The 56,992-nt window shown below is 64.1% G+C and carries 48 protein-coding genes, 1 tRNA gene and 1 pseudogene; 27 read left to right on the forward strand and 23 right to left on the reverse strand.

Annotation, left to right across the window (positions count from 1 at the left end):
* The 7 genes and pseudogenes from F3J45_RS26025 to F3J45_RS26055 all read right to left on the reverse strand — a co-directional run.
* A pseudogene (locus F3J45_RS26025) lies at positions 1 to 733 on the reverse strand (transposase); the annotation flags it as partial.
* Positions 734 to 834: 101 nt separating this feature from the next.
* Positions 835 to 910: transfer RNA gene (locus F3J45_RS26030), tRNA-Gly, on the reverse strand.
* A 63-nt stretch (positions 911 to 973) separates the two neighbouring features.
* Entirely contained in the window at positions 974 to 1,534 is a 561-nt protein-coding gene (pgsA, locus tag F3J45_RS26035; RefSeq protein WP_167069892.1) for a CDP-diacylglycerol--glycerol-3-phosphate 3-phosphatidyltransferase, read from the reverse strand.
* Between the two features lie 33 nt (positions 1,535 to 1,567).
* A complete protein-coding gene (uvrC, locus tag F3J45_RS26040; protein ID WP_167069894.1) occupies positions 1,568 to 3,391 on the reverse strand; it encodes an excinuclease ABC subunit UvrC in 1,824 nt (607 codons plus the stop codon).
* A 6-nt stretch (positions 3,392 to 3,397) separates the two neighbouring features.
* The gene (gene uvrY, locus F3J45_RS26045; RefSeq protein ID WP_167069896.1) at positions 3,398 to 4,036 is read right to left on the reverse strand and encodes a UvrY/SirA/GacA family response regulator transcription factor; all 639 of its coding nucleotides are present in this window, start codon (positions 4,034 to 4,036) and stop codon (positions 3,398 to 3,400) included.
* Between the two features lie 63 nt (positions 4,037 to 4,099).
* Positions 4,100 to 4,489, reverse strand: coding sequence for a helix-turn-helix domain-containing protein (locus F3J45_RS26050; RefSeq protein ID WP_167069898.1), 390 nt, complete (start codon positions 4,487 to 4,489; stop codon positions 4,100 to 4,102).
* A gap of 144 nt (positions 4,490 to 4,633) precedes the next feature.
* The gene (locus F3J45_RS26055) at positions 4,634 to 5,077 is read right to left on the reverse strand and encodes a GNAT family N-acetyltransferase (RefSeq protein ID WP_167069900.1); all 444 of its coding nucleotides are present in this window, start codon (positions 5,075 to 5,077) and stop codon (positions 4,634 to 4,636) included.
* Positions 5,078 to 5,196: 119 nt separating this feature from the next.
* Here F3J45_RS26055 and F3J45_RS26060 point away from each other — a divergent pair, with 119 nt between their 5' ends.
* Positions 5,197 to 6,816 (forward strand): inorganic phosphate transporter, encoded by a 1,620-nt coding sequence (locus F3J45_RS26060; RefSeq protein ID WP_167069902.1) that lies wholly within the window; start codon positions 5,197 to 5,199, stop codon positions 6,814 to 6,816.
* Between the two features lie 123 nt (positions 6,817 to 6,939).
* Here F3J45_RS26060 and F3J45_RS26065 read toward each other — a convergent pair whose 3' ends face one another.
* Both F3J45_RS26065 and F3J45_RS26070 read right to left on the reverse strand, forming a co-directional pair.
* A complete protein-coding gene (locus F3J45_RS26065; RefSeq protein WP_167069904.1) occupies positions 6,940 to 7,635 on the reverse strand; it encodes a glutathione S-transferase N-terminal domain-containing protein in 696 nt (231 codons plus the stop codon).
* A 97-nt stretch (positions 7,636 to 7,732) separates the two neighbouring features.
* Complete coding sequence (locus F3J45_RS26070) at positions 7,733 to 9,115, reverse strand: amino acid permease (RefSeq protein WP_167069906.1); 1,383 nt, start codon at positions 9,113 to 9,115, stop codon at positions 7,733 to 7,735.
* 255 nt (positions 9,116 to 9,370) lie between these two features.
* Here F3J45_RS26070 and F3J45_RS26075 point away from each other — a divergent pair, with 255 nt between their 5' ends.
* Together F3J45_RS26075 and F3J45_RS26080 are read left to right on the forward strand one after the other, a co-directional pair.
* Positions 9,371 to 10,267, forward strand: a complete 897-nt coding sequence (locus tag F3J45_RS26075; protein ID WP_167069909.1) for a LysR substrate-binding domain-containing protein — start codon at positions 9,371 to 9,373, stop codon at positions 10,265 to 10,267.
* Between the two features lie 157 nt (positions 10,268 to 10,424).
* A complete protein-coding gene (locus tag F3J45_RS26080; protein ID WP_167069911.1) occupies positions 10,425 to 11,675 on the forward strand; it encodes an aspartate aminotransferase family protein in 1,251 nt (416 codons plus the stop codon).
* Positions 11,676 to 11,678: 3 nt separating this feature from the next.
* Here F3J45_RS26080 and F3J45_RS26085 read toward each other — a convergent pair whose 3' ends face one another.
* Positions 11,679 to 11,981, reverse strand: a complete 303-nt coding sequence (locus F3J45_RS26085; RefSeq protein ID WP_167069913.1) for a hypothetical protein — start codon at positions 11,979 to 11,981, stop codon at positions 11,679 to 11,681.
* Positions 11,982 to 12,196: 215 nt separating this feature from the next.
* On the opposite strand from F3J45_RS26085, the gene F3J45_RS26090 reads away from it, so the two are divergent.
* Positions 12,197 to 12,622, forward strand: a complete 426-nt coding sequence (locus F3J45_RS26090) for a hypothetical protein (RefSeq protein ID WP_167069915.1) — start codon at positions 12,197 to 12,199, stop codon at positions 12,620 to 12,622.
* 73 nt (positions 12,623 to 12,695) lie between these two features.
* Positions 12,696 to 14,807, forward strand: coding sequence for an elongation factor G (fusA, locus tag F3J45_RS26095; protein ID WP_167069917.1), 2,112 nt, complete (start codon positions 12,696 to 12,698; stop codon positions 14,805 to 14,807).
* A gap of 99 nt (positions 14,808 to 14,906) precedes the next feature.
* Here the strand turns inward: fusA and F3J45_RS26100 are convergent, their stop codons facing one another.
* Both F3J45_RS26100 and mgtA read right to left on the reverse strand, forming a co-directional pair.
* Positions 14,907 to 16,349 (reverse strand): SulP family inorganic anion transporter, encoded by a 1,443-nt coding sequence (locus F3J45_RS26100; protein WP_167069919.1) that lies wholly within the window; start codon positions 16,347 to 16,349, stop codon positions 14,907 to 14,909.
* Positions 16,350 to 16,478: 129 nt separating this feature from the next.
* On the reverse strand, positions 16,479 to 19,163 hold the full coding sequence (mgtA, locus tag F3J45_RS26105; RefSeq protein WP_167069921.1) for a magnesium-translocating P-type ATPase: 2,685 nt from the start codon (positions 19,161 to 19,163) through the stop codon (positions 16,479 to 16,481).
* Between the two features lie 294 nt (positions 19,164 to 19,457).
* Between mgtA and F3J45_RS26110 the strand changes: the two genes are divergently transcribed.
* The 16 genes from F3J45_RS26110 to F3J45_RS26185 all read left to right on the forward strand — a co-directional run bounded on the left by F3J45_RS26110 (position 19,458) and on the right by F3J45_RS26185 (position 39,991).
* The gene (locus tag F3J45_RS26110; protein ID WP_167069923.1) at positions 19,458 to 20,192 is read left to right on the forward strand and encodes a secretin N-terminal domain-containing protein; all 735 of its coding nucleotides are present in this window, start codon (positions 19,458 to 19,460) and stop codon (positions 20,190 to 20,192) included.
* A gap of 489 nt (positions 20,193 to 20,681) precedes the next feature.
* Complete coding sequence (aceA, locus tag F3J45_RS26115; RefSeq protein ID WP_167069925.1) at positions 20,682 to 22,007, forward strand: isocitrate lyase; 1,326 nt, start codon at positions 20,682 to 20,684, stop codon at positions 22,005 to 22,007.
* A gap of 763 nt (positions 22,008 to 22,770) precedes the next feature.
* A complete protein-coding gene (locus F3J45_RS26120) occupies positions 22,771 to 23,184 on the forward strand; it encodes an NADH-quinone oxidoreductase subunit A (RefSeq protein WP_011534614.1) in 414 nt (137 codons plus the stop codon).
* 10 nt (positions 23,185 to 23,194) lie between these two features.
* Positions 23,195 to 23,872: an NADH-quinone oxidoreductase subunit B family protein gene (locus F3J45_RS26125; RefSeq protein WP_029614113.1), complete on the forward strand. Its 678-nt coding sequence runs from the start codon at positions 23,195 to 23,197 to the stop codon at positions 23,870 to 23,872.
* 79 nt (positions 23,873 to 23,951) lie between these two features.
* Positions 23,952 to 25,733 carry an NADH-quinone oxidoreductase subunit C/D gene (nuoC, locus tag F3J45_RS26130; protein ID WP_167069927.1) on the forward strand — a complete coding sequence of 594 codons (1,782 nt, stop codon included), beginning with the start codon at positions 23,952 to 23,954 and terminating at the stop codon, positions 25,731 to 25,733.
* A 2-nt stretch (positions 25,734 to 25,735) separates the two neighbouring features.
* Positions 25,736 to 26,233, forward strand: coding sequence for an NADH-quinone oxidoreductase subunit NuoE (gene nuoE / locus F3J45_RS26135; protein WP_161892702.1), 498 nt, complete (start codon positions 25,736 to 25,738; stop codon positions 26,231 to 26,233).
* Positions 26,230 to 27,591, forward strand: a complete 1,362-nt coding sequence (nuoF, locus tag F3J45_RS26140; RefSeq protein WP_167069929.1) for an NADH-quinone oxidoreductase subunit NuoF — start codon at positions 26,230 to 26,232, stop codon at positions 27,589 to 27,591. Before nuoE ends, nuoF begins: the two co-directional genes overlap by 4 nt.
* Before the next feature lie 133 nt (positions 27,592 to 27,724).
* On the forward strand, positions 27,725 to 30,439 hold the full coding sequence (gene nuoG / locus F3J45_RS26145) for an NADH-quinone oxidoreductase subunit NuoG (RefSeq protein ID WP_167069931.1): 2,715 nt from the start codon (positions 27,725 to 27,727) through the stop codon (positions 30,437 to 30,439).
* On the forward strand, positions 30,436 to 31,443 hold the full coding sequence (gene nuoH, locus F3J45_RS26150) for an NADH-quinone oxidoreductase subunit NuoH (protein WP_027920602.1): 1,008 nt from the start codon (positions 30,436 to 30,438) through the stop codon (positions 31,441 to 31,443). The genes nuoG and nuoH overlap by 4 nt, the downstream gene beginning before the upstream one ends.
* Positions 31,444 to 31,454: 11 nt before the next feature.
* The gene (nuoI, locus tag F3J45_RS26155) at positions 31,455 to 32,003 is read left to right on the forward strand and encodes an NADH-quinone oxidoreductase subunit NuoI (RefSeq protein ID WP_016488223.1); all 549 of its coding nucleotides are present in this window, start codon (positions 31,455 to 31,457) and stop codon (positions 32,001 to 32,003) included.
* Between the two features lie 10 nt (positions 32,004 to 32,013).
* Positions 32,014 to 32,514, forward strand: a complete 501-nt coding sequence (gene nuoJ / locus F3J45_RS26160) for an NADH-quinone oxidoreductase subunit J (RefSeq protein ID WP_167069933.1) — start codon at positions 32,014 to 32,016, stop codon at positions 32,512 to 32,514.
* Positions 32,515 to 32,517: 3 nt separating this feature from the next.
* Positions 32,518 to 32,826 (forward strand): NADH-quinone oxidoreductase subunit NuoK, encoded by a 309-nt coding sequence (nuoK, locus tag F3J45_RS26165; RefSeq protein WP_167069935.1) that lies wholly within the window; start codon positions 32,518 to 32,520, stop codon positions 32,824 to 32,826.
* Entirely contained in the window at positions 32,823 to 34,676 is a 1,854-nt protein-coding gene (gene nuoL / locus F3J45_RS26170; RefSeq protein ID WP_167069937.1) for an NADH-quinone oxidoreductase subunit L, read from the forward strand. Before nuoK ends, nuoL begins: the two co-directional genes overlap by 4 nt.
* 43 nt (positions 34,677 to 34,719) lie before the next feature.
* Positions 34,720 to 36,252 (forward strand): NADH-quinone oxidoreductase subunit M, encoded by a 1,533-nt coding sequence (gene nuoM / locus F3J45_RS26175; RefSeq protein ID WP_167069939.1) that lies wholly within the window; start codon positions 34,720 to 34,722, stop codon positions 36,250 to 36,252.
* A gap of 7 nt (positions 36,253 to 36,259) precedes the next feature.
* Positions 36,260 to 37,729: an NADH-quinone oxidoreductase subunit NuoN gene (gene nuoN, locus F3J45_RS26180; protein WP_167069941.1), complete on the forward strand. Its 1,470-nt coding sequence runs from the start codon at positions 36,260 to 36,262 to the stop codon at positions 37,727 to 37,729.
* Positions 37,730 to 37,927: 198 nt separating this feature from the next.
* Positions 37,928 to 39,991: a TonB-dependent receptor domain-containing protein gene (locus tag F3J45_RS26185; protein ID WP_167069943.1), complete on the forward strand. Its 2,064-nt coding sequence runs from the start codon at positions 37,928 to 37,930 to the stop codon at positions 39,989 to 39,991.
* 3 nt (positions 39,992 to 39,994) lie between these two features.
* Here the strand turns inward: F3J45_RS26185 and F3J45_RS26190 are convergent, their stop codons facing one another.
* The gene (locus F3J45_RS26190; protein WP_167069945.1) at positions 39,995 to 41,059 is read right to left on the reverse strand and encodes an AI-2E family transporter; all 1,065 of its coding nucleotides are present in this window, start codon (positions 41,057 to 41,059) and stop codon (positions 39,995 to 39,997) included.
* A 130-nt stretch (positions 41,060 to 41,189) separates the two neighbouring features.
* On the opposite strand from F3J45_RS26190, the gene yegQ reads away from it, so the two are divergent.
* Entirely contained in the window at positions 41,190 to 42,524 is a 1,335-nt protein-coding gene (gene yegQ / locus F3J45_RS26195) for a tRNA 5-hydroxyuridine modification protein YegQ (protein WP_167069947.1), read from the forward strand.
* Positions 42,525 to 42,643: 119 nt separating this feature from the next.
* The gene (locus tag F3J45_RS26200; protein WP_167069950.1) at positions 42,644 to 43,657 is read left to right on the forward strand and encodes an alpha/beta fold hydrolase; all 1,014 of its coding nucleotides are present in this window, start codon (positions 42,644 to 42,646) and stop codon (positions 43,655 to 43,657) included.
* Between the two features lie 116 nt (positions 43,658 to 43,773).
* On the opposite strand, the gene zapE is transcribed toward F3J45_RS26200, so the two are convergent.
* From zapE to F3J45_RS26225, 5 genes are all read right to left on the reverse strand, one after another.
* Complete coding sequence (gene zapE / locus F3J45_RS26205; protein WP_167069952.1) at positions 43,774 to 44,886, reverse strand: cell division protein ZapE; 1,113 nt, start codon at positions 44,884 to 44,886, stop codon at positions 43,774 to 43,776.
* Positions 44,887 to 45,031: 145 nt separating this feature from the next.
* Positions 45,032 to 46,180: a PQQ-dependent sugar dehydrogenase gene (locus F3J45_RS26210; RefSeq protein WP_167069954.1), complete on the reverse strand. Its 1,149-nt coding sequence runs from the start codon at positions 46,178 to 46,180 to the stop codon at positions 45,032 to 45,034.
* A 23-nt stretch (positions 46,181 to 46,203) separates the two neighbouring features.
* Positions 46,204 to 46,521: a hypothetical protein gene (locus tag F3J45_RS26215; protein WP_167069956.1), complete on the reverse strand. Its 318-nt coding sequence runs from the start codon at positions 46,519 to 46,521 to the stop codon at positions 46,204 to 46,206.
* A 96-nt stretch (positions 46,522 to 46,617) separates the two neighbouring features.
* The gene (speB, locus tag F3J45_RS26220; RefSeq protein ID WP_167069958.1) at positions 46,618 to 47,592 is read right to left on the reverse strand and encodes an agmatinase; all 975 of its coding nucleotides are present in this window, start codon (positions 47,590 to 47,592) and stop codon (positions 46,618 to 46,620) included.
* 28 nt (positions 47,593 to 47,620) lie between these two features.
* Positions 47,621 to 48,715 carry an extracellular solute-binding protein gene (locus F3J45_RS26225; protein ID WP_167069960.1) on the reverse strand — a complete coding sequence of 365 codons (1,095 nt, stop codon included), beginning with the start codon at positions 48,713 to 48,715 and terminating at the stop codon, positions 47,621 to 47,623.
* A gap of 101 nt (positions 48,716 to 48,816) precedes the next feature.
* On the opposite strand from F3J45_RS26225, the gene F3J45_RS26230 reads away from it, so the two are divergent.
* The gene (locus F3J45_RS26230) at positions 48,817 to 49,728 is read left to right on the forward strand and encodes a LysR family transcriptional regulator (RefSeq protein ID WP_167069964.1); all 912 of its coding nucleotides are present in this window, start codon (positions 48,817 to 48,819) and stop codon (positions 49,726 to 49,728) included.
* A gap of 140 nt (positions 49,729 to 49,868) precedes the next feature.
* Here the strand turns inward: F3J45_RS26230 and F3J45_RS26235 are convergent, their stop codons facing one another.
* The 3 genes from F3J45_RS26235 to F3J45_RS26245 all read right to left on the reverse strand — a co-directional run bounded on the left by F3J45_RS26235 (position 49,869) and on the right by F3J45_RS26245 (position 53,806).
* A complete protein-coding gene (locus F3J45_RS26235; protein ID WP_167069983.1) occupies positions 49,869 to 52,292 on the reverse strand; it encodes a TonB-dependent receptor in 2,424 nt (807 codons plus the stop codon).
* A gap of 130 nt (positions 52,293 to 52,422) precedes the next feature.
* The gene (locus F3J45_RS26240; RefSeq protein ID WP_205300690.1) at positions 52,423 to 53,295 is read right to left on the reverse strand and encodes a FecR domain-containing protein; all 873 of its coding nucleotides are present in this window, start codon (positions 53,293 to 53,295) and stop codon (positions 52,423 to 52,425) included.
* The gene (locus F3J45_RS26245; RefSeq protein WP_167069967.1) at positions 53,288 to 53,806 is read right to left on the reverse strand and encodes an RNA polymerase sigma factor; all 519 of its coding nucleotides are present in this window, start codon (positions 53,804 to 53,806) and stop codon (positions 53,288 to 53,290) included. Before F3J45_RS26245 ends, F3J45_RS26240 begins: the two co-directional genes overlap by 8 nt.
* 136 nt (positions 53,807 to 53,942) lie before the next feature.
* Between F3J45_RS26245 and F3J45_RS26250 the strand changes: the two genes are divergently transcribed.
* On the forward strand, positions 53,943 to 54,431 hold the full coding sequence (locus tag F3J45_RS26250; RefSeq protein WP_167069970.1) for an LEA type 2 family protein: 489 nt from the start codon (positions 53,943 to 53,945) through the stop codon (positions 54,429 to 54,431).
* A 5-nt stretch (positions 54,432 to 54,436) separates the two neighbouring features.
* Here the strand turns inward: F3J45_RS26250 and F3J45_RS26255 are convergent, their stop codons facing one another.
* Positions 54,437 to 54,700, reverse strand: coding sequence for a hypothetical protein (locus tag F3J45_RS26255; RefSeq protein WP_167069974.1), 264 nt, complete (start codon positions 54,698 to 54,700; stop codon positions 54,437 to 54,439).
* A gap of 126 nt (positions 54,701 to 54,826) precedes the next feature.
* Here F3J45_RS26255 and F3J45_RS26260 point away from each other — a divergent pair, with 126 nt between their 5' ends.
* Entirely contained in the window at positions 54,827 to 55,144 is a 318-nt protein-coding gene (locus F3J45_RS26260; RefSeq protein WP_167069976.1) for a YqjD family protein, read from the forward strand.
* A gap of 3 nt (positions 55,145 to 55,147) precedes the next feature.
* Here F3J45_RS26260 and F3J45_RS26265 read toward each other — a convergent pair whose 3' ends face one another.
* Positions 55,148 to 55,765, reverse strand: coding sequence for a tRNA-(ms[2]io[6]A)-hydroxylase (locus F3J45_RS26265; RefSeq protein WP_167069979.1), 618 nt, complete (start codon positions 55,763 to 55,765; stop codon positions 55,148 to 55,150).
* A gap of 154 nt (positions 55,766 to 55,919) precedes the next feature.
* On the opposite strand from F3J45_RS26265, the gene F3J45_RS26270 reads away from it, so the two are divergent.
* A complete protein-coding gene (locus F3J45_RS26270) occupies positions 55,920 to 56,783 on the forward strand; it encodes a universal stress protein (RefSeq protein ID WP_167069981.1) in 864 nt (287 codons plus the stop codon).
* Positions 56,784 to 56,992 lie beyond the last annotated feature (209 nt).

Raw genomic sequence — 56,992 nt, forward strand, 5'->3', positions numbered from 1 at the left:
TCGCTTTCGTGTGTGTTGAATTGCTCCAGCCCCATCGATTGCATCAAGGCTTGGCAGCTGCGGTTGTCTTGCTGCTTAGCCTCAAGCTCTGCCAGGGCCGCCTTGATCGCAGTGCGATCTACCACCTGCTCGCCCTCAGTCTTATCAGCGGCATCCAGGTCCGCCAGATATTGGGCAATCCGCTTATCCAGCTTCTCGTCCTGACGCTTAAGCTGATTCAGGTTCAGGTTCAGGTGGCGTCGCGCGGAAGCGACTGCCTGAAACTTACTCCCGTCGATGGCAACCAAGTCACCGGCAATCAAACCGGCAGCTCGGCAGAACTGCACAAAGGCCCGGGATGTCGCGACGAACGCAGCTTTGTTGTTCTTGCGGAAGTCGGCGATGGTTTTGAAGTCGGGTTTGAGCCGGTTGATCAGCCACATCACTTCGATATTGCGCTGGCATTCGGCTTCCAGGCGCCGGGACGAGCGAATGCGCTGGAAATAACCGTAAAGGTAGAGCTTTAGCTGATCGGCGGGGTCGTACGCGGGGCGCCCGGTGGCCTTGGGCTGCGTTTTCTCAAAGCCGAGTTGACCCAGATCCAGCTTGGCGACATACAGGTCGATGACCCGTACGAGGTGATCTTCAGGGATCAATTCCTCCAGCGAGACCGGAACAGGCTAGTCTGGCTGCGGGACTCTCCTTGTATGTAGGCCGTAACGAAAAATGCTCCGTATCTTTCGATACGGAGCATTTTCTTAAAGGGCCGGGCAGATTGCTAGGTTTTCACACAGCCTGCGAAGGCCCTTTTTTCGACAACTTACAGACTTCCGTAGAATTCTGCAAGCCTATATATGGAGCGGGAAACGAGACTCGAACTCGCGACCCCGACCTTGGCAAGGTCGTGCTCTACCAACTGAGCTATTCCCGCGTCGTGATGGGTGCCATTCTAGCGATATCTGAAACGGCGTCAACCCCTTGATTCAAAAAAGTTTTATTTTTTTTCCGAACCTTCGCGCAGGTGCGGCCAGGCGGCCAGCAGGTAATGCATCATCGACCACAGGGTCAGCGCCGCCGCCACCAGCAGCAGTGCATAACCCAGCACCACCCAGAAGCTCACCACCGGCGGGTTGGCCAGCAGGATCACCAGCGCCAGCATTTGCGCCGCCGTTTTCCACTTGCCCAGGTTGGACACCGCCACGTGCGCCCTCGCCCCAAGCTCAGCCATCCACTCGCGCAGTGCCGACACCACGATCTCGCGGCCGATGATCACCGCCGCCGGCAGGGTCAGCCAGAAATTGGCGTGCACCTGCACCAACAGCACCAGGGCCACGGCCACCATCAGCTTGTCGGCAACCGGGTCGAGAAAGGCGCCGAACGGCGTGCTCTGCTCCAGGCGCCGGGCCAGGTAGCCGTCCAGCCAGTCGGTGGCGGCGGCGATGGCGAACACCGTGCTGGCGGCCGTGTAGCTCCAGTGATAAGGCACATAGAACAGCAGGATGAAGATCGGGATGAGCAGGACGCGTAGAACGGTGAGCAGGTTTGGAATATTCATCGGTACGACTGGCTGCGGGTTGAGCCCGGCATTCTACTCGCTATGCAGGCTGGCATAAATCGACTCGGCAAGCTTTTTACTGATGCCGGGCGCCTTGGCGATCTCGTCGATACTGGCGCGGTTGAGCTCTTGCAGGCCACCGAAGTGCTTGAGCAGGTCGCGGCGCCGCTTGGGCCCTACCCCGGCCACGTCTTCCAGGCTGGAAACCCGGCGCGCCTTGCCGCGCCGGGCACGGTGGCCGGTGATGGCGAAACGGTGGGCTTCGTCGCGGATCTGCTGAATCAGGTGCAGGGCTGGGTTGTCGCCCTTGAGGGTGAACTCGTGGGCAACATCGTTGAGGTACAGGGTTTCGAAGCCGGCCTTGCGGGTCACGCCCTTGGCGACGCCGAGCAGGGTCAGGTCAGTGAAGGCCAGCTCCTGCATCACTTCGCGGGCCATGTTCAGCTGGCCCTTGCCGCCGTCTACCAGCAGCACATCGGGCAGCTTGCCCTCGCCGTCCTTGATACGCCCGTAGCGGCGGGTCAGGGCCTGGTGCATGGCCGCGTAGTCATCGCCTGCGGTGACGCCTTCGATATTGAAGCGACGATAATCGGATTTCAGCGGGCCTTCGGGGCCGAACACCACGCAACTGGCCACCGTGGCTTCGCCACTGGAGTGGCTGATGTCGTAGCACTCCAGGCGCTGCGGCACCTCGTCCAGGCCAAGCACTTCGGCCAAGGCCTCGAAACGCGCGGCCATGTGCTGACGGTTGGCCAGGCGCGCATTGAGCGCCTGTTCGGCGTTGGTCACCGCCAGCTGTTGCCAGCGCGCACGGGTGCCGCGCACCCGGTGGCTGATGCTGAGCTCGCGCCCACGCAGGCTCTGCAGCGCCTCGGTGATGGTGGCAAAATCCTCGTGCACCACGTTGACGATCAGCTCGCCGGGCAGTTCGCGCTCGGCGTTGCCCAGGTAGTATTGCGACAGGAACGCGGCCATCACCTCGGCCACCTCCTCCTCGATGCCCACCTGCGGGAAGAAGTTCTTGCTGCCCAGCACCCGGCCACCGCGCACGCTGATCAGGTGCACGCAGGCGCCACCGGGGTTGACGAAGGCCGCCACCACGTCGACATCGCCAGAACCGCCTTCGATGTATTGCTGGTCCTGAACCCGCCGCAACAAGGCGATCTGGTCACGCAGCTCGGCGGCCTTTTCGAAGTTCAAGGCCATGGCGGCCTTTTCCATTTCCTCGTTCAGCTCGTTGCCCAACTGCTGGCTGCGGCCTTCGAGGAACATCACCGAATGGCGCACATCCTCGGCGTATTCCTGGGCACTGACCAGGTCGGTGCACGGCCCCTTGCAGCGTTTTATCTGGTACTGCAGGCAGGGCCGGGTGCGGTTGGCGTAGTAGCTGTCTTCGCACTGGCGCACGGAAAACGCCTTCTGCAGCAAGCTCAGGCTTTCACGAATGGCCCCGGCACTGGGGTAAGGGCCGAAATAACGGCCCTTGGCCTTCTTCGCGCCACGGTGGATCCCCAGGCGTGGGAATTCACCGTCGGACAGGAATACATACGGGTAGGACTTATCGTCGCGCAACAGGATGTTGTACGGCGGCCGCCATTGCTTGATGAGGTTCTGCTCAAGCAGCAACGCTTCGGTTTCGTTGGCGGTGATGGTGGTTTCAACCTGAGCGATACGCCCCACCAGCGCGGCGGTTTTCGGCGCCAGGCCCGTCTTGCGGAAATAACTGGCCAGGCGTTTCTTGAGGTTCTTGGCCTTGCCCACGTAAAGCAGGCGCGCCTCGGCATCGAACATCCGGTACACGCCCGGGCGGCCGCTGCAGGTGGCCAGGAACGCGCTGGCATCAAAGACTTGTGACATGAGGTTTTACAGGCTTGCGTCAACCATACCGTGGCGAACGGCCAGCAACGTCAGTTCGACGTCGCTGGTGACCGAGAGTTTTTCGAAGATCCGATAACGGTAAGTATTGACGGTCTTGGGTGACAGGCACAACTTGTCGGAGATGATCTGCACCTTTTGGCAGCCGACGATCATCAGGGCGATCTGGATTTCCCGCTCCGACAACGCATCGAACGGCGAGCCTTGCGGCTGGAACGACTTCAGCGCCAGCTGCTGGGCAATCTGCGGGCTGATGTAACGCTGCCCGGCGAAGGCCAGGCGAATGGCCTGGACCATTTCATCCAGGCCAGCGCCCTTGGTCAGGTAGCCCGCGGCCCCAGCCTGCATCAGGCGCGTGGGGAACGGGTCTTCTTCGCACACGGTGACGGCCACCACCTTGATGTCCGGGTGGCTGCGCAGCAATTTGCGGGTAGCTTCCAGGCCGCCGATGCCTGGCATCTTCACGTCCATCAGCACGACGTCGGGCTTCAGCTCACGGACCAGCTTGATGGCCGACTCGCCCGAATCTGCCTCCCCCACCACCTGCAGGCCATCGATATCGGCGAGCATGCGGGTAATCCCGGTTCGTACCAGATCGTGATCGTCGACCACTAGGACCCTAATCAAGCAGACACCTCGTCAACAGGGCGATTGGATCCCGCCACCTTAACAAAATTTTTCATGGCGGACCTAGCGTAAAACTTCCTTCAGAAACGTCTGACGCTCCGGCCGTGGCAGGCGCACCAGCTCGCGGTGGCCGCCCTCGCTCACCAGCCGCCCCAGCAAGTGCCCGAAAGCCGCCTGGTCGGCGCTCGGCAATCGCCGGAACGCGCCTAGCAGGCCGGTTTCATCCGCGCTCAGGCTTTCCAGTGGCGCCGGGGTGCGCACGCCGCTGAGGACATACAACGCATCGACGCCTTTGGCCGCCAGGGCCGCCAGGTAATCGACCCGGGGCGTACGTTCGCCGCTCTCATACTTGCCCTGGGCATTGGGTTCGACGCCGCCAATATCGCCAAACACACGCTGGGTCATGCCCAGCCGTTCACGCTCTTCCCTTAGGCGTGGACCGAGTCCATTCATTTCAGGCTTCTCCTGGTTACGGGTAATCGTCGGGCACCGCTCACAGCCCTGTGAGCAAAGGTAGACCCAGCGGTCACTATGCCCATCACCAGCGCCCGTCGCAAGCCAGTATTGCGCCAGCAGCGGGCCTGGCAACGGCATCGCTCAACCGATGCTGCGTTGCATTCTGACGAAGCATTCATCCTCGCCCATCTCGGCAAACCCGCTGCGCCGGTACAGCTGCCGCGCTGGGTTATTCCTGAACACCATCAAGCGCAGTAGCGGCAAATGCCGTTGCGCTGCCCAGCCGGCCAGGGTTTCCAGCACCTGTTGACCCACGCCGCGGCCGCGGTGCTCGGGCAGCAGGTGCAGTTCGCGAATGAACAAGGCCTGGCGGTCCTGGCTGAGGCTGCAATAGCCCAGCACTGCGCCCTGCTGCACGATCAGCCATTGCTCGCGCCAGCCCCAGGCCTGATCGAAGGCGCCCTCCACCCACAACAGGTCGAAGTCACGGTAATAGGGCAGCATCGCCCTTCGCGTCAGGTCGCGGGCGAAATCACGATCGGCGTCGGTGGCGGGTATCAACGCCAAGGGTTTGCCACACTTCATCACCGTTTCCCGCCTCTACCGTTCGTCTTGAGCCTAGGCAATTCATTGACCCGGGTCACGTCCACCTTGGGAATTGTTTCTATGCTCAGGGCCTTCGGCAACTGCCACCCGGAGCCCCCATGGCAACCCCGTCCCTGGCCAGCCAGCCGCCACTGGCACAACGCGAGGCCGGCCCGCAGCTTTCCCACCGGCCTGGGCGTGCCACCCTCGTGCTGTTCTTCGGCCTGCTCCTGGCCGGCATCGCCTACACCGCCTGGAGCCTGAAACAGGATGTTTCGGCCAGCGGTACGGTCATCACCACCGTCACGCCGTTCCTGTTGCTGGGCCTGGCGCTGCTGGTCGCCCTGGGCTTCGAGTTCGTCAATGGCTTTCATGACACCGCCAATGCGGTGGCCACGGTGATCTACACCCACTCGCTGCCGGCACCGGTGGCAGTGGTGTGGTCGGGGCTGTGCAATTTTCTCGGCGTGCTGCTTTCCAGCGGCGCAGTGGCCTTCGGCATCATTGCCCTGCTGCCGGTGGAGCTGATTCTGCAGGTGGGCTCCTCGGCCGGCTTCGCCATGGTCTTCGCCCTGCTGCTGGCCGCCATCATCTGGAACCTCGGCACCTGGTGGCTGGGGCTGCCGGCGTCGTCTTCGCACACGCTGATCGGCTCGATCATCGGTGTGGGCGTGGCCAATGCGCTGATGCATGGGCGCAGCGGCACCAGCGGGGTGGACTGGGCCCAGGCGAGCAAGGTCGGCTACGCCCTGCTGTTCTCGCCCTTGATCGGTTTTGCCTGCGCGGCCTTGCTGCTGCTCGCCCTGCGTGCGCTGGTCAAGCGCCAGGCGCTGTACCAGGCGCCGCAAGGCCGCACGCCGCCGCCCTGGTGGATTCGCGGCCTGCTGATTCTGACCTGCACCGGGGTGTCGTTCGCCCACGGTTCCAACGATGGCCAGAAAGGCATGGGCCTGATCATGCTGATTCTGGTCGGCACCCTGCCGATGGCCTACGCCTTGAACAAAACCATGCCCAGCGACCAGGCGCAGCATTTTTCCGCGGTGGCCGAAGCCACCCGGCAGGCGTTGGTGCGCAGCGCCCCGCAAGCGCCCCCGGCCGACCCACGCCAGGTGCTCACCGCCTTCGTTGCCGCCCCCAAGGCCAGCCCGCAGCTGGTGCCCGCGTTGGCCGCGCTGGCGGGCATGATCGGCGAGGAAGTCGAAGGCTATGGCTCGCTGCAGCGGGTGCCGGCCGAGGCCATGGCCAACGTGCGCAACGATATGTACCTGACCAGCGAAGCCATCCGCCTGCTGGAGCACGACCGGCAGGTGGCCTTCGATGCCGAAACCCTCAGCCACCTGCAGGCCTTCAAGGCCCAGATCGACGCCGCTACCCGCTATATTCCGCTATGGGTCAAGGTAGCCGTGGCCCTTGCCCTGGGGCTGGGCACCATGGTCGGCTGGAAGCGCATCGTGGTGACGGTGGGCGAGAAGATCGGCAAGGCGCACCTGAGCTATGCCCAGGGCGCCTCGGCCGAGCTGGTGGCAATGTGCACCATCGGTGCGGCGGACCTATTCGGGTTGCCGGTGTCGACCACCCATGTGCTGAGTTCCGGGGTAGCCGGCACCATGGTGGCCAATGGCTCGGGCATTCAGAAACGTACGCTGGTCAACTTGATGATGGCCTGGGTGCTCACCCTACCGGCGGCGATGCTGCTGGCCGGGTGCCTGTACTGGCTGCTGTGCCAAATCGCTGGGTAGGAGCGAGCGAAGCTCGCGATGGGCTGCAAAGCAGCCCCAGCTTCATGCGCCGCGAAGCTGGAGGCCTGGGGCCGCTGCGCGCCCCATCGCGAGCTCCTACCCAAAATCCGTTCGTTTTGGGGGTCAGGCGGGGATTTTCAGGCCCCGTTGTACGGCCGGGCGTTCGAGGAAGCTGGCCAGCACGCGCTGCACTTCCTTGAACTCATCGAAGCCAACCAGATCCCGTGCGTTGTAGCGCTCCACCAGGTTGCGCACCCAGGGGAAGATGGCGATATCGGCAATGCTGTAGTCATCGACCATCCACTGGCGCCCTTTCAGGTGACGGTCCAGCACACCCAGCAGGCGCTTCGATTCGTTGACGTAGCGGTCACGCGGGCGCTTGTCCTCGTACTCCTTGCCGGCAAAGAAATGGAAGAACCCCACCTGGCCGAACATCGGCCCGATGCCGCCCATCTGGAACATCAGCCACTGCAGCGTCTGGTAGCGCTGGGCCGGGTCCTGGCTCAACAGTTGCCCGCTTTTCTCCGCCAGGTACTGCAAGATCGCACCCGACTCGAACAAGGCCAGCGGCTGGCCACCCGGCCCGTTGGGGTCGAGGATTGCCGGGATCTTGTTGTTGGCGCTCAGGGAAATGAATTCGGGGGTCAGTTGGTCGTCGTTGTCGAAGCTGACCTTGTGCGGCTCGTAGGCCAGGCCGATCTCCTCCAGCATGATCGACACCTTGACGCCATTGGGCGTGGGCAGCGAATACAGCTGCAGGCGCTCGGGGTGCTGCGCCGGCCATTTACGGGTGATGGGGAAAGCGCTCAGATCGGTCATGCTCGTTTCCTGCAATCCATGGAAACGCCCACTTTAAGGGACCGCGCCGCGATTTGACCATCGGGGGCGCGAAACGCCCCCTTCCAGCACCCAAGCCTCAGGCTGCCTGGGCCACCGCCCTGCTGCCCTTCTGGGTCAGCGAAACCAGCAGGATGAACAGGGTCACCCCCGCCGTCATCAAGGTTTCATAGCGGTAGGCATCGCTGAACAGCATATAGCCCAGGACCATGACGATGGTGCCGATCACCAGCCAGGTCAGCCACGGGAACAGCCACATCTTCAGCTCCAGCGGCCGCCCCTCACGGTCGGCGCGGGCGCGCATGCGCAGCTGCGACACGGCAATCACCAGGTACACCAGCAAGGCGATGGCACCGGTGGTGGACAGCAGGAAACCAAACACCTTGCCGGGCAGCACATAGTTGACGAAGCAACCGACGAAGCCCGCCAGGGTCGACAGAATCACCGCCACGGTTGGCACGCCGGCGCCGGAGATGCGCTTGGTCATGCTCAACGCCTGGCCGCGAGCCCCCAGCGAATACAGCATCCGCGAGGCGGTATACAGGCCCGAGTTCATGCAGCTGGTCACGGCCACCAGCACCACCAGGTCGACCAACAGCTTGGCGCCGGGTACGTTGAGCACTTCCAGCACCCGCTGGAACGAACCCACCGCCTTGAGCTGCGGGTCGTTCCAGGCCACCAGCGACACCACCAGGAAGATCGACGCCAGGTAGAAGATGGCGATGCGGTACACCACCAGGTTGGTGGCGCGGCGGATCTTGTCCTTGGGGTTGGCGGTTTCATCGGCGGCGATGGTGACGATCTCGGCACCGAAGAACGAGAAGATGGTAATCAGCACGCCCCCCAGCACTGTACCGAAGCCGTTGGGCATGAAGCCGCCGTTGTCCCACAGGCGGCTGACGCCCGACACCTCGGCCAGCGGCCAGAACCCGAACACCGCCAGGCTGCACACCGCGATAAAGGCAATGATGGCAATTACCTTGACCAGCGCGAACCAGTATTCGAAGGCGCCGAAGTTCTTCACGCTGACCAGGTTGCTGCCCGACAGCACCAGCATGATCAGGAAGGCGAACAGCCAGGACGGCACGGCCGGGAAATAGGCATGCAGGATATCGGCGCCGGCAATGGCCTCGACCGGAATGATCAGCACCCAGAACCACCAGTACAGCCAGCCGATGGTAAAGCCCGCCCAAGGGCCGATGGCCTCGGAGGCATAGGTGGAGAACGAGCCGCTGTTGGGGTTGGCGACGGCCATTTCGCCGAGCATGCGCATCACCAGCAGCACCAGCAGGCCGGTCATGGCGTAGGAGATGAGAATGGCCGGGCCAGCAGTGGCGATGGCGTTGGAGGAACCGATGAACAGGCCAGCGCCGATGATACCGGCGATGGAGATCATGGACACCTGACGGGAGGTCAGGCCGTGCTGCAAGGAACGCTGTTTGTTGTTGTGTAGCGAAGCCATGGAGAACCCTCGAATGGGTCGGCCGTCATGACTGACAGCTGAAAAGTTGGAGCAGAATTCGTCTAGGTCGTTGTGCGCGTTGTTGTTGTTTTTAATGGCCGGTCGTGCACTTTCCTCCTCTTCGCCGAACCGGGTTGTCTTCGTTGGTCGAGGCCAGTATTAATCTATAGGGCGAGGTCAACAAACGACCTTTTCGAAGCACATGATTCCAATATGGAATGAACTTCTTCCTTTTTTGCTCGGTACGCGCCTGCCATGTCCAAACGCCTGATGCCCTCGACCACCGCCTTGCAATGCTTCGAAGCCGCTGCCCGCCACCTGAGCTTCACCCGCGCCGCGCAGGAGCTGCACCTGACCCAGAGCGCCGTCAGCAAGCAGGTAGCGCAGCTTGAGGACATGCTTGCGCACTCGCTGTTCCAGCGTATTCGCAGGCGCCTGCACCTGACTCCGGCCGGTGCCCTGTACCTCACCGAGGTGAACAAGATCCTCACCCAGATCGACATCTCCAGCCGCTACATCCTCAGCTACGGCGACGAAACCGAGGTGCTGCGCATCGCCACCCAGCCGACCTTCGGTGCGCGCTGGCTGGTGCCGCGGCTCAAGGGTTTCGGTGACCGCCATCCACGCATCCACCTGGACATCCGCAACGAACTGGAGCCCTTCGACCTGGTGCAGGCCAAGGCGGATATCGCGTTCTTCTTCGGCCAGGGCACCTGGCCAGGGGCAACCTGCATCGAGTTGTTCAGCGAGGCGGTGGTGCCGGTGTGCGCCCCGCAACTGCGCGCCAGCTGCGGTTTCGCCAGTGCCCAGGCGTTGACCGAGCACCGCCTGCTGCAGTGCGCTTCGCGGCCAGAGGCGTGGCACGAGTGGTTCCTGGGGCTGGGCTTGCACAGCCAGAACAGCTACCACGGGCCCAGGTTCGACACGTTCTACCTGTGCATCCGCGCGGCCATCGCCGGCTGCGGGATTGCCCTGATTCCGCGCTACCTGGTGGCCGAGGAACTGGCCGAGGGCAAGCTGGTGGTGGCCTGGGACCACCCGGTGGCGAGCAATGGGCGGCACTTCATGGCCCATGCCGAACATGCGGCCGAGGTGCCCAAGGTGCGGGCGTTCGTGCAGTGGATTCGGGAGCGGGTGGCCGAGGGGGATTGATGGTGCCTGGGGCGGCCCTTTCGCGGGGCAAGCCCGCGCCTACAGGTCGCACACAAGTTCATGAATCAGAGGAATGACCCCGATCGGATAATTCGTTTGCGCACAGCGTCCCCGGCACGCTTGGATAGTAAGAAACTCGAACAAGGTCCGCGTGCCCATGAACCAGGAAAGTATCAGCCAGTCCATTGCCATCGTTCACCCGATCACACTTTCCCATGGCCGTAACGCCGAAGTCTGGGACACCGACGGCAAACGTTACATCGACTTCGTCGGCGGTATCGGCGTGCTCAACCTGGGCCACTGCAACCCGGCGGTGGTCGCCGCCATCCAGGCCCAGGCCAGCCGCCTGACCCATTACGCCTTCAACGCCGCCCCCCATGCGCCCTATCTGGAACTGATGGAGCGCCTGTGCCAGTTCGTCCCGGTCAGCTACCCGCTGGCCGGCATGCTCACCAACAGCGGTGCGGAAGCGGCGGAAAACGCCCTGAAAGTGGCCCGCGGCGCCACCGGCAAGCGCGCCATCATCGCCTTCGACGGTGGTTTCCACGGCCGTACCCTGGCCACCCTGAACCTCAACGGCAAGGTCGCCCCCTACAAGCAACGGGTTGGCGAACTGCCAGGGCCGGTGTACCACCTGCCCTACCCCGGCAGCGACACCGGCATCACCTGCGAACAGGCGCTCAAGGCCATGGAGCGGCTGTTCAGCGTCGAGCTGGCGGTGGAGGACGTGGCGGCGTTCATCTTCGAGCCGGTGCAAGGCGAAGGCGGCTTCCTCGCCCTGGACCCGGCCTTCGCCCAGGCCCTGCGCCGCTTCTGCGACGCGCACGGGATTCTCATCATCATGGACGAAATCCAGTCCGGTTTCGGCCGCACCGGCCAGCGCTTCGCCTTCCCGCGCCTGGGGATAGAACCCGACCTGCTGCTGCTGGCAAAAAGTATTGCCGGTGGCCTGCCGCTGGGTGCGGTGGTGGGGCGCCAGGCGCTGCTGGCGGCGCTGCCGAAAGGGGGGCTGGGTGGCACTTACTCGGGCAACCCGATTGCTTGCGCGGCGGCCCTGGCGAGCCTGGCGCAGATGAGCGATGAAAACCTCGCCACCTGGGGTGAACGCCAGGAGCAGGCGATCGTCAGCCGCCATGGGCGCTGGAAAGCGTCAGGGTTGAGCCCGTTCATCGGCCGCCTGACCGGGGTGGGCGCCATGCGCGGCATCGAACTGGTCAATGCCGATGGCAGCCCGGCGCCGGCGCACCTGGCCAAGGTGCTGGAGGCCGCGCGGGCCAAGGGGTTGCTGCTGATGCCCAGCGGCAAGGCGCGGCACATCATTCGCCTGCTGGCACCACTGACCATCGAGCAAGCGGTGCTCGAAGAAGGCTTGGATATCCTTGAGCAGTGCCTGGGCGAGCTGGCCTGAGGCTTACAGGCCCAGCTCTTCAGGGGTGAGCATGTCGGACTCGAAGGCGATCCAGCCGCCTTCGAGTTCGGCGTGGCCGTTGACGATCGGGCCGTAGTAGGTCAGGCCGTTCTCCAGGGTCACGCAGATGTGCGTGGCAGGTTTTTCCGGAGCGGCCAGCGTACCGACGAAATGCACCTTCTTCAGGGTTTCGGTTACCGCTTCCAGGCCAACGCGCATGCCGGGGTTTTCCGAGGCCTCGGTGTCGCCGCCGCGGTCTTCGGCGCTGATGGTCACGGTGGCGGTGTACGGGTACTGGGTGCTCAAGCGGGGTTACCTCAAAAGAGTGTTGGCGTATGGGCGCGTAGAGTACGGCAGGCGGTGGCGGTTGTCTCTACCGGCCTCTTCGCGGGGCAAGCCCGCTCCTACAGGTTGGTCCGTGTAGGAGCGGGCTTGCCCCGCGAAGAGGCCGGGCCTGCAAAAGCGGGCCCAATCTGTTAGGGTGCCCGCCGATGCACGCCACACCACACGAGGACACCTGAGTGAGCGCCGAAGAACCCCTGATCGCCGACCTTTTCGAGGTCGACAAACGCCTGACCCTCAAGCCCGTCGTGGACTTCAACAGCTACCTGCGCAATGCCTTCGGCGAAGGCCCTTGCCGCTGCCACCGCTGCGCCGAAGGTGAAGACCAAAGTAGCTACAGCCATGCCCACAGCTTCACCTTCGAAGGCCGCCAGTGGCACCGCCGCTTCGCCAGCACCGCCGGCAGCGACGTCGCCCAGGTGCTGAAAAAGGCCTGGCTGTCGTACACCAAGGCCGAGCTCAGCCTGGTTGGCGCGCTGGACCTGGCCACCCTCAAGACCTTCACCGACGCGACCCTGCACGAACGCCTGCTGGCGCTGCTGCCAGCCAGCGGCCTGGCCCGTGAAAGCGACGGCCAGTGGATGCTGCAAGCCCAGGCCGACTGACGGCTCGGCGGTCGGGCAAGATTCTCCCGCTCTGCTACCGTGGGAGAATCCGCACCGCCGCAGGTAGCCTGCCATGGCCCGCACAACGCCCATCGAGCTGTACCGCAATATCGGCATCGTCGCCCACGTGGACGCCGGCAAGACCACCACCACCGAGCGCATCCTGTTCTACACCGGGGTCAACCACAAGATGGGCGAGGTGCATGACGGCGCCGCGACCATGGACTGGATGGCCCAGGAGCAGGAGCGCGGCATCACCATCACCTCGGCAGCGACCACGGCGTTCTGGCAAGGCTCGACCAAGCAGTTTGCCGACAAGTACCGCTTCAACATCATCGACACCCCCGGCCACGTCGACTTCACCATCGAGGTGGAGCGCTCGCTGCGCGTGCTCGACGGCGCGGTGGTGGTATTCAGCGGCGCCGACGGGGTCGAACCGCAGTCCGAGACGGTGTGGCGCCAGGCCAACAAATACCATGTGCCGCGCCTGGCCTACATCAACAAGATGGACCGCCAGGGCGCCGACTTCCTGCGCGTGGTGCGCCAGATCGACCAGCGCCTGGGCCACCACCCGGTGCCCATCCAGCTGGCCATCGGCAGCGAGGAAAACTTCATCGGCCAGATCGACCTGGTGAAGATGAAGGCCATCTACTGGAACGACGCCGACCAAGGCACCAGCTACCGCGAGGAAGCCATCCCGCCCGAGCTGCAGGCGCTGGCCGACGAGTGGCGGGCGCACATGGTCGAGGCTGCGGCCGAGGCCAATGACGCGCTGACCGAGAAGTTCCTCGAAGGCGAGGAGCTGAGCGTCGAGGAGATCAAGGCGGCCCTGCGCCAGCGCACCATCGCCAACGAAATCGTGCCCACCATCCTTGGCTCCTCGTTCAAGAACAAGGGCGTGCCGCTGATGCTCGACGCAGTGATCGACTACCTGCCGGCACCCTCGGAAATCCCGGCGATCAAGGGCACCGACCCGGACGACGAAGACAAGCACCTGGAGCGCCACGCCGACGACAAGGAGCCGTTCTCCGCGCTGGCGTTCAAGATCGCCACCGACCCCTTCGTCGGCACCCTGACCTTCGCCCGGGTGTATTCCGGCGTACTCAGCTCAGGCAATGCGGTGCTCAACTCGGTGAAGGGCAAGAAGGAACGCATTGGCCGCATGGTGCAGATGCACGCCAACCAGCGCGCCGAGATCAAGGACGTGTGCGCCGGCGACATCGCCGCGCTGATCGGCATGAAGGATGTCACCACCGGCGACACCCTGTGCGACATGGACAAGCCGATCATCCTCGAACGCATGGATTTCCCCGACCCGGTGATTTCCGTGGCCGTGGAGCCCAAGACCAAGGCCGACCAGGAAAAAATGGGCATCGCCCTGGGCAAGCTGGCCCAGGAAGACCCGTCCTTCCGCGTGCGCACCGACGAAGAAACCGGCCAGACCATCATTTCAGGCATGGGCGAGCTGCACCTGGACATCATCGTTGACCGCATGCGCCGCGAATTCAACGTCGAGGCCAATATCGGCAAGCCGCAGGTGGCTTACCGCGAGAAAATCCGCAACACCTGCGAAATCGAAGGCCGCTTCGTTCGCCAGTCCGGCGGCCGTGGCCAGTATGGTCACTGCTGGATTCGCTTCGCCCCCGGTGATGAAGGCAAGGAAGGCCTGGAGTTCATCAACGAGATCGTCGGCGGCGTGGTGCCGCGCGAGTACATCCCGGCAATTCAGAAGGGCATCGAGGAGCAGATGAAGAACGGCGTGCTGGCCGGCTACCCGCTGATCAACCTGAAGGCGGCGGTGTACGACGGCTCCTACCACGACGTCGACTCCAACGAAATGGCCTACAAGATCGCCGCCTCCATGGCCACCAAGCAGTTGTCGCAAAAAGGCGGCGCAGTGCTGCTGGAGCCGGTGATGAAGGTGGAGGTGGTAACGCCCGAAGAGTACCAGGGCGACATTCTTGGCGACCTGAGCCGGCGCCGGGGGATGATCCAGGATGGCGACGAAACCCCTGCCGGCAAGGTGATCCGCGCCGAGGTGCCGCTGGGCGAGATGTTCGGCTATGCCACCTCGATGCGTTCGATGACCCAGGGGCGGGCCAGTTTCTCGATGGAGTTCACCCGCTATGCCGAGGCCCCGGCGAGCATTGCCGATGGCATCGTCAAGAAGAACCGCGGGGAGTGAGGCGGCTGAGGGCCCTGATCGCGAGCTGCGCTCGCTCCTACGGGGATCGCGCCCTCTCGGTAGGAGCGAGCGCAGCTCGCGATCAGGGCCGAAACAGGTTCAATGCTGCTCACCCGCCCGTTTAAGCAGCTTCTTGCAACGCTCCGACAAATGCACCACGCGCAAATGCTTGCCCGCCTTGGCATAACGCTCGCGCAAGGTCTTCAACGCAGCGATCGCCGAATAATCGACAAAGCTCAGGTGCTGGCAGTCCAGGGTCACCTTGGCCGGGTCGCCCGCCGGGTCGAACTGGTTCAGAAACGGCGTGGTCGAGGCAAAGAACAGCGTGCCATGCACCTGGTAATGCTTGCCCCCCTCGCCGTCTTCATGGCTGTCGGCATACAGCTCACGGGCATGCTGCCAGGCAAAATTCACCGCCGCGATAACGATGCCGAACAGCACCGCCGTGGCCAGGTCGGTAAACACCGTGACCACGGTGACCGCCACGATCGCCAGCACATCGCTCACCGGCACCTTGTGCAGCACCCGCAACGATGCCCAGGCAAAGGTCTGCTGGGCCACCACGAACATCACCCCCACCAGCGCCGCCAACGGTATGCGCTCGATCAGCGGCGACAGGAACAGCACGAACAGCAGGATCATCACCCCGGCCACCACGCCAGACAACCGGCCCCGGCCATTGGAGCTGAGGTTGATCACGGTCTGGCCGATCATCGCGCAGCCGCCCATGCCACCGCACAAGCCAGACACCAGGTTGGCCGCGCCCAGGGCCACGCACTCGCGGTCCGGAAAGCCTCGGCTTTCGGTGATTTCATCGGTGAGGTTGAGGGTCAGCAAGGTTTCCAGCAGGCCGACCAGGGCCATCAGCACGGCATACGGGGCGATGACCTTGAGGGTATCCAGGCTCCACGGCACCTGCGGCAGGGCCAGTTGCGGCAGGCCACCGGCGATATGGGCCATGTCGCCCAGGGTACGGGTCGGCAAATCGAGCAGGTACACCAGCACGCCAACCCCGAGAATCGCCACCAGCGCCGGGGGCACCGCGCGGGTGAGCTTGGGCAGCAGGTAGACCACCAGCATGGTCAACGCCACCAGGCCGATCATCAGGTACAGCGGCGTACCGCCCAGCCAGTGCTCACCGTCCTTGAAATGCTCCAGCTGGGCCATGGCAATGACGATCGCCAAGCCGTTGACGAAACCGAGCATCACCGGGTACGGCACCAGGCGCACCAGCTTGCCCAGGCGCAGCAGGCCGAACAGGATCATGATCCCGCCGCCCAGCAGCACAGTGGCCAGCAGGTACTGCACGCCGTGCTGCACCACCAGGGCAACGATCACCACCGCCATGGAGCCGGCGGCACCGGAAATCATCCCAGGCCGACCGCCGAACAGCGCGGTCAGGGTGCAGATGATGAAGGCGCCGTAGAGGCCCATCAACGGGTTGAGGTGGGCCACCAGGGCAAAGGCGATGCACTCGGGCACCAGGGCGAACGAGGTAGTAAGGCCGGCGAGCAGGTCGGCGCGTAGTCGGGCGGGTTTCATGGGGTTCCTGAGCGGCAGTGCAAGCGCACGTTGCAAAAAACAAGGGGCGCGATGTTACGGAAAATGTCGGCCAGCGGCCACCGCCAGGCTACCCTGGCGGCATTCTCCATCACCTCGCGCCCTACTCACTCAGAACCACTGGCCGAACCTGCGGATGTACAGGGTCTTGATGGTTTGCGCCAGCACGCAATAGCCCACCAGCGTCGCCACCAGCCAAGGGAAGTAGGCCAGCGGCAGCGGCACCAACCCGACCATCGCCCCCAGCGAGGAGAACGGCAGGTAGATGCCCAGGCCCATCACCAGCAACGTGGCCAGGGTCACTGGCAATGCGGCGCGGCTTTGGAAGAACGGCACCTTGCGGGTGCGCAGCATGTGCACCACCAGCGTTTGCGACAGCAGCCCCTCGACGAACCAGCCCGACTGGAACAGCGCCTGCATGTGCACGCTGTTGGCGGCGAACACGTACCACATCAGGGCGAACGTGGTGATGTCGAACACCGACGAGGTCGGCCCCACCCAGAGCATGAAGCGGCCAATGTTACGGGCATCCCATTTGCGCGGCTGAACCAGGAAGTCGCCATCCAGGCGGTCCCATGGCAAGGCCAGCTGCGAAGCGTCGTACATCAGGTTCTGCAGCAGCAGCTGGATGGCCAGCATCGGCAGGAACGGGATGAACGCACTGGCCACCAGCACCGAGAACACGTTGCCGAAGTTGGAGCTGGCGGTCATGCACAGGTACTTCATGATGTTGCCGAAGGTTTCCCGCCCTTGCAGCACACCGTCGCCCAGCACCCGCAGGCTTTTGTCGAGCAGGATGATATCGGCCGATTCCTTGGCGATGTCGGTGGCGCTGTCCACCGAAATGCCCACATCGGCGTCACGCAGGGCCGGGGCGTCATTGATGCCGTCGCCCAGGAAACCCACGGTGTGGCCGTTACCCTGCAAGGCCTTGAGCACCCGCGATTTCTGCAGCGGGGTGAGCCGTGCGAACACCGTACGCACCTCGACTTCGGCTGCCAGGCGGGCATCGTCCATGCCTTCGATGGCCTGGCCGAGCAGCGGCTCACCAGGGTTCAGCCCCACCTCACGGCACACTTTGCAGCACACTTCGGCGCTGTCGCCGGTCAGCACCTTGACCTGCACACCCATGCCGGCCAGCGCCTCAATGGCGGGCCCTGCGCTTTCTTTCGGCGGGTCGAGGAAGGTCAGGATGCCGCGAATCACCAGGTTGTGTTCATCCTCCACGGCGTACTGCACTTTGCTGAAGTCATTGCCCAGCTCACGGGTTGCCAGCAGCAGCACGCGCAGCCCTTCGGCATTGCGGGCATCGGCGAAGGCGCGCAGCTGGCTGCGGCGCTGCTCATCGAGCGGCACACGCAGGCCATGCAGCTCGACATGGCTGGCAATCTCCAGCATCTCCTCGACCGCGCCCTTGCTGACCATCAGGCGATCACCCAGCGGGTCCTTGACCACCACCGACAGCCGGCGACGGATGAAGTCGAACGGCAGCTCGTCGACCTTGGTGTAGGCGAACGGCGCCTCGAACCCTGGGGTTTCGGCGGTGCGACGCAGCACAGCCTGGTCCATCAGGTTCCTTACCCCGCTCTGGTGATGGCTGTTGAGCCAGGCCAGTTCCAGCAGCCGCGGGTCGGCGCTGCCATCAGCGGCCAGGCACTGTTCAAGGATGATCCGGTCCTCGGTCAGGGTGCCGGTCTTGTCGGTGCACAGCACATCCATCGAGCCGAAGTTCTGGATGGCGTTCAGGCGTTTCACCACCACCCGCCGCCGGGCCATGGCCACGGCGCCCTTGGCCAGGTTGGCGCTGACGATCATCGGCAGCATTTCCGGGGTCAGCCCTACGGCCACGGCCAGGGCGAACAGAAAAGCGTCGCTCCAGTCATGCTTGGCAAAGCCGTTGAGCAGGAACACCACCGGCACCATTACCAGCATGAAGCGGATCAGCAGGCGGCTGACGCTGTTCACCCCACGGTCGAAGGCGGTTTCGCTGCGCGAGCCGGAAATGGCCTTGGCCAGGCTGCCGAAATAGGTGTTACGGCCCGTGGCGATCACCAGCGCACGGGCGCGCCCGCTGACCACGTTGGTGCCCATGAAGCACACATTGGCGTTGTCCAGCAGTGGCTCCCCGGCGCCATCGCTGTCACCGGCGCTTTTCTGCGCGACATTGCCGAGGGTGTCGTACTTTTCCACCGGCAGCGCTTCGCCGGTCAGCACGGCCTGGCTGATGAACAGGTCGCGCGACTCGATCAGGCGCACGTCGGCGGGAATCATGTCACCGGCATGCAGCTGCACCACATCACCGACCACCAGCTCGGCCATGGGCACTTCGCGCAGGCGCCCGTCCTGCCCTTCTGCCTCGCTGCGCAGCACCGTGGCAGTGGTGCGCACCATGGCTTTGAGCGCGCTGGCGGCCTTGCCCGAACGGTACTCCTGCCAAAAACGCAGCAGGGTGCTGAGGCTGACCATGGTGAGGATGATGACGACCTTGGTCAGGTCGGCATCGCCCGCATTGCCTGCCCGAATCGGCAGCCAGTAATCGGTGACGAAGCTGATTGCGCCCAGGGCCAGCAGCACATAGATGAACGGGTTGTGCAGCGCAGCCAGCAGTTGCAGCCAGGCCGGTTGCGGTTTGCCGTGCAGCGCCTCGTTGGCGCCGTCGCGGGCCAGCCGGCGTGCGGCCTCGGCTTCGCTCAGGCCATGGCGGGTGGCGTGCAGGCGTGCAAAGGTTTCGGCAAGCCCTGGGTGGGCAGCCGGGGTGAAGTGGGAAGCGAGGTTGTTGCGTTCTTTTACGGTCATGATCTGTGCTCCTGCCGCGGGAGGCGACGCGAAGCACGGGCGCACCACCAGCTAGCCGGCGGGTGCGGGCACTTCGTATCGCGGGGTGGTACTTCGTGGACCTGACATGGGGTTTGTCTTTTCCAGTGAGTGGAGCCCCTAGAATAGCCCGAGGCGAAGCGGCAGTGGCGAAGCTGAAAAAGGTTTCATCATTGGCCGTGTCGGCACCGGAAAAAACCGGGCGCCGTGACCCAGGCCCGGCAAACCTGCGGCAAATTTGCCATCATGTTGATTCCACCTGCGGAGATCATGGACATGCCGCTACGCCCCCTTTTCGCCTCCCTGCTGCTGGCCGCCAGCCTCAGTGCCCAGGCCGCCACCGAAGTGCTGCCGCTGCAGCACCGCAGCAGCGCTGAACTGCTGCCTGCCGCCCAGTCGTTCATTGGCCGCGACGGCACGGTCAGCGCCTTCGAAAACAAGCTGATCGTCAACGCCAGTGCCGAGCGCATCGACGACCTGCGCGCCTTGCTGCAGCAACTGGACACCGCGCCCAAGCGCTTGTTGATCAGCGTCGACAACGATGACAGCAACTACCAGGACAACCGCGGCAATGGCCGGGTCATCCACTACGGCACCAGCAACCGCGAGGGCGGCCTGCAGCAAATTCAAGCCAGCGAAGGCCAGCCCGCGCTGATTCAGGTGGGCCAGAGCATTCCAATTACCAGCACCAGTACGGACGGCTACGGGCGCCTCCAGAGCAACACCGAATACCGCAATGTGACCCAGGGTTTCTATGTAACGCCAAGCTTGAGCGGGGAAACCGTTCGTCTGCAAATAAGCACCAATAACGACCGAATGAGCCAGGAACGCGCTGATGTAGTGAAAGTGCAAAGTACCGACACGACAATCACCGGAAGGCTCGGTGAGTGGATCGTGTTGGCCGGCCACAACCAGCAGAGCCAAGCCGGCCGCGACCCGTCAAGCCGTACTTACAGCACCCAGCGGGGTGAAAACATGACAGTGCGGGTAAAAGTCGACCTTTTGGACTGATCCCAGGCAACTCAAGGCCTCGACCAAAGGCCTTGAAACTGACCGCAGAGTCGCATTAGACCAAAGATGTAGTAAGCCTAAAAAAGCACTACAAAACATTTGACAGGCACTTTTTCACGAGGGCATGATGGCCTCGCTCCCGCTAATCAGGGGCCCTGGCAAGGGCCTTCGAGGCGCACTCCTCCCACCCCTGGAGGCACCTCGTGTCTATACGGCCCACAAGGCGGTTCGACGGGATTGCGACTGCAACGAAGAAGTTGTCCCGAGGGACGGAAGCGCATCACCGCAGCACTGGCAATCGCGTCGCACCGCACAAGGCAACCACGAGCCGACCTGCTGGAGCACCCTTGCGCCTGGCCTGCACCTCCTTCCCCCTCGCGCCTTCGCGTTCGCTGCCGCACTCCCCCGGACAGGACAGCCGCCAGGTCCCTGATCTGCCCCGAGCATCAGCACAATTAACCCAAGATCGATGCGACGAGGTTTATTTCCATGGCACTGACACGCGAACAGCAAATTGCAGCCCTCGAAAAAGACTGGGCCGAGAACCCGCGCTGGAAAGGCGTGACCCGTACCTACACCGCCGCCGATGTCGTTCGCCTGCGTGGCTCCCTGCAGCCGGAGCACACCCTGGCCCGCGTGGGTGCAGAAAAACTGTGGAAGCTGGTCACCCAGGGTGCCCACCCGTCCTTCCGCCCGGAAAAAGATTTCGTCAACTGCATGGGCGCCCTCACCGGCGGCCAGGCGGTGCAGCAGGTAAAAGCCGGTATCCAGGCCATCTACCTGTCGGGCTGGCAGGTGGCCGCCGACAACAACTCGGCCGAGTCCATGTACCCTGACCAGTCGCTGTACCCGGTCGACTCGGTGCCAACCGTGGTCAAGCGCATCAACAACTCGTTCCGCCGCGCCGACCAGATCCAGTGGAAAGCCGGCAAGAACCCAGGTGACGAAGGCTACATCGACTACTTCGCCCCCATCGTGGCCGACGCCGAAGCCGGTTTCGGCGGCGTGCTGAACGCCTACGAGCTGATGAAGAACATGATCGAAGCGGGCGCCGCCGGCGTGCACTTCGAAGACCAGCTGGCCTCGGTGAAAAAATGCGGCCACATGGGCGGCAAGGTACTGGTACCGACCCAGGAAGCGGTGCAGAAGCTGGTGGCCGCGCGCCTGGCCGCTGACGTGGCTGGCGTGCCAACCATCATCCTGGCCCGCACCGACGCCAACGCCGCCGACCTGCTGACCAGTGACTGCGACCCGTATGACCAGCCGTTCGTGATCGGCGAGCGTACCCGCGAAGGCTTCTACAAGGTGCGTGCCGGCCTCGACCAGGCCATCGCCCGGGGCCTGGCCTACGCCCCGTATGCCGACCTGATCTGGTGCGAAACCGCCAAGCCGGACCTGGACGAGGCCCGTCGCTTCGCCGAGGCGATCAAGAAGGAGTACCCGGACCAGCTGCTGTCGTACAACTGCTCGCCTTCCTTCAACTGGAAGAAGAACCTGGACGACGCGACCATTGCCAAGTTCCAGCGCGAGCTGTCGGCGATGGGCTACAAGCACCAGTTCATCACCCTGGCGGGCATTCACAACATGTGGCACGGCATGTTCAACCTGGCGCACGACTACGCCCGCAACGACATGACCGCGTATGTGAAGCTGCAGGAGCAGGAATTCGCCGACGCCAGCAAGGGCTACACCTTCGTGGCGCACCAGCAAGAGGTGGGCACGGGTTACTTCGACGACATGACCACGGTGATTCAGGGTGGGGCATCGTCGGTGACTGCGCTGACTGGGTCGACTGAGGAGGAGCAGTTCCACTGAATAGTGGGTAGCTGATCGAGAAAGGCCCGGGGCTTGTGAGAGCTCCGGGCTTTTTTTTGCGTGGGGATTGGGGTGCACGGCGTGGGGAGCCCGGCGGTAGAGGTGCAGCGCCTGGGAGATCGAGCGCCGCCCGCGCGGCGCTTCGCGAGCTGCGCTCGCTCCTACGTCTGTTTCGGGCCAATGTTCATGTGGCCACCGCGCGCGGTCCTCTGTAGGAGCGAGCGCAGCTCGCGATGCGCCGCGCGGGCGGCGCTCGATTTCACAGGCGCCAAACCTGTCATGGCGGACACCCGCAGGCCATGACGCCAGATCACGTCTATGCTTCACCCCAACCACCAAAGCATTGACCCAGAGCGGTACGCACGCGCGCAAAAGCTGCTAGAACAAGATTCTTTCGCATTTGCAAGTAGGGGAAATCGCCAGATGAACTTTACAAGCGGCAGAACAGCCCAATTAGAAGGCATCAGGTCAAATGATATTAATTATCATTACGCAACTTGTAATTCGTTACCAGTCGCAAGAAACATAATTAACAAAACCGTTCGCAATGCCCGAATCTCAAGGCTTTCAGCCAGTTACGCGGCCCTTTTGTTCTTAATCCTACGAATAAATTTGCAACGGAAAATTTACTTGCACCGGGTTTACCCATAAAATCAGCCCGATTGATTCAGCTGCGACATTTGGTCACTGCACCTGCGACACCACGTCGCCGCTCTACTTATTTCAGACTGCAGAGCTGGGTCTCTGTATAAGGATTTCTAGCATGTCCGATTCGGCAGGACTCATCGCCCACAACTGGGGCTTTGCCATCTTCCTCCTGGGTGTCGTCGGCCTGTGTGCCTTCATGCTCGGCCTCTCCAGCCTGCTCGGTAGCAAGGCCTGGGGCCGCGCCAAGAACGAACCCTTCGAATCCGGCATGCTGCCCGTCGGCAGCGCCCGCCTGCGCCTGTCCGCCAAATTCTATCTGGTCGCGATGCTGTTCGTGATCTTCGATATCGAAGCCCTCTTCCTGTATGCATGGTCTGTGTCCGTCCGCGAAAGCGGCTGGACCGGATTCGTCGAAGCACTCGTTTTCATAGCAATTCTGTTGGCAGGTCTTGTCTACCTTTGGCGCGTCGGAGCCCTTGACTGGGCACCCGAAGGTCGCCGCAAGCGGCAAGCGAAGCTGAAACAATGAGGCTTTGGCAATGCAATACAATCTCACCAGAATCGATCCGGATGCGCCCAACGAGCAGTACCCGGTAGGTGATCGGGAAACCGTCACCGACCAACTGCTGGAGGACCAGGTCCACAAGAACATCTATATGGGGAAACTCGAAGATGTGCTGCGTGGCGCGGTCAACTGGGGGCGCAAGAACTCCCTCTGGCCGTACAACTTCGGCCTGTCCTGCTGCTACGTGGAAATGACCACGGCCTTCACGGCGCCCCACGACATCGCCCGCTTCGGCGCCGAAGTCATCCGGGCTTCGCCGCGCCAGGCCGACTTCATGGTCATCGCCGGTACCTGCTTCGTCAAAATGGCGCCGATCATTCAGCGCCTGTACGAGCAGATGCTTGAGCCGAAGTGGGTCATCTCCATGGGGTCGTGCGCCAACTCCGGTGGCATGTACGACATCTACTCGGTCGTTCAGGGGGTCGACAAGTTCCTCCCCGTGGACGTCTACGTGCCTGGCTGCCCGCCACGCCCTGAGGCTTTCCTGCAAGGCTTGATGCTGCTGCAGGAGTCGATCGGCCAAGAACGACGCCCGCTTTCCTGGGTTGTTGGTGATCAAGGCATCTACCGTGCCGAGATGCCAGCCCAGAAAGACCTGCGTCGTGAACAGCGCATTGCGGTAACCAACCTGCGCAGCCCCGACGAAGTCTGATCCAGCGACCTGCCGCCCGCTCCCCAAGGAGCCGGCGGCCTGGCTTCATTCTTAACGCTGACCCGAAGCGACCGAGACCATGACAGCGGACAACGCTATTTTCATTCCGCCCTACAAGGCAGACGACCAGGATGTGGTCGTCGAACTGCACAACCGTTTTGGCGCCGACGCATTCGTCGCCCAGGAAACCCGCACCGGCATGCCCGTGCTGTGGGTCAAGCGCGCCCAGCTCAAGGAAGTGCTGAGCTTCCTGCGCGGCGTGGCCAAGCCATACAGCATGCTGTACGACCTGCACGGCGTCGACGAACGCCTGCGCACCCAGCGCCGTGGCCTGCCAGCCGCCGACTTCAGCGTGTTCTACCACCTGCTGTCGGTCGAGCGTAACAGCGACGTGATGATCAAGGTGTCGCTCAGCGAAGGCGACCTGAACCTGCCGACCGTGACCGGTATCTGGCCGAACGCCAACTGGTACGAGCGCGAAGTGTGGGACATGTTCGGCATCGACTTCGCCGGCCACCCGCACCTGAGCCGCATCATGATGCCGCCCACCTGGGAAGGCCACCCGCTGCGCAAGGACTACCCGGCCCGCGCCACCGAGTTCGACCCCTACAGCCTGACCCTGGCCAAGCAGCAGCTCGAAGAGGAATCGGCACGTTTCAACCCTGAAGCCTGGGGCATGAAGCGCCACGGCGCCAACGAGGACTACATGTTCCTCAACCTGGGCCCGAACCACCCTTCAGCCCACGGCGCCTTCCGTATCGTGCTGCAGCTGGACGGTGAAGAGATCGTCGACTGCGTGCCCGACATCGGCTACCACCACCGTGGCGCCGAAAAAATGGCCGAGCGCCAGTCCTGGCACAGCTTCATCCCCTACACCGACCGTATCGACTACCTCGGCGGGGTGATGAACAACCTGCCGTACGTGCTCGCGGTGGAGAAGCTGGCCGGCATCCAGGTGCCGCAGAAGGTCGACGTGATCCGCATCATGTTGGCCGAGTTCTTCCGCATCACCAGCCACCTGCTGTTCCTGGGTACCTACATCCAGGACGTTGGCGCCATGACCCCGGTGTTCTTCACCTTCACCGACCGCCAGCGCGCCTACACCGTGATCGAGGCGATCACCGGTTTCCGCCTGCACCCGGCCTGGTACCGCATCGGTGGCGTCGCCCACGACCTGCCGCGCGGCTGGGACAAGCTGGTCAAGGACTTCGTCGAATGGCTGCCCAAGCGCCTGGACGAATACACCAAGGCGGCCCTGCAGAACAGCATCCTCAAGGGCCGTACCATCGGCGTTGCCGCGTACAACACCAAGGAAGCCCTGGAATGGGGTACCACCGGTGCCGGCCTGCGTTCCACCGGTTGCGACTTCGACCTGCGTAAAGCCCGCCCCTACTCCGGCTACGAGAATTTCGAGTTCGAAGTACCGCTGGCCCACAACGGCGATGCCTACGACCGCTGCATGGTCCGTGTCGAGGAGATGCGCCAGAGTATCCGCATCATCGACCAGTGCCTGCGCAACATGCCGGAAGGCCCGTACAAGGCGGACCACCCGCTGACCACGCCGCCGCCGAAAGAGCGCACCCTGCAGCACATCGAAACCCTGATCACGCACTTCCTGCAAGTCTCGTGGGGCCCGGTGATGCCGGCCAACGAGTCGTTCCAGATGATCGAGGCGACCAAGGGCATCAACAGTTACTACCTGACGAGCGATGGCGGCACCATGAGCTACCGCACCCGGATCCGTACCCCGAGCTACCCGCACCTGCAGCAGATCCCTTCGGTGATCAAAGGCAGCATGGTCGCCGACCTCATTGCGTACCTGGGCAGTATCGACTTCGTTATGGCTGACGTGGACCGCTAAGCATGAACAGCACGCTTATCCAGACAGACCGTTTCGCCCTGAGCGAAACCGAGCGCTCGGCCATCGAGCACGAAATGCATCACTACGAGGACCCGCGCGCGGCGTCCATCGAAGCCCTGAAGATCGTCCAGAAAGAACGTGGCTGGGTGCCGGACGGCGCCATCCACGCCATCGGCGAAGTGCTGGGCATCCCGGCCAGCGACGTCGAGGGTGTGGCCACCTTCTACAGCCAGATCTTCCGCCAGCCGGTGGGCCGCCACATCATCCGTGTGTGCGACAGCATGGTCTGCTACATCGGCGGCCACGAATCGGTGGTCAGCCAGATCCAGAACGAGCTGGGCATCGGCCTGGGCCAAACCACCGCGGACGGGCGTTTCACCCTGCTGCCGGTGTGCTGCCTGGGCAACTGCGACAAGGCCCCGGCCCTGATGATCGACGACGACACCTTCGGCGACGTGCAGCCGGCCGGTGTTTCCAAACTGCTGGAGGGTTACGTATGACCATTACTTCCTTCGGCCCGGCCAACCGCATCGCGCGTACGGCCGAAACCCACCCGCTGACCTGGCGCCTGCGTGATGACGGCGAGCCGGTATGGCTGGCCGAGTACGAGTCGAAGAACGGCTACGCCGCCGCGCGCAAGGCGCTGGCCGAGATGTCCGCCGACGACATCGTGCAAAGCGTCAAGGACTCCGGCCTCAAGGGCCGTGGCGGCGCGGGCTTCCCCACGGGTGTGAAGTGGGGCCTGATGCCCAAAGACGAGTCCATGAACATCCGCTACCTGCTGTGCAACGCGGACGAAATGGAGCCCAACACCTGGAAGGACCGCATGCTGATGGAGCAACAGCCCCATCTGCTGGTCGAGGGCATGCTGATCAGCGCCCGCGCCCTGAAGGCCTACCGTGGCTACATCTTCCTGCGTGGCGAATACACCACGGCCGCGAAGAACCTCAACCGCGCCATCGATGAAGCCAAGGCCGCAGGCCTGCTGGGCAAGAACATCCTGGGCAGCGGCTTCGACTTCGAGCTGTTCGTGCACACCGGCGCCGGGCGTTACATCTGCGGTGAAGAAACCGCGCTGATCAACTCCCTGGAAGGCCGCCGCGCCAACCCGCGCTCCAAGCCGCCCTTCCCTGCCGCCGTGGGCGTGTGGGGCAAGCCGACCTGCGTGAACAACGTCGAAACCCTGTGCAACGTGCCGGCCATCGTCGCCAACGGCAACGACTGGTACAAGTCGCTGGCCCGTGAAGGCAGCGAAGACCACGGCACCAAGCTGATGGGCTTCTCCGGCAAGGTGAAGAACCCAGGCCTGTGGGAACTGCCGTTCGGCGTCACCGCCCGCGAGCTGTTCGAAGACTACGCCGGCGGCATGCGCGACGGCTTCAAGCTCAAGTGCTGGCAGCCAGGCGGCGCCGGTACTGGCTTCCTGCTGCCCGAGCACCTCGACGCGCAGATGTACGCCGGTGGCATCGCCAAGGTCGGCACCCGGATGGGTACGGGCCTGGCCATGGCGGTGGACGACAGCATCAACATGGTGTCGCTGCTGCGCAACATGGAGGAGTTCTTCGCCCGCGAATCGTGCGGCTGGTGCACCCCATGCCGCGACGGCCTGCCATGGAGCGTGAAGATGCTGCGCGCACTGGAAAAAGGCCAGGGCCGCGCCGAAGACATCGAGACGCTGCTGGGGCTGGTCAACTTCCTCGGCCCAGGCCGCACCTTCTGTGCTCACGCACCAGGTGCCGTCGAGCCATTGGGCAGTGCCATCAAGTACTTCCGGTCGGAGTTCGAGGCAGGTGTGGCGCCCGAAAGCGCTGGCACCCTGCGCCCTAACCTGGCCAAGCCGATCGTGGTCGGCGCATAACAAGATGATTAGGCGGGTGGTCCGTGCCACTCGCCAGCGTACTGGCAGGCCCAACCTGATTGTGGCGTGCCGCACGCTCACCGATTTCCATTAGCCACGCCCGCTCACGCGGGCCAACGAAGAACTTTGAACAATGGCCACTATCCACGTAGACGGCAAAGCGCTCGAAGTCAACGGTGCAGACAACCTGTTACAGGCGTGTCTGTCACTGGGCCTCGACATCCCCTATTTCTGCTGGCACCCGGCGCTCGGTAGCGTCGGCGCCTGCCGGCAGTGTGCGGTCAAGCAGTACACCGACGAGAACGACACCCGTGGTCGTATCGTCATGTCCTGCATGACCCCTGCCTCCGACGGCACCTGGATTTCCATCGATGACGATGAGTCCAAGGCGTTTCGCGCCAGCGTCGTCGAATGGCTGATGACCAACCACCCGCACGACTGCCCGGTGTGCGAGGAAGGCGGCCACTGCCACCTGCAGGACATGACGGTAATGACCGGCCACAACGAGCGCCGCTACCGTTTCACCAAGCGTACCCACCAGAACCAGGACCTCGGCCCGTTCATCGCCCATGAGATGAACCGCTGCATCGCCTGCTACCGCTGCGTGCGCTACTACAAGGACTACGCCGGTGGTACCGACCTGGGCGTATATGGCGCCCACGACAACGTGTACTTCGGCCGCGTCGAAGACGGCGTGCTGGAAAGCGAGTTCTCCGGCAACCTGACCGAGGTCTGCCCAACCGGTGTGTTCACCGACAAGACCCACTCCGAGCGCTACAACCGCAAGTGGGACATGCAGTTCGCCCCAAGCATCTGCCACGGCTGCTCCAGCGGCTGCAACATCAGCCCGGGCGAGCGCTATGGCGAACTGCGCCGGATCGAGAACCGTTTCAACGGCTCGGTCAACCAGTACTTCCTGTGCGACCGCGGCCGCTTCGGCTACGGCTACGTCAACCGCAAGGACCGCCCGCGCCAGCCTTACCTGGCCGACGGCACCAAGCTGAGCCTGGACGCCGCCCTGGACAAGGCCGCCGACCTGCTGCGCGGCCGTACCATCGTCGGTATCGGCTCGCCACGCGCCAGCCTGGAAAGCAACTACGGCCTGCGTGAGCTGGTGGGCGCCGACTACTTCTACAGCGGTATGGAAGCCGGCGAGCTGGCCCGTGTGCGCCTGGCCCTGAACGTGCTGAACAACAGCCCGCTGCCGGTGCCGACCCTGCGCGACATCGAAGACCACGACGCCGTGTTCGTGCTCGGTGAAGACCTGACCCAAACCGCTGCCCGCGTTGCCCTGGCCGTGCGCCAGGCCACCAAGGGCAAGGCCGAGGCCATGGCCGAAGCGATGAAAGTGCAGCCGTGGCTCGACGCTGCGGTGAAGAACATCGGCCAGCACGCGCTGTACCCGCTGTTCATCGCCTCGCTGGCTGAAACCAAGCTGGACGACGTGGCCGAGGAATGCGTGCACGCAGCCCCTGCCGACCTGGCGCGCCTGGGCTTCGCCGTGGCCAACGCCATCGACCCGAGCGCCCCGGCCGTCGAAGGCCTGGACGCAGAAGCCAAGGCCCTGGCCCAGCGCATCGCCGATGCCCTGGTCGCCGCCAAGCGCCCACTGGTGGTAGCGGGCACGTCCCTGGCCGACCCTGCGCTGATCGAAGCCGCCGCCAACATCGCCAAGGCCCTGCAACTGCGCGAGAAGAACGGCTCGCTGAGCCTGGTGGTGCCTGAGGCCAACAGCCTGGGCCTGGCCATGCTCGGCGGCGACTCCGTCGATGCCGCGCTGGACGCTGTAATCAGCGGCAAGGCCGACGCCATCGTGGTGCTGGAAAACGACCTGTACGCCCGCGTAGCGGCCGCCAAGGTCGACGCTGCCCTGGCTGCGGCCAAGGTGGTGATCGTTGCCGACCACTCCAAGACCGCGACCCTCGACCGCGCCCACCTGGTGCTGCCAGCGGCCTCGTTCGCCGAAGGCGACGGCACCCTGGTCAGCCAGGAAGGTCGTGCCCAGCGCTTCTTCCAGGTGTTCGACCCGCAGTACCTGGACAGCAGCATTCAAGTCCACGAAGGCTGGCGCTGGATGCACGCCCTGCGTGCCACCCTGCTCAACAAGCCGGTCGACTGGACCCAGCTGGACCACGTCACCAGCGCCTGCGCCGAAGCCGCCCCGCAACTGGCCGGCATCGTCAACGCAGCGCCAAGCGCGGCATTCCGCATCAAGGGCATGAAGCTCGCCCGTGAGCCGCTGCGCTACTCCGGCCGTACCGCCATGCGCGCCAACATCAGCGTGCACGAGCCACGTACCCCGCAGGACAAGGACACCGCGTTCGCCTTCTCCATGGAAGGCTACTCGGGCTCGGCCGAACCGCGCCAGCAAGTACCGTTCGCCTGGTCGCCGGGCTGGAACTCGCCACAGGCCTGGAACAAGTTTCAGGACGAGGTCGGCGGCCACCTGCGTGCCGGTGACCCTGGCGTGCGCCTGATCGAGTCGCAAGGCGACCGCCTGAGCTGGTTCAACGCCGTTCCAGGCGCCTTCAACCCAGCCCGTGGCACCTGGACGGCGGTTCCGTTCTTCCACCTGTTCGGCAGCGAAGAGAACTCCTCGCGCGCCACCCCGGTGCAAGAGCGCATCCCGGCCGCCTACGTGGCCCTGGCCAAGTCCGAAGCCGACCGCCTGGGCGTCAACGAAGGTGCCCTGCTGAGCCTGAACGTGGCTGGCGTGGCCCTGCGCCTGCCGCTGCGCATCAATGAAGCACTGGGCGCAGGCCTGGTGGCCCTGCCCAAAGGCCTGGCCGGCATTCCGCCTGCCATCTTCGGTGCATCCGTCGAAGGTCTGCAGGAGGCAGCACAATGAGCTGGTTCACCCCCGAAGTGATCGATGTGATCCTCACCGTGGTCCGGGCCGTGGTGGTCCTGCTCGCGGTGGTGGTCTGCGGCGCGCTGCTCAGCTTCGTCGAGCGCCGCCTGCTGGGCTGGTGGCAGGACCGTTACGGTCCGAACCGCGTCGGCCCGTTCGGTATGTTCCAGATCGCTGCCGACATGCTGAAGATGTTCTTCAAGGAAGACTGGAACCCGCCCTTCGTCGATCGCATGATCTTCACCCTGGCGCCAGTGGTGGCCATGAGTGCCCTGCTGATCGCCTTCTGCGTGATTCCGATCACCCCGCTGTGGGGCGTCGCCGACCTGAACATCGGCCTGCTGTTCTTCTTCGCCATGGCCGGCCTGTCGGTCTACGCGGTGCTGTTCGCCGGCTGGTCGTCGAACAACAAGTACGCCCTGCTGGGCAGCTTGCGCGCCTCGGCGCAGACCGTGTCGTACGAAGTGTTCCTGGGCCTGGCGCTGATGGGCGTGGTGGTGCAGGTGGGTTCGTTCAACATGCGCGACATCGTTGAATACCAAGCCCAGAACCTGTGGTTCATCATTCCGCAGTTCTTCGGTTTCTGCACCTTCTTCATCGCCGGCGTGGCCGTGACTCACCGTCACCCCTTCGACCAGCCAGAAGCGGAACAGGAACTGGCCGACGGCTACCACATCGAGTATGCCGGCATGAAATGGGGCATGTTCTTCGTCGGTGAGTACATCGGCATCATCCTCATCTCGGCGCTGCTGGTGACCCTGTTCTTCGGCGGCTGGCACGGCCCGTTCGGCATCCTGCCGCAACTGTCGTTCCTGTGGTTCGCCCTGAAGACCGCGTTCTTCATCATGCTGTTCATCCTGCTGCGCGCCTCGATCCCGCGCCCACGCTATGACCAGGTGATGGACTTCAGCTGGAAGTTCTGCCTGCCGCTGACCCTGATCAATTTGCTGGTGACCGCTGCGATCGTGCTCTACAACACGCCAGCCGTCGCGGCCCAGTGAGGATTTGACCCATGTTCAAGTATATCGGCGACATCGTTAAGGGCACCGGCACCCAGCTGCGCAGCCTGGCAATGGTGTTCTCCCACGGGTTCCGCAAGCGCGACACCCTGCAGTACCCCGAAGAACCCGTGTACCTGCCGCCGCGCTACCGCGGCCGCATCGTCCTCACCCGCGACCCCGACGGCGAGGAGCGCTGCGTGGCGTGCAACCTCTGCGCGGTGGCCTGCCCGGTTGGCTGCATCTCGCTGCAGAAGGCCGAAACCGAGGACGGCCGCTGGTACCCGGAGTTCTTCCGCATCAACTTCTCGCGCTGCATCTTCTGCGGCCTGTGTGAAGAAGCGTGCCCGACCACCGCGATCCAGCTGACTCCGGATTTCGAAATGGCCGAGTTCAAGCGTCAGGACCTGGTGTACGAGAAAGAAGATCTGCTGATCTCCGGCCCCGGCAAGAACCCTGACTACAACTTCTACCGTGTTGCGGGTATGGCGATCGCTGGCAAGCCGAAAGGCGCTGCGCAGAACGAAGCCGAGCCGATCAACGTGAAGAGCTTGCTCCCATAAGGACAGAAAGATGGAATTCGCTTTCTACTTCGCATCCGGGATCGCCGTGGTTTCCACCCTGCGGGTGGTGACCGGGACCAACCCCGTGCACGCCTTGCTGTACCTGATCATCTCGCTGATTTCCGTTGCGATGATCTTCTTCGCCCTGGGTGCGCCGTTCGCCGGCGCCCTGGAAGTGATCGCCTACGCCGGCGCCATCATGGTGCTGTTCGTGTTCGTGGTGATGATGCTCAACCTGGGGCCGGCGTCGGTGGCCCAGGAACGGGGCTGGCTCAAGCCCGGCATCTGGGCAGGGCCGGTGCTGCTGGCCGCCCTGCTGCTGCTGGAGCTGCTGTACGTGCTGTTCGTCGCGCCAAGCGGCGCGGCCATCAGCGGTACCACCGTGGGCCCGAAAGCAGTGGGTATCAGCCTGTTCGGCCCGTACCTGCTGGTGGTCGAACTGGCTTCGATGCTGCTGCTTGCGGCAGCCGTCACTGCCTTCCACCTGGGCCGCAACGAGGCGAAGGAGTAAATCATGGGTGCTATCCCTCTCGAACATGGCCTGGCCGTCGCCGGCATCCTGTTCTGCTTAGGTCTGGTTGGCCTGATGGTCCGCCGCAACATCCTCTTCGTGCTCATGAGCCTGGAAGTCATGATGAACGCATCTGCCCTGGCGTTCATCGTCGCCGGTGCCCGTTGGGTCCAGCCCGACGGCCAGATCATGTTCATTCTGGTGATCAGCCTGGCAGCCGCCGAGGCCAGTATTGGCCTGGCGATCCTGCTGCAGCTGTATCGCCGCTTCCACACTCTCGACATCGATGCTGCCAGTGAGATGCGCGGATGAACCTTCTCTTCCTGACTTTCGTCTTCCCCCTCGTCGGCTTCCTGCTGCTGTCGTTCTCCCGCGGGCGGTTCTCGGAGAACCTGTCGGCGCTGATCGGCGTTGGCTCGGTGGGCCTGTCGGCAGCCACCGCCGCCTACGTCATCTGGCAGTTCAACGTCGCCCCGCCTGAGGGCGGTGCGTACAGCCAGCTGCTGTGGCAGTGGATGTCGGTGGACGGCTTCGCGCCGAACTTCACCCTGTACCTGGACGGCCTGTCGGTGACCATGCTCGGCGTGGTCACCGGGGTGGGCTTCCTGATCCACCTGTTCGCATCCTGGTACATGCGCGGTGAAACCGGCTACTCGCGGTTCTTCTCGTACACCAACCTGTTCATCGCCAGCATGCTGTTCCTGATCCTGGGCGACAACCTGCTGTTCATCTACTTCGGTTGGGAAGGTGTGGGCCTGTGCTCGTACCTGTTGATCGGTTTCTACTACAGCAACCGCAACAACGGTAACGCTGCACTCAAGGCGTTCATCGTCACCCGCATCGGCGACGTGTTCATGGCCATCGGCCTGTTCATCCTGTTCGCCCAGCTGGGTACCCTGAACGTGCAGGAACTGCTGGTGCTGGCACCGCAGAAGTTCAAGGCCGGCGACACCTGGATGGTGCTGGCGACCCTGATGCTGCTCGGTGGTGCGGTTGGTAAATCGGCCCAGCTGCCGCTGCAGACCTGGCTGGCCGACGCGATGGCGGGCCCGACCCCAGTTTCGGCACTGATCCACGCCGCGACCATGGTGACCGCGGGCGTATACCTGATCGCCCGTACCAACGGCCTGTTCCTGCTGGCCCCGGACATCCTGCACCTGGTGGGTGTGGTGGGTGGTGTGACCCTGGTGCTGGCCGGCTTCGCCGCGCTGGTGCAAACCGACATCAAGCGTATCCTCGCCTACTCGACCATGAGCCAGATCGGCTACATGTTCCTGGCCCTGGGCGTGGGTGCCTGGGATGCGGCGATCTTCCACCTGATGACCCACGCCTTCTTCAAGGCCCTGCTGTTCCTTGCCTCGGGTGCGGTGATCGTTGCCTGCCACCACGAGCAGAACATCTTCAAGATGGGCGGCCTGTGGAAGAAGCTGCCGCTGGCCTACGCCAGCTTCGTGGTCGGTGGTGCTGCCCTGGCAGCCCTGCCAATCGTGACCGTGGGCTTCTACTCCAAGGACGAAATCCTCTGGGAAGCCTTCGCCAGCGGCAACACCGGGCTGCTGTACGCCGGCCTGGTCGGTGCGTTCATGACCTCGCTGTACACCTTCCGCCTGATCTTCATCGCCTTCCACGGCGAAGCCAAGACCGAAGCCCACGCTGGCCACGGCATCAGCCACTGGCTGCCGCTGGGCGTGCTGATCGTGCTGTCGACCTTCGTCGGCGCCTGGATCACCCCGCCGCTGGCAGGCGTGCTGCCGGAAAGCGCAGGCCACGCCGGTGGCGAAGCCAAGCATGCGCTGGAGATCACCTCCGGTGCCATCGCCATCGCCGGTATCCTGCTGTCGGCCCTGCTGTTCCTGGGCCAGCGCCGCTTCGTCAGCGCCGTGGCCAACAGCGGCATCGGTCGCGTCCTGTCGGCCTGGTGGTTCGCCGCCTGGGGCTTCGACTGGATCTACGACAAGCTGTTCGTCAAACCTTACCTGCTGATCAGCCATGTCCTGCGCAAGGACCCGGTGGACCGCAGCATTGGCCTGATTCCTCGCATCGCTCGCGGCGGTAACGTTGCCATGAGCAAGACCGAGACCGGCCAGCTGCGCTGGTACACCGCCTCGATCGCCGTGGGCGCCGTGCTGGTGCTGGGCGCCGTGGTAGTGGCTGCGGTGTGACTATGAAGAACCTTGCGACTTTGCCAAAGGAAACCAACCCGTCATGATTTTGCCTTGGCTGATCCTGATTCCCTTCATCGGCGGCCTTCTGTGCTGGCTGGGTGAGCGCTTCGGCGCCACCCTGCCGCGCTGGATCGCATTGCTGACCATGTCCCTGCTGCTTGGCATCGGCCTGTGGCTGTGGGCTCACGGCGACTACACCCTGGCGCCCGCGCCAGGCGCCGAACCGCACTGGGCGGTGGAATACAAAGTCCAGTGGATCCAGCGCTTCGGCATCAGCATCCACCTGGCCCTCGACGGCCTGTCGCTGCTGATGATCCTGCTCACCGGCCTGCTCGGTGTGCTGTCGGTGCTGTGCTCCTGGAAAGAGATCCAGCGCCACGTCGGCTTCTTCCACCTCAACCTGATGTGGATCCTCGGCGGCGTGGTCGGTGTGTTCCTGGCCCTGGACCTGTTCCTGTTCTTCTTCTTCTGGGAAATGATGCTGGTGCCGATGTACTTCCTCATCGCGCTCTGGGGTCACAGCTCGGCAGACGGCAAGAAAACCCGGATCTACGCGGCGACCAAGTTCTTCATCTTCACCCAGGCCAGCGGCCTGATCATGCTGGTGGCGATTCTTGGCCTGGTGCTGGTCAACTACACCAACACCGGCGTCATCACCTTCAACTACAGCGACCTGCTCAAGGCCGAACTGCCGGCTGGCACCGAGTACCTGCTGATGCTGGGCTTCTTCATCGCCTTCGCGGTGAAGCTGCCGGTGGTACCGTTCCACTCCTGGCTGCCTGACGCCCACGCCCAGGCACCCACCGCAGGTTCCGTGGACCTGGCCGGTATCCTGCTGAAGACCGCGGCCTACGGCCTGCTGCGCTTCGCCCTGCCGCTGTTCCCGAACGCCTCGGCGGAGTTTGCACCGATCGCCATGACCCTGGGCCTGATCGGTATCTTCTACGGTGCCTTCCTGGCCTTCGCGCAAACCGACATCAAGCGCCTGATCGCCTTCTCCAGCGTCTCGCACATGGGCTTCGTGCTGATCGGTATCTACTCCGGCAGCCAGCAAGCCCTGCAGGGCGCGGTGATCCAGATGCTGGCCCACGGCCTGTCGGCTGCTGCGCTGTTCATCCTGTCTGGCCAGCTGTACGAGCGCCTGCACACCCGTGACATGCGCCAGATGGGCGGCCTGTGGCACCGCATCGCCTACCTGCCGGCGATCAGCCTGTTCTTCGCTGCCGCATCGCTTGGCCTGCCAGGCACCGGTAACTTCGTCGGCGAGTTCCTGATCCTGATCGGCAGCTTCGTGCATGTACCGTGGATCACCGTGATCGCCACCACCGGCCTGGTATTCGGCTCGGTGTACTCGCTGATCATGATCCACCGCGCCTACTTCGGCCCGGCCAAGGCCGACACCGTGCTGGCCGGCATGGACAACCGCGAGCTGATCATGGTGCTGGGCCTGGCGGTACTGCTGATTCTGCTGGGCGTGTATCCGCAGCCGTTCCTCGACACCTCTGCCGCCACCATGACCGGCGTGCAGCAGTGGCTCGGTTCCGCTTTCACTCAACTCGCTTCGGCCCGGTAAGAGCGCTATGGAATTCACCACTCAACACTTCATCGCATTGGCGCCGATGCTGATCACCACCATCACCACAGTGGTGGTGATGCTGGCGATCGCCTGGAAGCGCAACCACTCGCAGACCTTCCTGCTGTCCACCGTGGGCCTGAACCTGGCCCTGCTGTCGATTCTGCCGGCGCTGAAGGTCGCGCCGCTGGCGGTCACCTCGCTGGTGACCATCGACAAGTTCGCCTGCCTGTACATGGCGATCATCCTGGTGGCGACGCTGGCCTGCGTCACCCTGGCCCACGCCTACCTGGGCGAAGGCTCCACCGGCTTCCCGGGCAACCGTGAAGAACTCTACCTGCTGCTGCTGATGTCTGCCCTGGGTGGCCTGGTGCTGGTCAGCGCCAACCACCTGGCGGGCCTGTTCATCGGCCTGGAGCTGCTATCGGTCCCGGTGTATGGCCTGGTGGCGTATGCCTTCTTCAACAAGCGCTCACTGGAAGCGGGCATCAAGTACATGGTGCTGTCGGCCGCCGGCTCCGCCTTCCTGCTGTTCGGCATGGCCCTGCTGTACGCCGACGCCGGCAGCCTGACCTTCGACCAGCTGGGCAAGGCCCTGGCGGCCACCAGCATGCCTAGCCTGCTGGCACAGCTGGGCCTGGGCATGATGCTGGTGGGCCTGGCCTTCAAGCTGTCGCTGGTGCCGTTCCACCTGTGGACCCCGGACGTGTACGAAGGTGCCCCGGCGCCGGTGGCCGCATTCCTGGCCACGGCCAGCAAGGTGGCGGTATTCGCCGTGGTGGTGCGCCTGTTCATGCTCTCCCCTGCCGCCAGCAGCGGCGTGCTGAGCACGGTACTGGCGGTGATCGCCGTGGCTTCGATCCTGATCGGCAACCTGCTGGCGCTGACCCAGAGCAACCTCAAGCGCCTGCTAGGTTACTCGTCCATCGCCCACTTCGGTTACCTGGTGATTGCCCTGGTGGCCAGCAAGGGCCTGGCCATGGAAGCCATGGGCGTGTACCTGGTCACCTACGTGATCACCAGCCTCGGCGCCTTCGGTGTGATTACCCTGATGTCCTCGCCGTATGGCGGCCGTGACGCCGACGCACTGTACGAGTACCGCGGCCTGTTCTGGCGCCGCCCGTACCTGACCGCGGTGCTGACCGTGATGATGCTGTCGCTGGCGGGTATCCCGCTGACGGCCGGCTTCATCGGCAAGTTCTACATCATCGCCACCGGCGTCGAGTCGCACCTGTGGTGGCTGATCGGCGCCCTGGTGATCGGCAGCGCCATCGGCGTGTACTACTACCTGCGGGTGATGGTCACCCTGTACCTGGTAGAGCCGAACCTGCGTCGCCACGACGCCCCGCTGAAGTGGGAACAGCGCACCGGCGGCGTGATGCTGCTGGCCATCGCCATCCTCGCCTTCGTCCTGGGCGTGTACCCGCAGCCGTTGCTGGACCTGGTTCAGCAGGCAGGCCTGCAGCTGATCGGCTGATCAGCCCCGCAGCAAAAAACGCCCCGCACCTGCGGGGCGTTTTTTTTGCGCGCCATGGCAGCCTTGGGCGACGTGTAAAGCGCAGCCCTGGGCATCCGTATTTCAGGGGTGACACGCGATAAATCGACATCCCGCGTGCTCTGAGCATGATTTCGCGCGTCACAACGCCGTTGCCCGCCCTTCGCCTGGAGTTGCCCGATGCGTCCCGTTTTGCCCCTGCCGTCATTCCTCGGCCTGTTGGCCTTCGCCAGCGCCAGCCCGCAAGCCCTGGCGGCACCCGCCGTGGAGCTGGGCCAGGTGCTGATCAGCGACGAAGCGCAAAGCGAACTGGACGAGGCCCGCGAGAAGCTGCGCACGATTCCAGGCGCCAGCAACCTGGTGGACCTGCAGCACGTGGAGCAAGGCCGAGTGGCCAGCAACGCCGATGTGCTGGCCTACCAACCGGGCGTGTTTGCCCAGTCGGCGGGCAACGATGGCATCAAGCTGTCGATTCGTGGCTCGGGCATCAACCGTGCGCCCGGTGCACACGGCTCGGGGGTATACACGATGTTCGACGGGTTGCCGCTGACCGGCCCCGGCGGCACCCCCTACGAGCTGTTCGAGCCGCTGTGGCTGAGCCGCGCCGAAGTGCTGCGCGGCGCCAACGGTTTTGACCAGGGTTCGCTGGCCCTGGGCGGGGCGATCAATTATGTCACCCACACCGGCTACGATGCCGCACCGCTGCAGGTCCGCTATGAAGTCGGCAGCCGTGGCTACCAGCACCGGCATATCAGCTCCGGGCAGGTACTGGGCAACCTCGACTACTACGTGGCCCTCACCGATTCGGAATACGACGGCTACCAGCGGCACAGCAGCGGCAGTGCGAAAGGCATCGCCGCCAACGTGGGCTACCGCTTCAACCCGAACCTGGAAACGCGCTTCTACCTGCGCTACCGGGAAACCGAGAACGACCTGGCCGGGCGCCTGACCAAGGAGCAGATCAAGCACGACCCGCGAGCGGCCAACCCCGGCTACCTGTCGCGTAACGACAGCCGGCCGCAGCCGGGCAGCACCTGGGTCGGCAACAAGACCACCTTCTACCTCGATGACGATTCGCGCCTGGAGGCCGGGCTGGTCTATCACGACTACCCGATGGACCTGCGCGAAGGTGCCATGCGCCTGAAGGTGGCCTACACCGATGTCAGCGGTACGCTGAACTACCTGCGCCGCGACACCCTGTTCGGCCATGAAAGCAAGACCACCGTCGGCTGGCGTACCACCAAGCACCTGCCCAACAGCGGTGCCTCGCAGTTCTCGCGGGTGGATAACGTGGTGGGCGCCCGCACGCGCGACTTCAGCTACCAGGGCTCGGACACCGTCCTGCACGTGGGCAATGACCTGGAGCTGGTGCCGGACCTGTGGCTGACCACGGGCCTGGCGATGATCTACACCCGCCGCGAGAGCGATGTCACCTACCCGGCCAGTGGCGGCCGGGTGAGCCAGCATGACTGGGACTATGCACCGCGCCTGGGGCTGCGTTACGACATCCGCCCGGACCTGCAGGTGTACGGCAACCTCAGCCGCTCGGTGGAGCCGCCGCACCCATGGTCGCTGGTGTGGAGTGCGCCGGTGACCAACCAGCCGATGAAGATGCAGAACCAGACCGCCACCACCCTGGAGCTGGGTGCCCGTGGCGATTCGGCGCTGGGGCGCTGGGACCTGGCCTGGTACTACGCGCAGGTGCGCCATGAACTGCTCAACGTGGAAGTGGTGCAGGGCCTGCCGTTCAAGGAATTCAACGCCAGCCCCACGGTGCACCAGGGTGTCGAGGCCGGCCTGGACAGCCTTCTGTGGGAGCGCTCCGGCACCGGCAAGCTGAGCCTGCGCCAGGCCTATACCTTCAGCGACTTCCACTACCGCGACGACGACAAGTTCGGCAACAACCGCCTGCCGGGCATTCCCATGCACTACTACCAGGCCGAGCTGCGCTACGACTGGCCGAGCGGGTTCTACGCCGGGGTGAACACGCAGATGGCCTCCAAGGTGCAGGTGGACTACGCCAACAGCTACCACGCCGATGCCTATGCCCTGCTGGGCGCGCGGCTGGGCTGGGACTCGCCCAAGCAAGACTGGCAAACCTGGCTGGACCTGCGCAACCTCACCAACAAGCGTTACGCGGCCACGGTGACCCCGGGCTACGACGATGCCGGGCTGGACGTTGCCCGCTCCACCCCAGGTGAAGGCCTTGGGGTGTATGCAGGGGTTTCCTACAGCTTCCGCTAGCCCTCATTGGGGCAACTGAACCTGCGGCTGGGTGGCCGCGAAGATCGCCCAGCTGGACATGAACAGCGCGGCGATCAGCGGCCCGATCACGAACCCATTGAGCCCGAACACCGCCAACCCGCCCAGGGTCGACAGCAGGATCAGGTAGTCGGGCATGCGCGTGTCCTTGCCCACCAGGATCGGCCGTAGCAAATTGTCCACCAGGCCGATCACCAGCACGCCGAAGGCGGTGAGGATTACCCCGGGCAGTATGGCCCCGGTCAGCAGGAAGTAGGCCGCCACCGGCGCCCAGACGATGCCCGCGCCCACCGCCGGCAGCAGCGACAGAAACGCCATCAACACACCCCACACCAGCGCACTGGGGATACCCAGTACCCAGAAGATGAAGCCGCCCAGGGCACCCTGGGTAATGGCGACCAGCAGGTTGCCCTTGACCGTGGCCCGCACCACCCGGCTGAACTTCAACTGCAGGCGGCGCTTCTGCTGCTCGGGCAGCGGCACCGCCAGCCGCACCCGGCGCGCCACGTCGGGGCCCTCGCGCAGGAAGAAGAACAACAGGTACATCATGATGCCGAAACTCACCAGGAACTCGAAGGTGCCCTGGCCAAAGCTGAACGCCTGGCTGGCCAGCACCTGGCTGCCTTGGGTCGCCCATTTGCTGATCTTGTCGCGCAGCCCGTCCAGGTTGCCCATGCCCATCTGGTCCAGGCCGTGCTGGGCGAACGCCGGCAGCATGTCTTTGCCCCGCTCGACGTAACCGGCGATGTCCAGTTGGCCGCTTTCGATGCGCTGGTACAGCGTGGCGCCCTCCTGCACCAGCAAGGCGCTGGTGATGATCACCGGCAGAATCGCCACCAACAGGCACACCAGGGTGGTGCTGGCGGCCGCCAGGTTGCGCCGGCGGCCAAAGCGAATCACCAGGTGGCGCTGCAGCGGCGCGAACAGGATGGCGAGAATGATCGCCCAGAAGATGGCGCCGTAATACGGCAGCATGATCCACACGAAGGCGATGGTCACCAGCGCCAGGAGTACCGCCAGGGCTTTGTTGTGCAGGGGGTTTGGGTTCATGGCGACTCCTCGACTGTCATGGCTATTAGTGCAGCGCAATCCTGGAAAAGTGCCTTCATAGCCTTGATTCAAATCAATACGGCGCGCAGCACTTGGCCTTAGCATCCCAGCCTTTTGCCCCGGTGCGCCCATGACCCCTTCCGCCAAGCCCGAACTGCTGGCCCCAGCCGGCACCCTCAAGAGCATGCGCTACGCCTTCGCCTATGGCGCCGATGCGGTCTACGCCGGCCAGCCACGCTATAGCCTGCGGGTGCGCAACAACGAATTCGACCACGCCAACCTGGCGCTTGGCATCGCCGAGGCACATGCCCTGGGCAAGCGCTTCTATGTGGTGGTGAACATCGCGCCGCACAATGCCAAGCTCAAGACCTTCCTCAAGGACCTGGCGCCGGTCATCGCCATGGGCCCGGATGCGCTGATCATGTCCGACCCAGGGCTGATCATGCTGGTGCGCCAGCAGTTCCCGCAGATGCCCGTGCACCTGTCGGTGCAGGCGAACACGGTCAACTGGGCCAGCGTGCAGTTCTGGCAGGGGCTGGGCCTGAGCCGGGTGATCCTGTCGCGGGAATTGTCGCTTGAAGAAATCGAGGAGATTCGCCAGCAGGTGCCGGACATGGAGCTGGAAGTGTTCGTGCACGGCGCCCTGTGCATGGCCTATTCCGGCCGCTGCCTGCTGTCGGGCTACCTCAACCGGCGCGACGCCAACCAGGGCAGTTGCACCAACGCCTGCCGCTGGAAGTACCAGGCCAGCCCCGCAGGCGAAGATGCCTGCGGCGACATCGTTCGCCAGGCTGAGCCTACCCTGGGCCTGGGCGCCCCCACCGAGCAGGTGTTCCTGCTGCAGGAAAGCAACCGCCCCGGCACCGAACTGCCAGCCTTCGAAGACGAGCACGGCACCTACATCATGAATGCCAAGGACCTGCGCGCGATCCAGCACGTCGAGCGCCTGGCAGCGATGGGCGTGCACTCGCTGAAGATCGAGGGCCGCACCAAGTCGCACTTCTACTGTGCCCGCGCTGTGCAAGCGTACCGCCAGGCCATCGACGATGCCGCTGCCGGGCGGCCGTTCGACCGGGCCCTGATGGACAACCTCGAATCATTGGCCCAGCGCGGTTACACCGAGGGCTTCCTGCGCCGCCATGTGCACGATGAGTACCAGAACTACCAACGCGGCAACTCCGTGTCCGAGCGCCAGCAGTTCGTGGGCGAGTTGACCGGTGCGCGCATCGATGGCCTGGCCGAGGTCAAGGTGAAGAACCGCTTCGCCGTGGGCGACCACCTGGAATTGATGACGCCACGGGGCAACTACCATTTCGACCTGCACCGCCTGTGCAACCGCCAGCAGCAGGCCATCGACGTGGCGCCGGGCGATGGCCACGTGGTGTACCTGCCGATTCCCGAACAGGTCGCGCTGGAATACGGCCTGCTGATGCGCGACCTGGACCAGCAACCTCCCAGCGCCTGAGCCCCGGCGCGGCAGGGGGCTGCGCTCGGGGTTCATGCTTGGTAACACCTTTAACGTTTAAGGTGCTCCGCTGCCTGTTAAAGTCGCCCTTTCCTACATGGCCCTACACGGAGTTCCCCATGCTGCGCGCAACCGCCCTGGCCCTGGCCTGCCTTGTCGGCGCCCCGGCCATCGCTGCCGAATCGCCCACCTATGGCAAACAGCTCGAAGGCTTCGACTACCCCTACCCCCTCAAGCATTTCGACTTCCTGTCCCAGGGCCAGAACCTGCAGATGGGCTACATGGACATCCCCGCCAAGGGCCAGGCCAATGGCCGCAGCGTGGTGCTGATGCACGGCAAGAACTTCTGCGCCGCCACCTGGGAAACCAGCCTCGCGGCGTTGAGCGAGGCCGGCTACCGGGTCATTGCCCCAGACCAGATCGGTTTTTGCACCTCCAGCAAGCCTGCGCATTACCAGTACAGCTTCCAGCAACTGGCGAGCAACACCCATGCGTTGCTCGAACAACTGGGGGTGAAGCAGGCGATCATTCTTGGCCATTCCACCGGCGGCATGCTCGCCACCCGCTACGCGCTGATGTACCCCCAGCAGGTCGAGCGCCTGGCCATGGTCAACCCGATCGGCCTTGAGGACTGGAAGGCCCTGGGTGTGCCTTACCGCACGGTCGACCAGTGGTACGCCCGCGAGCTGAAACTCGACGCCGAGGGCGTGCGCGAGTATGAACGCAAGACCTATTACGCCGGGCGCTGGAAGCCTGAGTACGAGCGCTGGGTACACATGTTGGTGGGCCTGAACCAGGGGCCGGGGCATGAAGCGGTGGCGTGGAACTCGGCGTTGATCTACGACATGATCTTCACCCAGCCGGTGTACCACGAGTTCAAGGACCTGAAGATGCCGACCCTGCTGCTGATCGGCGACCAGGACACCACGGCGATCGGCAGCGACATCGCCCCGCCGGAGGTGAAAGCCAAGCTGGGCAAGTATCAGGAATTGGGGCCGCAGGTGGCCAAGCTGATTCCCCATGCGCAACTGGTGACGTTCGAAGGCATGGGGCATGCACCGCAGATCGAAGAACCGCGGCGCTTCAACCGCACCCTGGTGGAGTGGCTGGGGCAGCCACCGGCTACACGATGACCTTTTCTAAATCGGCGCAAGGCCGGTAGGAGCGAGCAGAGCTCGCGATGGGCTGCCAGGCAGCCCTCAGGGTGCCTGGCACCGGCCTTGCCGGTGATCGCGAGCTTTGCTCGCTCCTACAGGGTCTGGAAACGCTGTAGTTGCATCTCTCGCAGGCGGCTCAGGGTGCGCTGGAACGGGAACGCCAGGTAACCCTGGGTGTAGAGGGCATCGAGCGGAACCTGGGCTTCCAGGTACAGCGCCACGCGGCGGTCGTAGCACTCATCGACCAGGGCGATGAAGCGGCGCACGGCGTCGTCCCTGGGCGACAGCATGGGCAGCTCGCGGTCGCCTGCCTCGACCCGCACGGCTGCGTCCTCCGTACCGCGTGCGATGCGCCCGGGCTGCTGCTGGCCGCCCAGGGCAGGAACGCCTTCGAGCAGGATGGCTGGAAAATCATCGCACAGCGCCATGAAGTCGATGGCGGCCAGGGGTTGCTCGCACAGGTCGGCGAAACGGCACCAGATGGCCTGGGCACTGCGCCGGACCACCCGAATCTGCCGGGCACCGATCTGCAAGGGCTCGGCAGTGCCCGGCAGGCCTGGGCTGAGCTGCTGGAACACGCTTTCAAGGGCGCCGCGCGTGCCGGGTTCGGCCACCCAGTAACGCTTGTGCTCGGCGCCCGGGTGCAGGCGATGGTCCTGCTCCCCGGCCACGGGCAGCACCTGCATGTGACGCTCGATGGCGGCGATGGCCGGCAGGAAGCGCTCGCGGTTGAAGCCGTCGCGGTACAGCTGCCCAGGGGGCTGGTTGGACGTGGCGACGATCACCACGCCCTGGTCGAACAGTACCTGGAACAGCCGGCCGAGAATGATGGCATCACCGATGTCGCTGACGAACAGTTCATCGAAGCACAGCACACGGATTTCCCTGGCCAGTTCACGGGCCAGTGCTTGCAGCGGGTCGGCGGTGCCGTTGAGCTGGAACAGGCGTTGGTGGACCCAGGCCATGAAATGGTGAAAGTGCTGGCGCCGGGCCGGAACGCCCAGGCAGCGGTGGAACAAGTCCATGAGCCAGGTTTTGCCGCGGCCGACCGGGCCCCAGAGGTACAGGCCCTGGGGGCGCTTGCCCTGCTCCAGGGCCTGGAAGCAGGCTTGCAGGGCCTGGACGGCACGGGCCTGGGCGGAGTCATGGGTAAAGCCCTGCTGGGTGAGCGCCTGCAGGTAGAGAGACTGCGGATCGTGGGGCATGACGGTCGGCGTGGCCTGAGGTAACGCTGTAGTCTATACGGGCCTCTTCGCGGGGCAAGCCCGCTCCTACAATGGGCCATCAAACCCAGGCATTTGTAGGAGCGGGCTTGCCCCGCGAAGCGGCCCGTGCAGGCCACCCATTACCTCAGCCCTTATCAAGCCCCACTTTCAACAATGCCCCGTCCTTGGCATCGGTCAGCACATACAGGTAGCCATCCGGCCCCACCCGCACATCGCGAATCCGCGCCTTCAAGTCACCCAGCAAACGCTCTTCATGCACGATCTTGTCGCCATCGAGCTGCAAACGAATCAACTCCTGACTCGCCAGCGCACCAATGAACAGGTTGTGGTCCCAGGCCTTGAAGGTCGGGCTGTCATAAAACGCCATGCCGCTGATACCCGGCGACTTCTCCCACACATGGTGCGGGTCGACCATGCCGTCGACATGCTTGCCCTTGGCTTCGGGGATCGGCAGCATCGAGTAGTTGATGCCGTGGGTTGCGATCGGCCAGCCGTAGTTCTTGCCCGGCTCCGGGATGTTGATTTCGTCGCCGCCACGGGGGCCGTGCTCGTGGGTCCAGAGCTTGCCGGTCCACGGGTTCAGCGCCGCGCCCTGCTGGTTGCGATGGCCAAACGACCAGATCTCGGGGCGCACGCCCTGCTTGCCAACGAAGGGGTTGTCCTTGGGCACTTCGCCATCCGGCAGGATGCGCACGATCTTGCCTTGCAGCTTGTCCAGGTCCTGGGCCGTGGGGCGCTGGTTGTTCTCGCCCAGGGCAATGAACAGGAAACCGTCACGGTCGAAGACCAGGCGCGAGCCGAAGTGGTTGCCTTCGGACAGCTTGGGCTGCTGGCGGAAGATCACACTGAAGTGCTCCAGCCGCGCGCGGTCCTGCGACAGCTGCCCACGGCCGACTGCCGTACCGGCCTTGCCATCGCTGCCCTCCTCGGCATAGGACAGGTAGACGGTGCGGTCCTTGGCGAACGAGGGTGACAGCACCACATCCAGCAGGCCGCCCTGGCCTTCTGCCCAGACCTTGGGCACGCCGCTGATGGGCGGGCCAACCTTGCCCTCGGCGCTGACCAGGCGCAGGTTGCCAGGGCGCTCGGTGACCAGCATGTCCTTGCCACCCGGCAGGAACGCCAGCGCCCAGGGGTTGCGCAAGCCATCGGCCAAGGTGCTGACGGTCAGTTGCCCCTGCTCACTGGGCAAGCGCTGCTCTGGCGCGGCATGGGCCAACAATGGCAGCAAGGCGGCGGCGGTCAGGGTGGTCAGCCAGGTGCTTCGAGACATCTAGGATTCCTTTCGATGAGGGCTCAGGGTGCGCGCGGGGTGTCGCGCGCTGGCCGGGTGGGTTCCAGGTTTGGCGCCTGTTGCTGGCGGCGCAGGTTGTCACCATTGCCAATGCCGTGGTTATCCAGGGTTGGCGGGCGCGGGTTGGGCACGGTGGACGGCCCGCGCACGGGCGGGGTGGCTGGCACGCTGCCCTGGCGGCTGTTGGGGTTGGCGCGCTGGATCGGGCTGTTGTATGGGTTGCTGTCGCTGGCGGCCAGTTGCAGCGTTTGCCCAGGGGCAGCCTGCACGGGAAGGCACAGCGCGAGGCCGACGATCAAGGTTGGCAATGTAGGATTCATGCTTCACCTCCTGCACGAAAAAGCGCGCCTTATGCGTTTGGATAGCCTAAGGCGCCAAGGGTTCGCGGCAAAAGCGTGAATGCGATTCCTGATGTTTCAGCCGCTTGCAGCCGCGCTGTCGACCTTGTGGCGCGCCGCATACAGGCACAGCATCTCCATGGCCAGGGTGGCCCCGGCCAGTGCGGTGATGTCGGCATGGTCATAGGCGGGTGCCACCTCTACCAGGTCCATGCCCACCAGGTAGATGCCGCGCAGGCCGCCAAGAATTTCCAGCGCCTGCACCGTGCTCAGCCCGCCGCACACCGGGGTGCCGGTGCCGGGCGCGTAGGCCGGGTCGAGGCAGTCGATGTCGAAGGTCAGGTACACCGGGCGCTCGCCCACCCGCTGGCGGATCGCCGCAATGATCGCCTCGGTGCCCTGGCGGTGCACCTGCCGGGCATCGAGGATGGCAAAGCCCTGGCTGTCATCATTGGTGGTGCGCAGGCCGACCTGAACCGAATGGGCCGGGTCTACCAGGCCTTCGCGGGCCGCGTGCCAGAACATGGTGCCGTGGTCGATGCGCTTGCCCTCCTCGTCTGGCCAGGTGTCGCTGTGCGCATCGAAGTGAATGAGCGCCAGCGGGCCGTGGCGGCGGGCGTGGGCCTTGAGCAGCGGGTAGCTGATGAAGTGGTCGCCGCCCAGGGTCAGCATCGCGCAGCCGGCCTGCAGGATATGCTCGGCGTGGGCCTGGATGCTGCCTGGCACCGACTGCGGCGTGCCGCTGTCGAAGGCGCAGTCGCCGTAGTCGATCACGGCCAGGTGGTCGAACGGGTCGAACGCCCACGGCCAGTGGCGTGCCCAGGCCTGCTGCACCGAAGCGGCACGAATGGCCCGCGGCCCGAAACGTGCGCCTGGGCGATTGCTGGTGGCGGTGTCGAACGGCACGCCGCTGACCACCACGTCGACGCCACGCAGGTCGCGGCTGTAGCGCCGGCGCGAGAAACTGGTAATGCCGGCGTAGGTGCTTTCTGCGGCTGTGCCGTAGAGGCTGTCACGGGTCATGGCCTGGTCGTTGCTGCTGGCTTGCTCCACGGTGGGGCTCCTTCGTTGTAATGAGGGGTCACTGGCGGCTGCGGAACGCCGTCCACAAGCGGTTGCGCTGGCGCAGGTCGGCCAGCGCCATGCTGCGGTCGGCATACAGGCGCGAGCGCACTTGGGCGGGTGGGTAGATGTCCGGGTCGTTGCGCACGGCCTCATCCACCAGCGGTGTGGCGGCCTGGTTGGCGTTGGCGAAGAACAGCGCGTTGGTCAGCGCAGCCACCGATTCGGGCTGGAGCATGAAGGCGATGAAGGCCCGGGCTGCCTGGGGGTGCGGCGCATCCTTGGGAATGACCAGGTTGTCCTGCCACACCAACGTGCCTTCGCGTGGAATGCGGTAGATCAGCTCGAACGGCTTGTTGGCGCGGCGGGCCTGGTCTGCGGCCATGGCGGCGTCGCCGTTGTAGGTCAGTGCCAGGCACACGCTGCCATTGGCCAGGTCGCTGATCTGCCGGCCGTTGGCGACATAGCTGATCGACGGCTGCAGCTGGTTCAGCAGTTGCTGCGCCGCGGCCAGGTCGGCCTTGTCCTGGCTGTAGGGGTCTTTGCCGAGGTAGTTGAGGGCTACGCCGATCACTTCCTGGGGCGAGTCGGGCATGGCGATGCCGCATTCCTTCAGGCGGCTGGCGTATTCAGGCTTGAACAGCAGGTCGAGGCTGTCCAGCGGCACATCGCCCAGGCGCTGGCGCACCGCTTGCACATTCACCCCCAAGCCCAGGGTGCCCCAGGTGTACGGCACGGCGTAGCGGTTGCCCGGGTCGGCTTCGGCCAGCTTGGCCAGCAGGTCTTTGTCGAGGTTGGCGTAACCGGGCATGGCCTGTGCGTTCAGTGGCTGCAGCGCCTGGGCCTTGAGTGCGCGGGCCAGCACGGTGGACGAAGGCACCACCACGTCGTAGCCACTGCCGCCGGTGAGCAGCTTGGTTTCCAGCACTTCGGTGGTGTCGAAGGTGTCGTAGCGCACCTTGTAGCCGGTTTCACGCTCGAAGCGCTGCAGGGTTTCGGGTGCGACGTAGTCGGCCCAGCTGTAGAGGTTGACGACTTTTTCTTCGGCCTGCAGTGGCAGGGCCAAAGCCAGTTCCATGGACAGCAGGCCAAGCAGACACAACGATCGACGCATGACAGGCACCTCGGCAAGTGGGTGGATGCCGACAGCATGCCAGCCGGGTTACATTGCAAGAATGGCAAGTCTGCAAAGCTGACATTCACCAGGAGCAATGTATGCTCGGACAACTTCACGACCCCGACCTGCACCTGCTGCGGCTGTTCGTCACTGTAGTCGAGGCCGGTGGCTTCAGTGCCGCGCAGGGGGTGCTAGGGCTCAGCCAACCCACCATCAGCCAGCGCATGGCCCAGTTGGAAACGCGCCTGGGTTATCGCCTGTGCAGCCGGGGCAAGGGGGGCTTTCGCCTGACCGACAAGGGCGAACTGCTGCTGGATGCGGCGCGTGGTTTGCTGCTGAACATCGAGCAGTTTCGCCAGCAGGCCAACGGTGTGGCCGGCCGCCTACTGGGAACGGTGCGGGTGGGCATGGCGGAAAACCAGGACACGGCGGTCAGCCTGAAGCTGGCCTCGGCGATTGCGCGCTTTCGCCAACGGGAGGAGTCGGTGCAACTGGAGCTGATCAGTGCGCCCCCGGCGCAGTTGGAGCGGTTGCTGCTGGAGCAGCGGCTCGATTGCGCGATTAGTTATTTTTCCGGCAACCAGGCGGCGTTCGATTACCAGCCCTTGTTCGAGGAGCGCCAGCGGCTCTATTGCGGCAAAGGGCATGCGTTGTTCACCGCCGGGCAGGTTGCCTTGGAGCAATTGCTGGAGGTGGACCAGGTGCGCCACCCTTATCGCTTCCTGAAAGGTGGCGAGCCGTTCCAGAGTAGGCGCAGCATGGCCGTGGCGGAGCAGATTGAAAGCGTGCTGACGTTGATCTTGTCGGGGCGGCACATTGGTTATCTGCCGTGCCACTGCGCGGCGAGCTGGGAGGCGCAGGGGCTGTTGCGGGCGCTGGAGCCGGGGTTGGACTTCGTGGTGCCCTTTACCTTGGCCAGGCATCGAGCGCAGGGGCCTGGGGAGGCGCAGGCAGCCTTCGTGGAAGATCTGCTGGCGGTGTTTTCCGAGCCGAGCTGCGATCCCCTGTAGGAGCGAGCGCAGCTCGCGATGGGCTGCAAAGCAGCCCCGGCGCGATAAGCCGCGAAGCTGAAACCCTAGGGCCGCTGCGCGCCCCATCGCGAGCTACGCTCGCTCCTACCGGGGCGGCGCCGGCTTGGAATCAGCAGGCCTCAGTAAGCCATGCTCCAAGTCAGGGTGTAGGTGCGGCCACGCCCCTGGTAGTCATACAGGTAGGCAGGCCCGTAGGTGGGCGAGTAGAACAGCGTCGCCCGCTGCCCCCAGACCGTGCTGTATTGCTTGTTCAGCAGGTTCTGCACCCCGGCGCTGAAGGTGCCGAACCCGGTTTCCTGGCTACCCAGCAGATCGAACGTGGTGTACCCGTCGATTTCATGGTCGGCATCGTCCTTGAGGCTGAACGCATGGTTGGCCTGCAACCGTGCGCTGCGGCCATCGCCTTTCCAGCCAACGAACGCGGTGGCCTTGGACAATGATGCATAGCGGGCATCACGCTTGATCCAACCGCCGTTGGCAGCCTCTTCCTCGGAACGGGTCAGGTGCAAGGTGCCGCCGGCTTCCCAGCCGGTCTGGAAGTGCCGGGTCAGGGCACCTTCGAAACCAAAGTCGCGACTCTTCTGGTCTTCGACGTTGATGGTCAGGGTTTGCGAATCGACGTTGATGATCTTGTCCGACCAGATGTAGTACAACGCCGCCTGGGCGTCCCAGTCGAGGTCGGCGTAGCGCCAACCCAGCTCGACCTGGCGGCTCTTGATGCCGGCCAGTGGGTTGTCGGCCACGCTCAAGCCCTGCTTGCCGTAGTACTTGGCCGGGTCTGGCAGGTCGAAGCCCTCGCCGTAGTTGGTCCAGACCTGGTGGCCGTTCTTGAAGTCGTAGATGGCACCGATGTTGTACAGGTTCACCTGGTAGTCGTTGCTGCCGCCGGGCACGCCCTTGAAATCGCTGACGTCGACGTCCATCTGCTGGCGCCGGGCGCCGCCTGACAAGGTGAGGTTGTCGGTGGCGTGCCAGTCGAGCTGGGCATACACCGACACGCCGTCGACCCGGTAGCTGGGGTAGCGCGCGGCCTTGCTCTGCTCATCCATGCTCAGGCCGCCACTTTCAGACGAGCTCAGGGCGTCGAAGGTGGTCTGCTCGGCATTGAAGCGCTCGCGGTCCAGGTCCAGGCCGTAGGTCAGCTTCAGGCTGTTCCACTGCTTGGCGAACAGGCCCTTGAGGCTGGTGACCTCGAAGTTCTGCTGCGACGCGGCGAAGTACACCCCGCGCGAACCGGTGGGCGTGGCGCGGTTGTAGTAGGGGAACGGGTAGAAGTTGTCGTCTTCCTTGCGGTATGAGGCCTGCAGGTAGAAGTCCTGGCCCAGGACGTCGGTGTGGTGGTAGTTGGCGTTGAGCAGCAGGCGCCGGGTACGTGGCTCCAGGTCCGACGAGTAGCCGCTGCGCAGCTCGGCATCTTCAAGGTCGGAGGGCGCGTTGTACTTGAGGTTGGGGAAATAGATGCCGGTGCTGCCGTGGTTGCCGGAGTCGTAGTACTGGGCCAGCAGGTCGAGTCTCTGCTGCTCGGTAAACTGCATGCCGAGGGTGCCGAGGATATCGAGGGTGCGGTTGTACTGCAGGTCGGTCTGGGTGTTGTCGATGAAGATCTGGTCGCCCGCACCGTCGTAGAACGCTTCGTTCTGCTCGCCAGAAATACCCAGGCGGCCGTGGATACGCTCGTTGCCGCCGCTGACCGACTGGGCGAAGCGGGTGGCCAGGTCGTCGCTGTTGTTGAAACCGCTGCTGGCACCGAGCTGGGTTTCGAAACGGGCCGGGCCGGGCTCGCCCTTCTTGGTCACGATATTGATGATGCCGCCGGTGGCGCCACCGCCGTAGATGGCGCTGGCACCAGACAACACTTCGACACGCTCGACGTTGAACGGCGAGATGCTGTCGAACTGACGCGACAGGCCGCGGGAGCTGTTCTGGCTGACGCCATCGATCATCACCAGCACGTTGCGCCCACGCATGTTCTGGCCGTAGTTGGTGCGCCCTTCCGGTGCAAGGTCCAGGCCCGGCACCAGCTTGCCGATGGCTTCCTTGAGGCTGACGCCGCTGTCGATCTGCTCGCGCAGTTGCTGTTGGTCGACGACCCAGACGGTGCCGGGGATTTCACTGATGGCGGTGCTGGTGCGCGAGGCGACGCTGACTTCGATAGGCTTGAGGTTGACCGCCTGGGGCGCACCATCGGCCTTGCGCAAGGTGATGGTGCGGCTGTCGTTGTAGTGCCAGGCCATGCCGCTGCCGGCAAGCAGTTGCTGAAGTGCCTGGTCGACGCCGTAGCTGCCTTGCAGGGCCGGGCTGGTGAGGCCGGCAACATCGGCGGTGGTGTACAGCAGGTGCAGCCCCGCCTGGTCGGCGAACGCGGTCAGGGCCTGGTCCAGCGCTTGCGCGGGCACATCCAGCGCAACCTGGCGGCTCTGCACCTGCGCGCCTGCATCCGTTGCGGCCCAGGCCTGCAAGGGGCCGGCGAGCACGGCCAGGGCGCTGCAGGACAGCAGGGCATGGTGGAAACGACCGCCGCGACGGTACGAGGGCATGGGCATCAAGGGCACGAATAAGCTTCCAGACAAGTCGTAAATGAGAATGGGTTGCTGATCAGTCCCACTACGACGATCTGGCTTGTGCGAACTTGCAGTGCCAAATGAAAAATATTCTGCCAAGGCCCCTGGGGGCTCAATGCACCACGGCCAACCACGGCAAGTAAGTGACCTTCAGGCCATAACGCTGCTCCAGGGTGCGCAGCAAGGCCTGGGGTTCGTCGAGGTCGAACACGCCACTGACCTCCAGGGCTGCGAGCTTCTGGTCAGAGAGCAGGATGCGGCCTTGCTGGTAGCGCTCAAGCTCCGCCAGCACCTGGCCAAGGGGCTTGCCGTTGAAGATCAACTTGCCCCGCTGCCAGGCGGTCTGGGCACTGGCGTCCGGCGCCACGGCGAGCTCCCGCTCACCCACTTTGGCCTCACCCTTGGCCAGCACCACTTGGCCATCGCGGCGCACGCTAAAGGTGGCGTGGCTGCCCTGTACCGCCTCCCCCGCCGTCTCCACCACGAAGGGGCGCGGGTCGGCGGCGGTTTCGAACAACGCTTCGCCTGCTTGCAAGGCCACCCGGCGTTCGCTAGCGTTGTAGCGCACATCGAGGGCGCTGGCGCTGTTCAGCAGTACGCGCGAGCCGTCTGCCAGGGTGATGCTGCGCCGCTCGCCCAGCCCGGTGTAGTAGTCCGCCAGCCACACGGGCGCCCGTTGCCAGCCGCCGACGCCAGCAACCAGCAGCACCACCGCAGCGGCGATGCCTGCTGCCCAGTGGCGTCGGCGGCGAATGGGTTGGGCCTGGAACGCCTGGGCGGTTGGCGCCTGGCCAATGTCCTGCCACAGCGCCTGGGCTTCAAGGGCCGCCTCGGCATGCGCCGGGCTCAACTGGCACCAGCGCTGGTAACGCGCCTGATCCGCTGCCGTGGCATGGCCCGAATGCAGCAATACCTGCCAGTCGAGGGCATCGTCGGACAGGTCGCTGAGCGGCTGGGGCGGGTGCATGGTCGGGGTATCAGTCATGGTTATGCTTGAGCCAGTCACGGCAGTGGCGCAAGGCCTGGCCAATGTATTTTGCCACCATGCTCTCGGAAACGCCCAGCCGTTGTGCGATCTGCGCCTGGGTCAGGCCCTCGACGCGGTTGAGCAACAGCGCCTCGCGGGCGTTGCCGGGCAGCTGCAGCAGGGCCTGGTCGAGCATCTGCAAGCGCTCGCGGGCCAGCAGGGTTGCCTCGGGTGCAGGTGCCGGGCAGGCCACCTCCCCGGCGCCGTCGCTGTCTTCATGGCTGGCGGCGATGCGTTGCTCGCGGCGCAGGGCATCGATGGCCAGGTTGCCGGCAACGCGAAAGATGAAACTGCGCGCGTGCAGTACCGGCACGGCCTGCTCGTCGATCTTGGCAAGCTTCAGGTAAGTCTCCTGGGCCACATCGGCAGCACGCTGCCGGTCGCTCATGCGCCGGGTGAGAAACTGCAGCAGGTCGTCGTAGTGCTCCTGGAAACTTGCCAGCAGCCCGGACACGGGAGACGTCAGCATGGGGTGCAAATACTGCCAGTAGGAGAAATTATCGGGCGTTAATGAGAAACAGTATCTTTCATTAAGCCTGCCACTTTCAACGCTGCCGTGCATTTGCCACACTGCAGCCACCACTTGGCTGCCAAGGTTGGTTCACATGACTGCACGATTGTACCGTCTCACCCGCCTGCTCCTGGCCTTGGCCTTGCTCGGCGCGCTCAACGCCTGCGCGCTGTTTCAGGCCCGCGACCCGCTGACGATCAGCGTGATCGGCATCGACCCGCTGCCGGGCCAGGACCTGGAAATGCGCATGGCCGTGAAGATGCGGGTACAGAACCCCAACGAAACCCCGCTCGACTTCAACGGCATCGCGCTGAACCTGGAAGTCAACGGCCAGCCACTGGCCTCCGGCGTCAGCGACCAGCAAGGGCATATCGGGCGCTATGATGAAGCGGTGATCAGCGTGCCGGTCAGCATCACGGCGTTCGCCTTCATCCGCCAGGCCTACGGGCTGAGTACGTTGGGCTCACTGCAGGGCATGCCCTACAAGCTGCGCGGGAAACTGGCCGGCGGGCCGTTGGGTACGGTGCGGTTCAGCGACGAGGGCAAGCTAGACCTGCCCAAAGGTGGCAATCTCGACTGGTAAGGGGATCAGCGGTTTGCGCTGGCCGCGGCCATCATCTTGTTCACTTCGCTGCGCACGAGGCTTGCGTATTCGGGCGGGGTCATGCCATCGAGTTCAGCCCGTACCCACTCTGCCCACTTGCCCTTGCGCCGCGGCTTTTCCGCGATCAGGCGGGCAGCGTCACCTTTGGCCTTGCCCAGGTTGTTTTGCCACATTTCGAACAGCCGCGCCTTTTCGGCCTCGATCTGCGCCCGTTCCTCGAAGCTCATGTTGGCCAGATTGAAACTCATGAAGGTACCTGCCTGCTGAAAATGGCCGCTATCTTACACCGTGACAGCGCCACATCACCAAGCCGAAGCAACTTTCCCGGCGCAGCGGCATCCATTGTTCAACTACCCATCGACGAGGACGTGTTCATGGCCCGAAAAACTGCCGTACCGGATAACGATCAAATCAAGGACCAGGTATTCAGTGAGCTGCAGGCACTGATCGAAGAGTCGGAAAAACTGCTGACCGAGAGCGCTACCCTGGTAGGCGAAGAGGCGGAAACCCTGCGCGCCCAGGTGAGCCTGAAACTGCGCCAGGCGCGCCAGGCTGCCGGTGAGGTGCGCGCCAAGGCGCAACCGGTGGTGGACGCTACCCAGGACTACATTGGCGGGCACCCCTGGCAGACCGTTGCCGTGTCGGCCGGCTTCGGCCTGGTGGTCGGCCTGCTGCTGGGGCGCCGCAACTGAGCGTCAGGCGGCCTGCACCATCGGGATACCACTGTGGAAGCGCAGTTCCTGGTCCGGCGACTGGATCAGTTCGGCTTCCGCTTCCCGCACCAGGGTGATGCGGCGGGCAATGTCCGCCTCATCGCCGTAGTGGTGGGCCAGCTTCAGGTAACCCTGGTAATGGCGCGCCTCGCTCTTGAGCAGGCCGTGATAGAACCTGCCAAGCTCCTCATCGAGGTGCGGTACCAACGCCGCGAAGCGCTCGCAGCTGCGTGCCTCGATGAACGCCCCAACCACCAGCGTATCCACCAGCTTGACCGGCTCATGGGCACGCACCAGGCGCCGCAGGCCGGAAGCGTAGCGCCCCGCCGACACCGGGCGTAGCGGCACGCCACGGCGCTTCATCAGGCGCAGCACCTGCTCGTGGTGTACCAGCTCTTCGCGGGCCAGGCGCGACATCATGTTGATCAGGTCCAGGTGCGTGTTGTACTTGGCAATCAGGCTGAGCGCCGTGCTGGCGGCCTTGAACTCACAATTCTTGTGGTCGATCAGCAGGGTTTCCTGGTCGGCAAGTGCGGCCTCGATCCAGGCATCTGGTGTCGGGCAGCCGAGGAAGGCGTCGATTTCGGGGGTCAGGGACATAAACGTGCAACCACACAGTGCAGACAGGACCGGCGATTATACCGACGGTGGCCGGTAGCACCAGTGGCTATGCTTGATGTACGTCAAGCGGCGATGTGGGGAGCGCCGACTATAGTCAGGCATTGGTCGCCACCTTTGAAGGGAGTTCACGCCCATGCAAGCGGTCCGCAGCATCCTCGTCGTCCTCGACCCCGAACATGCCCATAGCCGGGCGTTGACCCGCGCCAAGCTGATTGCCGGGGTAACCGGCGCACGCCTGCACCTGCTGATGTGTGACAGGAAGCATGACCACGGTGCGCTGCTCAGCCTGCTCAGTAGCCAGTTGCATGATGATGGTTACGACAACGTCACCCATGAACAGAAATGGAAAGACAACCTGCATGAGTCGATCATCCATGTTCAGCAGGCCGAGGGGTGCGAGCTGGTAATCAAGGAACACCGGCCAGACAATCCGCTGAAGAAGGCCTTGCTGACACCCAGCGACTGGAAGCTGCTGCGCCAATGCCCCTGCGCAGTGCTGATGGTCAAGAGCGAACGGCCGTGGACCGGGGGCGTGATCCTGGCAGCTGTGGATGTGGGCAATCAGGATGAAGACCATCGTCGGCTGCACGCGAGCATCATCGACCACGGCTATGGCATTGCTGGGTTGGCCAAGGGCGACCTGCACGTGATCAGCGCCCACCCCTCGCCCATGCTGTCGGCGTCGGACCCGGTCTACCAGCTGAGCGAAACCATTGAAAAGCGCTACCGGGAAGCCTGCAGTGCGTTTCAGGCGGAGTTCGATATCAGCGAAGATCGCCTGCATGTTGCCGAAGGCCCGGCAGATGTACTGATTCCCCACTTCGAAAAGCAACTGGACGCGGTGGTCACTGTGATGGGTACGGTTGCGCGCACCGGCATTTCCGGGGCCTTGATCGGTAATACGTCAGAGGTGGTGCTCGATTCGCTGGAGGGGGATGTGCTGGTGCTCAAAAGTGAGGAAGCCACTGCACACCTGGCAGAGTTGGCACGCGGCTAATACCCACCCCACACGGATAGGGTTGGTGCCCAACCTGGTAGGAGCGAGCAAAGCTCGCGATGCGGTCGGCCAGGCGCCGCGCATCTCAAGAAATTAAACGCCAGAAAAGACAAAACCCCTACCTGCTCGCGCAGATAGGGGTTTTGCGAAATGAATCTTGACGATGACCTACTCTCACATGGGGAAACCCCACACTACCATCGGCGATG

The sequence above is a fragment of the Pantoea sp. Ap-967 genome (assembly GCF_011752565.1).
Classification (GTDB): Bacteria; Pseudomonadota; Gammaproteobacteria; order Pseudomonadales; family Pseudomonadaceae; genus Aquipseudomonas.

What these genes read in the sequence shown, in the direction of transcription:
- pgsA (WP_167069892.1), bottom strand. Translation starts at nt 1,534, where the DNA reads ATGAATATTCCAAACCTGCTCACCGTTCTACGCGTCCTGCTCATCCCG.
- uvrC (WP_167069894.1), bottom strand. Translation starts at nt 3,391, where the DNA reads ATGTCACAAGTCTTTGATGCCAGCGCGTTCCTGGCCACCTGCAGCGGC.
- F3J45_RS26050 (WP_167069898.1), bottom strand. Translation starts at nt 4,489, where the DNA reads ATGAATGGACTCGGTCCACGCCTAAGGGAAGAGCGTGAACGGCTGGGC.
- F3J45_RS26055 (WP_167069900.1), bottom strand. Translation starts at nt 5,077, where the DNA reads ATGAAGTGTGGCAAACCCTTGGCGTTGATACCCGCCACCGACGCCGAT.
- F3J45_RS26060 (WP_167069902.1), top strand. Translation starts at nt 5,197, where the DNA reads ATGGCAACCCCGTCCCTGGCCAGCCAGCCGCCACTGGCACAACGCGAG.
- F3J45_RS26065 (WP_167069904.1), bottom strand. Translation starts at nt 7,635, where the DNA reads ATGACCGATCTGAGCGCTTTCCCCATCACCCGTAAATGGCCGGCGCAG.
- F3J45_RS26070 (WP_167069906.1), bottom strand. Translation starts at nt 9,115, where the DNA reads ATGGCTTCGCTACACAACAACAAACAGCGTTCCTTGCAGCACGGCCTG.
- F3J45_RS26075 (WP_167069909.1), top strand. Translation starts at nt 9,371, where the DNA reads ATGTCCAAACGCCTGATGCCCTCGACCACCGCCTTGCAATGCTTCGAA.
- F3J45_RS26080 (WP_167069911.1), top strand. Translation starts at nt 10,425, where the DNA reads ATGAACCAGGAAAGTATCAGCCAGTCCATTGCCATCGTTCACCCGATC.
- fusA (WP_167069917.1), top strand. Translation starts at nt 12,696, where the DNA reads ATGGCCCGCACAACGCCCATCGAGCTGTACCGCAATATCGGCATCGTC.
- F3J45_RS26100 (WP_167069919.1), bottom strand. Translation starts at nt 16,349, where the DNA reads ATGAAACCCGCCCGACTACGCGCCGACCTGCTCGCCGGCCTTACTACC.
- mgtA (WP_167069921.1), bottom strand. Translation starts at nt 19,163, where the DNA reads ATGACCGTAAAAGAACGCAACAACCTCGCTTCCCACTTCACCCCGGCT.
- F3J45_RS26110 (WP_167069923.1), top strand. Translation starts at nt 19,458, where the DNA reads ATGCCGCTACGCCCCCTTTTCGCCTCCCTGCTGCTGGCCGCCAGCCTC.
- aceA (WP_167069925.1), top strand. Translation starts at nt 20,682, where the DNA reads ATGGCACTGACACGCGAACAGCAAATTGCAGCCCTCGAAAAAGACTGG.
- F3J45_RS26120 (WP_011534614.1), top strand. Translation starts at nt 22,771, where the DNA reads ATGTCCGATTCGGCAGGACTCATCGCCCACAACTGGGGCTTTGCCATC.
- F3J45_RS26125 (WP_029614113.1), top strand. Translation starts at nt 23,195, where the DNA reads ATGCAATACAATCTCACCAGAATCGATCCGGATGCGCCCAACGAGCAG.
- nuoC (WP_167069927.1), top strand. Translation starts at nt 23,952, where the DNA reads ATGACAGCGGACAACGCTATTTTCATTCCGCCCTACAAGGCAGACGAC.
- nuoE (WP_161892702.1), top strand. Translation starts at nt 25,736, where the DNA reads ATGAACAGCACGCTTATCCAGACAGACCGTTTCGCCCTGAGCGAAACC.
- nuoF (WP_167069929.1), top strand. Translation starts at nt 26,230, where the DNA reads ATGACCATTACTTCCTTCGGCCCGGCCAACCGCATCGCGCGTACGGCC.
- nuoG (WP_167069931.1), top strand. Translation starts at nt 27,725, where the DNA reads ATGGCCACTATCCACGTAGACGGCAAAGCGCTCGAAGTCAACGGTGCA.
- nuoH (WP_027920602.1), top strand. Translation starts at nt 30,436, where the DNA reads ATGAGCTGGTTCACCCCCGAAGTGATCGATGTGATCCTCACCGTGGTC.
- nuoI (WP_016488223.1), top strand. Translation starts at nt 31,455, where the DNA reads ATGTTCAAGTATATCGGCGACATCGTTAAGGGCACCGGCACCCAGCTG.
- nuoJ (WP_167069933.1), top strand. Translation starts at nt 32,014, where the DNA reads ATGGAATTCGCTTTCTACTTCGCATCCGGGATCGCCGTGGTTTCCACC.
- nuoK (WP_167069935.1), top strand. Translation starts at nt 32,518, where the DNA reads ATGGGTGCTATCCCTCTCGAACATGGCCTGGCCGTCGCCGGCATCCTG.
- nuoL (WP_167069937.1), top strand. Translation starts at nt 32,823, where the DNA reads ATGAACCTTCTCTTCCTGACTTTCGTCTTCCCCCTCGTCGGCTTCCTG.
- nuoM (WP_167069939.1), top strand. Translation starts at nt 34,720, where the DNA reads ATGATTTTGCCTTGGCTGATCCTGATTCCCTTCATCGGCGGCCTTCTG.
- nuoN (WP_167069941.1), top strand. Translation starts at nt 36,260, where the DNA reads ATGGAATTCACCACTCAACACTTCATCGCATTGGCGCCGATGCTGATC.
- F3J45_RS26185 (WP_167069943.1), top strand. Translation starts at nt 37,928, where the DNA reads ATGCGTCCCGTTTTGCCCCTGCCGTCATTCCTCGGCCTGTTGGCCTTC.
- F3J45_RS26190 (WP_167069945.1), bottom strand. Translation starts at nt 41,059, where the DNA reads ATGAACCCAAACCCCCTGCACAACAAAGCCCTGGCGGTACTCCTGGCG.
- yegQ (WP_167069947.1), top strand. Translation starts at nt 41,190, where the DNA reads ATGACCCCTTCCGCCAAGCCCGAACTGCTGGCCCCAGCCGGCACCCTC.
- F3J45_RS26200 (WP_167069950.1), top strand. Translation starts at nt 42,644, where the DNA reads ATGCTGCGCGCAACCGCCCTGGCCCTGGCCTGCCTTGTCGGCGCCCCG.
- zapE (WP_167069952.1), bottom strand. Translation starts at nt 44,886, where the DNA reads ATGCCCCACGATCCGCAGTCTCTCTACCTGCAGGCGCTCACCCAGCAG.
- F3J45_RS26210 (WP_167069954.1), bottom strand. Translation starts at nt 46,180, where the DNA reads ATGTCTCGAAGCACCTGGCTGACCACCCTGACCGCCGCCGCCTTGCTG.
- F3J45_RS26215 (WP_167069956.1), bottom strand. Translation starts at nt 46,521, where the DNA reads ATGAATCCTACATTGCCAACCTTGATCGTCGGCCTCGCGCTGTGCCTT.
- F3J45_RS26225 (WP_167069960.1), bottom strand. Translation starts at nt 48,715, where the DNA reads ATGCGTCGATCGTTGTGTCTGCTTGGCCTGCTGTCCATGGAACTGGCT.
- F3J45_RS26230 (WP_167069964.1), top strand. Translation starts at nt 48,817, where the DNA reads ATGCTCGGACAACTTCACGACCCCGACCTGCACCTGCTGCGGCTGTTC.
- F3J45_RS26235 (WP_167069983.1), bottom strand. Translation starts at nt 52,292, where the DNA reads ATGCCCATGCCCTCGTACCGTCGCGGCGGTCGTTTCCACCATGCCCTG.
- F3J45_RS26240 (WP_205300690.1), bottom strand. Translation starts at nt 53,295, where the DNA reads ATGACTGATACCCCGACCATGCACCCGCCCCAGCCGCTCAGCGACCTG.
- F3J45_RS26245 (WP_167069967.1), bottom strand. Translation starts at nt 53,806, where the DNA reads ATGCTGACGTCTCCCGTGTCCGGGCTGCTGGCAAGTTTCCAGGAGCAC.
- F3J45_RS26250 (WP_167069970.1), top strand. Translation starts at nt 53,943, where the DNA reads ATGACTGCACGATTGTACCGTCTCACCCGCCTGCTCCTGGCCTTGGCC.
- F3J45_RS26255 (WP_167069974.1), bottom strand. Translation starts at nt 54,700, where the DNA reads ATGAGTTTCAATCTGGCCAACATGAGCTTCGAGGAACGGGCGCAGATC.
- F3J45_RS26260 (WP_167069976.1), top strand. Translation starts at nt 54,827, where the DNA reads ATGGCCCGAAAAACTGCCGTACCGGATAACGATCAAATCAAGGACCAG.
- F3J45_RS26265 (WP_167069979.1), bottom strand. Translation starts at nt 55,765, where the DNA reads ATGTCCCTGACCCCCGAAATCGACGCCTTCCTCGGCTGCCCGACACCA.
- F3J45_RS26270 (WP_167069981.1), top strand. Translation starts at nt 55,920, where the DNA reads ATGCAAGCGGTCCGCAGCATCCTCGTCGTCCTCGACCCCGAACATGCC.